Source organism: Microbacterium proteolyticum (genome assembly GCF_030818075.1).
In the GTDB taxonomy this organism is placed as follows: Bacteria; Actinomycetota; Actinomycetes; order Actinomycetales; family Microbacteriaceae; genus Microbacterium; species Microbacterium proteolyticum_A.
On the sequence record NZ_JAUSZZ010000001.1, the window covers coordinates 3,383,562 to 3,437,819 of the forward strand.

62 protein-coding genes, 1 tRNA gene, 1 pseudogene and 1 riboswitch (2 of these 65 running past the window's edge) are annotated in these 54,258 nt (G+C 71.0%); of the genes and pseudogenes, 25 read left to right on the plus strand and 39 right to left on the minus strand.

Features of this window, described 5'->3' with window-relative positions; translation table 11 throughout:
- From argS to QE392_RS15760, 5 genes are all read right to left on the minus strand, one after another.
- A protein-coding gene (argS, locus tag QE392_RS15740) for an arginine--tRNA ligase (protein ID WP_307453410.1) crosses the window boundary here: on the minus strand, window positions 1–319 show its beginning. It extends 1,346 nt beyond the left edge of the window; the window shows 319 of its 1,665 coding nt (coding positions 1–319); it begins with the start codon at window positions 317–319; its stop codon lies beyond the left edge, outside the window.
- Between the two features lie 135 nt (window positions 320–454).
- On the minus strand, window positions 455–1,264 hold the full coding sequence (locus tag QE392_RS15745; protein ID WP_307453412.1) for a transglutaminase-like domain-containing protein: 810 nt from the start codon (window positions 1,262–1,264) through the stop codon (window positions 455–457).
- Window positions 1,265–1,318: 54 nt separating this feature from the next.
- Entirely contained in the window at window positions 1,319–1,888 is a 570-nt protein-coding gene (locus QE392_RS15750; RefSeq protein ID WP_307453414.1) for a hypothetical protein, read from the minus strand.
- The gene (locus QE392_RS15755; RefSeq protein ID WP_307453416.1) at window positions 1,885–3,105 is read right to left on the minus strand and encodes a serine/threonine-protein kinase; all 1,221 of its coding nucleotides are present in this window, start codon (window positions 3,103–3,105) and stop codon (window positions 1,885–1,887) included. Before QE392_RS15755 ends, QE392_RS15750 begins: the two co-directional genes overlap by 4 nt.
- A gap of 33 nt (window positions 3,106–3,138) precedes the next feature.
- On the minus strand, window positions 3,139–3,393 hold the full coding sequence (locus QE392_RS15760; RefSeq protein ID WP_307453418.1) for a DUF6458 family protein: 255 nt from the start codon (window positions 3,391–3,393) through the stop codon (window positions 3,139–3,141).
- A 120-nt stretch (window positions 3,394–3,513) separates the two neighbouring features.
- Here QE392_RS15760 and QE392_RS15765 point away from each other — a divergent pair, with 120 nt between their 5' ends.
- Window positions 3,514–3,711: a DUF2188 domain-containing protein gene (locus QE392_RS15765; protein WP_307453420.1), complete on the plus strand. Its 198-nt coding sequence runs from the start codon at window positions 3,514–3,516 to the stop codon at window positions 3,709–3,711.
- A 51-nt stretch (window positions 3,712–3,762) separates the two neighbouring features.
- Here the strand turns inward: QE392_RS15765 and QE392_RS15770 are convergent.
- The 6 genes from QE392_RS15770 to QE392_RS15795 form a co-directional block, all read right to left on the minus strand.
- A tRNA-Arg gene (locus QE392_RS15770) sits at window positions 3,763–3,838 on the minus strand.
- Window positions 3,839–3,928: 90 nt separating this feature from the next.
- Window positions 3,929–4,102 (minus strand): hypothetical protein, encoded by a 174-nt coding sequence (locus QE392_RS15775; protein WP_307453422.1) that lies wholly within the window; start codon window positions 4,100–4,102, stop codon window positions 3,929–3,931.
- 219 nt (window positions 4,103–4,321) lie between these two features.
- Window positions 4,322–4,771 (minus strand): hypothetical protein, encoded by a 450-nt coding sequence (locus tag QE392_RS15780; protein ID WP_307453425.1) that lies wholly within the window; start codon window positions 4,769–4,771, stop codon window positions 4,322–4,324.
- Window positions 4,772–4,958: 187 nt separating this feature from the next.
- A complete protein-coding gene (locus QE392_RS15785; RefSeq protein ID WP_307453427.1) occupies window positions 4,959–5,315 on the minus strand; it encodes a hypothetical protein in 357 nt (118 codons plus the stop codon).
- A gap of 69 nt (window positions 5,316–5,384) precedes the next feature.
- The gene (locus tag QE392_RS15790; protein WP_307453430.1) at window positions 5,385–5,564 is read right to left on the minus strand and encodes a hypothetical protein; all 180 of its coding nucleotides are present in this window, start codon (window positions 5,562–5,564) and stop codon (window positions 5,385–5,387) included.
- Window positions 5,561–6,118: a MarR family winged helix-turn-helix transcriptional regulator gene (locus tag QE392_RS15795; protein ID WP_307453433.1), complete on the minus strand. Its 558-nt coding sequence runs from the start codon at window positions 6,116–6,118 to the stop codon at window positions 5,561–5,563. Before QE392_RS15795 ends, QE392_RS15790 begins: the two co-directional genes overlap by 4 nt.
- Before the next feature lie 114 nt (window positions 6,119–6,232).
- On the opposite strand from QE392_RS15795, the gene QE392_RS15800 reads away from it, so the two are divergent.
- The 3 genes from QE392_RS15800 to QE392_RS15810 all read left to right on the plus strand — a co-directional run bounded on the left by QE392_RS15800 (window position 6,233) and on the right by QE392_RS15810 (window position 7,295).
- Window positions 6,233–6,616, plus strand: coding sequence for a DUF7882 family protein (locus tag QE392_RS15800; protein ID WP_307453437.1), 384 nt, complete (start codon window positions 6,233–6,235; stop codon window positions 6,614–6,616).
- A gap of 1 nt (window position 6,617) precedes the next feature.
- The gene (locus QE392_RS15805) at window positions 6,618–6,956 is read left to right on the plus strand and encodes a hypothetical protein (RefSeq protein WP_307453438.1); all 339 of its coding nucleotides are present in this window, start codon (window positions 6,618–6,620) and stop codon (window positions 6,954–6,956) included.
- Between the two features lie 174 nt (window positions 6,957–7,130).
- A complete protein-coding gene (locus QE392_RS15810) occupies window positions 7,131–7,295 on the plus strand; it encodes a hypothetical protein (protein WP_307453439.1) in 165 nt (54 codons plus the stop codon).
- A gap of 61 nt (window positions 7,296–7,356) precedes the next feature.
- Here QE392_RS15810 and QE392_RS15815 read toward each other — a convergent pair whose 3' ends face one another.
- The 5 genes from QE392_RS15815 to QE392_RS15835 form a co-directional block, all read right to left on the minus strand.
- Window positions 7,357–8,427: a spore photoproduct lyase family protein gene (locus QE392_RS15815; protein WP_307453440.1), complete on the minus strand. Its 1,071-nt coding sequence runs from the start codon at window positions 8,425–8,427 to the stop codon at window positions 7,357–7,359.
- A gap of 9 nt (window positions 8,428–8,436) precedes the next feature.
- The gene (locus tag QE392_RS15820; protein ID WP_307453441.1) at window positions 8,437–9,261 is read right to left on the minus strand and encodes a DNA-formamidopyrimidine glycosylase family protein; all 825 of its coding nucleotides are present in this window, start codon (window positions 9,259–9,261) and stop codon (window positions 8,437–8,439) included.
- Between the two features lie 2 nt (window positions 9,262–9,263).
- A complete protein-coding gene (locus QE392_RS15825; protein WP_307453442.1) occupies window positions 9,264–10,745 on the minus strand; it encodes a phytoene desaturase family protein in 1,482 nt (493 codons plus the stop codon).
- Window positions 10,742–11,245, minus strand: coding sequence for an SRPBCC family protein (locus QE392_RS15830; RefSeq protein ID WP_307453443.1), 504 nt, complete (start codon window positions 11,243–11,245; stop codon window positions 10,742–10,744). Before QE392_RS15830 ends, QE392_RS15825 begins: the two co-directional genes overlap by 4 nt.
- A gap of 133 nt (window positions 11,246–11,378) precedes the next feature.
- Window positions 11,379–12,554, minus strand: coding sequence for a sensor histidine kinase (locus QE392_RS15835; RefSeq protein WP_307453444.1), 1,176 nt, complete (start codon window positions 12,552–12,554; stop codon window positions 11,379–11,381).
- 111 nt (window positions 12,555–12,665) lie between these two features.
- Here QE392_RS15835 and QE392_RS15840 point away from each other — a divergent pair, with 111 nt between their 5' ends.
- Window positions 12,666–13,016, plus strand: coding sequence for a hypothetical protein (locus tag QE392_RS15840; protein WP_307453445.1), 351 nt, complete (start codon window positions 12,666–12,668; stop codon window positions 13,014–13,016).
- A 76-nt stretch (window positions 13,017–13,092) separates the two neighbouring features.
- Here QE392_RS15840 and QE392_RS15845 read toward each other — a convergent pair whose 3' ends face one another.
- The 5 genes from QE392_RS15845 to QE392_RS15865 form a co-directional block, all read right to left on the minus strand.
- Window positions 13,093–14,406: a hypothetical protein gene (locus tag QE392_RS15845; RefSeq protein WP_307453446.1), complete on the minus strand. Its 1,314-nt coding sequence runs from the start codon at window positions 14,404–14,406 to the stop codon at window positions 13,093–13,095.
- A 128-nt stretch (window positions 14,407–14,534) separates the two neighbouring features.
- Window positions 14,535–14,858, minus strand: a complete 324-nt coding sequence (locus tag QE392_RS15850) for a DMT family transporter (protein WP_307453447.1) — start codon at window positions 14,856–14,858, stop codon at window positions 14,535–14,537.
- Window positions 14,859–14,868: 10 nt separating this feature from the next.
- Window positions 14,869–14,933: riboswitch (guanidine-III (ykkC-III) riboswitch) on the minus strand.
- A 198-nt stretch (window positions 14,934–15,131) separates the two neighbouring features.
- Entirely contained in the window at window positions 15,132–16,013 is an 882-nt protein-coding gene (locus QE392_RS15855) for a CPBP family intramembrane glutamic endopeptidase (protein WP_307453448.1), read from the minus strand.
- On the minus strand, window positions 16,010–16,732 hold the full coding sequence (gene trmB / locus QE392_RS15860) for a tRNA (guanosine(46)-N7)-methyltransferase TrmB (RefSeq protein WP_307453449.1): 723 nt from the start codon (window positions 16,730–16,732) through the stop codon (window positions 16,010–16,012). The genes QE392_RS15855 and trmB overlap by 4 nt, the downstream gene beginning before the upstream one ends.
- A gap of 104 nt (window positions 16,733–16,836) precedes the next feature.
- Window positions 16,837–17,670, minus strand: a complete 834-nt coding sequence (locus tag QE392_RS15865) for a DUF3097 domain-containing protein (RefSeq protein WP_307453450.1) — start codon at window positions 17,668–17,670, stop codon at window positions 16,837–16,839.
- 123 nt (window positions 17,671–17,793) lie between these two features.
- Between QE392_RS15865 and QE392_RS15870 the strand changes: the two genes are divergently transcribed.
- From QE392_RS15870 to QE392_RS15885, 4 genes are all read left to right on the plus strand, one after another.
- Window positions 17,794–19,917, plus strand: coding sequence for a TPM domain-containing protein (locus tag QE392_RS15870; protein WP_307453451.1), 2,124 nt, complete (start codon window positions 17,794–17,796; stop codon window positions 19,915–19,917).
- 92 nt (window positions 19,918–20,009) lie between these two features.
- Window positions 20,010–20,765 carry a PspA/IM30 family protein gene (locus QE392_RS15875; protein WP_307453452.1) on the plus strand — a complete coding sequence of 252 codons (756 nt, stop codon included), beginning with the start codon at window positions 20,010–20,012 and terminating at the stop codon, window positions 20,763–20,765.
- A 66-nt stretch (window positions 20,766–20,831) separates the two neighbouring features.
- Window positions 20,832–21,644 carry an arginase family protein gene (locus tag QE392_RS15880; protein ID WP_307453453.1) on the plus strand — a complete coding sequence of 271 codons (813 nt, stop codon included), beginning with the start codon at window positions 20,832–20,834 and terminating at the stop codon, window positions 21,642–21,644.
- The gene (locus tag QE392_RS15885; protein WP_307453454.1) at window positions 21,641–22,096 is read left to right on the plus strand and encodes a Fe-S oxidoreductase; all 456 of its coding nucleotides are present in this window, start codon (window positions 21,641–21,643) and stop codon (window positions 22,094–22,096) included. The genes QE392_RS15880 and QE392_RS15885 overlap by 4 nt, the downstream gene beginning before the upstream one ends.
- 33 nt (window positions 22,097–22,129) lie before the next feature.
- On the opposite strand, the gene QE392_RS15890 is transcribed toward QE392_RS15885, so the two are convergent.
- From QE392_RS15890 to QE392_RS15900, 3 genes are all read right to left on the minus strand, one after another.
- A complete protein-coding gene (locus QE392_RS15890) occupies window positions 22,130–22,594 on the minus strand; it encodes an SIP domain-containing protein (protein ID WP_307453455.1) in 465 nt (154 codons plus the stop codon).
- A 105-nt stretch (window positions 22,595–22,699) separates the two neighbouring features.
- A complete protein-coding gene (locus QE392_RS15895; RefSeq protein WP_307453456.1) occupies window positions 22,700–23,413 on the minus strand; it encodes a tyrosine-protein phosphatase in 714 nt (237 codons plus the stop codon).
- A complete protein-coding gene (locus QE392_RS15900) occupies window positions 23,410–23,961 on the minus strand; it encodes a carboxymuconolactone decarboxylase family protein (RefSeq protein WP_307453457.1) in 552 nt (183 codons plus the stop codon). Before QE392_RS15900 ends, QE392_RS15895 begins: the two co-directional genes overlap by 4 nt.
- Window positions 23,962–24,165: 204 nt before the next feature.
- Here QE392_RS15900 and QE392_RS15905 point away from each other — a divergent pair, with 204 nt between their 5' ends.
- The 6 genes from QE392_RS15905 (at window position 24,166) to QE392_RS15930 (ending at window position 30,254) form a co-directional block, all read left to right on the plus strand.
- Window positions 24,166–25,098, plus strand: coding sequence for an alpha/beta fold hydrolase (locus QE392_RS15905; protein WP_307453458.1), 933 nt, complete (start codon window positions 24,166–24,168; stop codon window positions 25,096–25,098).
- Window positions 25,099–25,254: 156 nt separating this feature from the next.
- On the plus strand, window positions 25,255–26,766 hold the full coding sequence (locus tag QE392_RS15910; RefSeq protein WP_307453459.1) for an ABC transporter substrate-binding protein: 1,512 nt from the start codon (window positions 25,255–25,257) through the stop codon (window positions 26,764–26,766).
- On the plus strand, window positions 26,763–27,713 hold the full coding sequence (locus QE392_RS15915; RefSeq protein ID WP_307453460.1) for an ABC transporter permease: 951 nt from the start codon (window positions 26,763–26,765) through the stop codon (window positions 27,711–27,713). The genes QE392_RS15910 and QE392_RS15915 overlap by 4 nt, the downstream gene beginning before the upstream one ends.
- Window positions 27,710–28,579, plus strand: a complete 870-nt coding sequence (locus tag QE392_RS15920) for an ABC transporter permease (RefSeq protein WP_307453461.1) — start codon at window positions 27,710–27,712, stop codon at window positions 28,577–28,579. The genes QE392_RS15915 and QE392_RS15920 overlap by 4 nt, the downstream gene beginning before the upstream one ends.
- A complete protein-coding gene (locus QE392_RS15925) occupies window positions 28,576–29,466 on the plus strand; it encodes an ATP-binding cassette domain-containing protein (RefSeq protein WP_307453462.1) in 891 nt (296 codons plus the stop codon). The genes QE392_RS15920 and QE392_RS15925 overlap by 4 nt, the downstream gene beginning before the upstream one ends.
- On the plus strand, window positions 29,463–30,254 hold the full coding sequence (locus QE392_RS15930) for an ABC transporter ATP-binding protein (protein ID WP_307453463.1): 792 nt from the start codon (window positions 29,463–29,465) through the stop codon (window positions 30,252–30,254). Before QE392_RS15925 ends, QE392_RS15930 begins: the two co-directional genes overlap by 4 nt.
- A 475-nt stretch (window positions 30,255–30,729) precedes the next feature.
- Here the strand turns inward: QE392_RS15930 and QE392_RS15935 are convergent, their stop codons facing one another.
- Window positions 30,730–31,287 (minus strand): TetR/AcrR family transcriptional regulator, encoded by a 558-nt coding sequence (locus QE392_RS15935; protein ID WP_307453464.1) that lies wholly within the window; start codon window positions 31,285–31,287, stop codon window positions 30,730–30,732.
- A gap of 83 nt (window positions 31,288–31,370) precedes the next feature.
- Here QE392_RS15935 and QE392_RS15940 point away from each other — a divergent pair, with 83 nt between their 5' ends.
- Window positions 31,371–31,604 (plus strand): hypothetical protein, encoded by a 234-nt coding sequence (locus QE392_RS15940; RefSeq protein WP_307453465.1) that lies wholly within the window; start codon window positions 31,371–31,373, stop codon window positions 31,602–31,604.
- A gap of 197 nt (window positions 31,605–31,801) precedes the next feature.
- Here the strand turns inward: QE392_RS15940 and QE392_RS15945 are convergent, their stop codons facing one another.
- A complete protein-coding gene (locus tag QE392_RS15945; RefSeq protein ID WP_307453467.1) occupies window positions 31,802–32,389 on the minus strand; it encodes a TetR/AcrR family transcriptional regulator in 588 nt (195 codons plus the stop codon).
- Between the two features lie 50 nt (window positions 32,390–32,439).
- On the opposite strand from QE392_RS15945, the gene QE392_RS15950 reads away from it, so the two are divergent.
- Both QE392_RS15950 and QE392_RS15955 read left to right on the plus strand, forming a co-directional pair.
- Window positions 32,440–32,832, plus strand: a complete 393-nt coding sequence (locus QE392_RS15950; protein WP_307453468.1) for a VOC family protein — start codon at window positions 32,440–32,442, stop codon at window positions 32,830–32,832.
- Window positions 32,833–32,971: 139 nt separating this feature from the next.
- Complete coding sequence (locus QE392_RS15955) at window positions 32,972–33,244, plus strand: hypothetical protein (protein WP_307453469.1); 273 nt, start codon at window positions 32,972–32,974, stop codon at window positions 33,242–33,244.
- A 26-nt stretch (window positions 33,245–33,270) separates the two neighbouring features.
- Here QE392_RS15955 and QE392_RS15960 read toward each other — a convergent pair whose 3' ends face one another.
- Window positions 33,271–34,545 carry a DUF3500 domain-containing protein gene (locus QE392_RS15960; protein ID WP_307453470.1) on the minus strand — a complete coding sequence of 425 codons (1,275 nt, stop codon included), beginning with the start codon at window positions 34,543–34,545 and terminating at the stop codon, window positions 33,271–33,273.
- 367 nt (window positions 34,546–34,912) lie between these two features.
- Between QE392_RS15960 and QE392_RS15965 the strand changes: the two genes are divergently transcribed.
- Both QE392_RS15965 and QE392_RS15970 read left to right on the plus strand, forming a co-directional pair.
- Entirely contained in the window at window positions 34,913–35,971 is a 1,059-nt protein-coding gene (locus QE392_RS15965; protein WP_307453471.1) for a M4 family metallopeptidase, read from the plus strand.
- Complete coding sequence (locus QE392_RS15970) at window positions 35,958–36,284, plus strand: protealysin inhibitor emfourin (protein ID WP_307453472.1); 327 nt, start codon at window positions 35,958–35,960, stop codon at window positions 36,282–36,284. Before QE392_RS15965 ends, QE392_RS15970 begins: the two co-directional genes overlap by 14 nt.
- A 135-nt stretch (window positions 36,285–36,419) precedes the next feature.
- Here the strand turns inward: QE392_RS15970 and QE392_RS15975 are convergent, their stop codons facing one another.
- The 4 genes from QE392_RS15975 to QE392_RS15990 form a co-directional block, all read right to left on the minus strand.
- On the minus strand, window positions 36,420–37,031 hold the full coding sequence (locus QE392_RS15975; RefSeq protein ID WP_307453473.1) for a GNAT family N-acetyltransferase: 612 nt from the start codon (window positions 37,029–37,031) through the stop codon (window positions 36,420–36,422).
- 260 nt (window positions 37,032–37,291) lie between these two features.
- Complete coding sequence (locus QE392_RS15980; RefSeq protein ID WP_307453474.1) at window positions 37,292–37,978, minus strand: uracil-DNA glycosylase; 687 nt, start codon at window positions 37,976–37,978, stop codon at window positions 37,292–37,294.
- On the minus strand, window positions 37,975–38,460 hold the full coding sequence (locus tag QE392_RS15985) for a phosphoribosyltransferase (RefSeq protein WP_307453475.1): 486 nt from the start codon (window positions 38,458–38,460) through the stop codon (window positions 37,975–37,977). The genes QE392_RS15980 and QE392_RS15985 overlap by 4 nt, the downstream gene beginning before the upstream one ends.
- Before the next feature lie 117 nt (window positions 38,461–38,577).
- Window positions 38,578–39,348: an SDR family oxidoreductase gene (locus tag QE392_RS15990; protein WP_307453476.1), complete on the minus strand. Its 771-nt coding sequence runs from the start codon at window positions 39,346–39,348 to the stop codon at window positions 38,578–38,580.
- A 189-nt stretch (window positions 39,349–39,537) separates the two neighbouring features.
- On the opposite strand from QE392_RS15990, the gene QE392_RS15995 reads away from it, so the two are divergent.
- Window positions 39,538–40,860 (plus strand): bifunctional o-acetylhomoserine/o-acetylserine sulfhydrylase, encoded by a 1,323-nt coding sequence (locus QE392_RS15995; protein WP_307453477.1) that lies wholly within the window; start codon window positions 39,538–39,540, stop codon window positions 40,858–40,860.
- 336 nt (window positions 40,861–41,196) lie between these two features.
- Here QE392_RS15995 and QE392_RS16000 read toward each other — a convergent pair whose 3' ends face one another.
- Entirely contained in the window at window positions 41,197–41,895 is a 699-nt protein-coding gene (locus QE392_RS16000; RefSeq protein ID WP_307453478.1) for an SDR family NAD(P)-dependent oxidoreductase, read from the minus strand.
- Window positions 41,896–41,990: 95 nt separating this feature from the next.
- Here QE392_RS16000 and metX point away from each other — a divergent pair, with 95 nt between their 5' ends.
- A complete protein-coding gene (gene metX / locus QE392_RS16005; RefSeq protein WP_307453479.1) occupies window positions 41,991–43,196 on the plus strand; it encodes a homoserine O-acetyltransferase MetX in 1,206 nt (401 codons plus the stop codon).
- Window positions 43,197–43,260: 64 nt separating this feature from the next.
- On the opposite strand, the gene QE392_RS16010 is transcribed toward metX, so the two are convergent.
- Window positions 43,261–44,508: an MFS transporter gene (locus tag QE392_RS16010; RefSeq protein ID WP_307454172.1), complete on the minus strand. Its 1,248-nt coding sequence runs from the start codon at window positions 44,506–44,508 to the stop codon at window positions 43,261–43,263.
- Between the two features lie 197 nt (window positions 44,509–44,705).
- On the opposite strand from QE392_RS16010, the gene QE392_RS16015 reads away from it, so the two are divergent.
- Entirely contained in the window at window positions 44,706–45,320 is a 615-nt protein-coding gene (locus tag QE392_RS16015) for a hypothetical protein (protein WP_307453480.1), read from the plus strand.
- Window positions 45,321–45,432: 112 nt separating this feature from the next.
- Here QE392_RS16015 and QE392_RS16020 read toward each other — a convergent pair whose 3' ends face one another.
- From QE392_RS16020 to QE392_RS16030, 3 genes are all read right to left on the minus strand, one after another.
- Window positions 45,433–45,759: a thiamine-binding protein gene (locus QE392_RS16020; protein WP_307453481.1), complete on the minus strand. Its 327-nt coding sequence runs from the start codon at window positions 45,757–45,759 to the stop codon at window positions 45,433–45,435.
- Between the two features lie 230 nt (window positions 45,760–45,989).
- Entirely contained in the window at window positions 45,990–47,297 is a 1,308-nt protein-coding gene (locus QE392_RS16025) for a glycosyltransferase family 87 protein (RefSeq protein WP_307453482.1), read from the minus strand.
- Window positions 47,298–47,383: 86 nt separating this feature from the next.
- Window positions 47,384–48,241, minus strand: a complete 858-nt coding sequence (locus QE392_RS16030; RefSeq protein ID WP_307453483.1) for an ADP-dependent NAD(P)H-hydrate dehydratase — start codon at window positions 48,239–48,241, stop codon at window positions 47,384–47,386.
- A 29-nt stretch (window positions 48,242–48,270) separates the two neighbouring features.
- On the opposite strand from QE392_RS16030, the gene QE392_RS16035 reads away from it, so the two are divergent.
- Complete coding sequence (locus QE392_RS16035; protein ID WP_307453484.1) at window positions 48,271–49,329, plus strand: oxidoreductase; 1,059 nt, start codon at window positions 48,271–48,273, stop codon at window positions 49,327–49,329.
- A gap of 143 nt (window positions 49,330–49,472) precedes the next feature.
- On the opposite strand, the gene QE392_RS16040 is transcribed toward QE392_RS16035, so the two are convergent.
- The gene (locus tag QE392_RS16040; protein ID WP_307453485.1) at window positions 49,473–50,528 is read right to left on the minus strand and encodes a hemolysin family protein; all 1,056 of its coding nucleotides are present in this window, start codon (window positions 50,526–50,528) and stop codon (window positions 49,473–49,475) included.
- Window positions 50,528–51,868 (minus strand): hemolysin family protein, encoded by a 1,341-nt coding sequence (locus QE392_RS16045; RefSeq protein ID WP_307453486.1) that lies wholly within the window; start codon window positions 51,866–51,868, stop codon window positions 50,528–50,530. Before QE392_RS16045 ends, QE392_RS16040 begins: the two co-directional genes overlap by 1 nt.
- A gap of 156 nt (window positions 51,869–52,024) precedes the next feature.
- On the opposite strand from QE392_RS16045, the gene QE392_RS16050 reads away from it, so the two are divergent.
- The gene (locus QE392_RS16050) at window positions 52,025–53,050 is read left to right on the plus strand and encodes a glycoside hydrolase family 76 protein (protein ID WP_307453487.1); all 1,026 of its coding nucleotides are present in this window, start codon (window positions 52,025–52,027) and stop codon (window positions 53,048–53,050) included.
- On the opposite strand, the pseudogene QE392_RS16055 reads toward QE392_RS16050, so the two are convergent.
- Window positions 53,040–54,258, minus strand: a pseudogene (locus QE392_RS16055) (IMP dehydrogenase); it runs 393 nt beyond the window's last position. The gene QE392_RS16050 and the pseudogene QE392_RS16055 sit on opposite strands and share 11 nt — an antisense overlap.

Below are 54,258 nucleotides of genomic sequence, written 5' to 3' on the forward strand. Positions count from 1 at the left end.
TCGTCTTGGCGAGGGCCCCGGCGGCCGCCGCGTCCAGACGGATGTTGATGAAGCCGGGACCGGCGACCTCGACGCTGGCGATGCCGTCGACGGACTCGAGGCCCGCGGCGATCTCGGCGGCGAACTCACGCGGGTTCGCCCCGACGACCTTGGACAGCTTCAGCGCCGCGTTCGACGCCCAGTCGCCGTGGTCGCGATTCTTCGGCCGCTCGAGCGGGAGGTCGGCTGCGGTGATCGCGGCCGAGGAGCCCTCTCGTCGCGCCTCCGCGAGGGGGGCGATGACGGCGAGCAGGGTGGCGGAGAGGGCAGCGGGATCCATAGCCCTGCAAGTCTAGGCGGAGCGGACCGGCGCCCCGCATGAGTGCACGTCGCGGGACATCCGGCGCTCCCGCCTCGGACTCCCGCCGACGCGATCACGGATGCCGTGCGTCGTGTCCGCACGGGACGGGGGGCCTCAGCCGATCTGCACCAGGGCTTCGTGATCGTCGGGGGCCGCGGCATCCGCTGACTCGTCCTCGAGCACCGCGTTGACGTACATGCGCTCGAGGCCCACGTACCCGCCGTGGTAGCTGAGGAAGGCGCAGTCGGCGGCGTCGCGTCCGGTGGCGATGCGTACGAGCGATCGCCGGTCGGCCAGGCGCGTGGCGTCGACGACGTACCAGGCGCCGTCGATGTACGCCTCGGCGACCGCGTGGAAGTCCATGGGCTCCAGGCCCGGGGCGTAGCAGGCGGCGTAGCGGGCGGGCATGTCCATCGCGCGCAGCAGCGCGATCACGACGTGCGCGTAGTCGCGGCAGACCCCCTGCCCGGTCATGAGCGTCGTCACGGCACTGTCGGTGCCGAGGCTCAGCCCGGGCGTGTAGGTGACGGTGGACGCCACGAAACCCGACACCGCGGCGAGCAGCTCTTCGCCGGTGAGTCCGCGGAACTGTCGGCGCGCCTGCGAGAACACCTCGTCGGACTGGCAGTAGCGGCTCGGCCGCAGATACGTGATGTTCTCGAGATCGCTCGTGCGGGGGCTCTGAGCCACGCCCGAGACGAGCGCCTCGTAGCGCACGGAGAGAGGTCCCTGCTCTCCGGTGAGACGGTGCAGACGACTGCCGAACTGGTCGACGATCTCGGTGGGGGTGTACACGCGATCGCCGTGGGAGAACGTCAACTGCTCGTCGACGACCGGGACGCCCTGGGCCGCGGTGATCTGGAAGATGAGATCGACGGACGCCCCCAGATCGAGGTCGAGTTCAGCGGTCACACGGCGCGGCACCGGGCAATCCTCGCACGCTGTCGAGGCTCATCGGACCACACCGGTCGAATCGGGTCATCCGTCCTTCTTGCCGGGGCCGGGCGAGGGCTTCTCACTCGGCTTCTTGTCGTCCTTGCCGCCGCCGGGACCCTTGTCGCCGTTGCCGTTCGACCCCGGCTCCCCCTCCCCCTCCTGGGGGTCGTCGGGGGTGGGCGCGGCGGTCTCGCTCGGCTCCGGCTCGACGCTCTCGCTCGGCTCCGTGGTCTGCTCCGGCTCGCTGGTCTCCTCCGGCCCGCTCGTCTGCTCCGGCTCACTCGTCTGCTCGGGCTCGCCCGTCTGCTCGGGCGTCGGCGACGGTGCCGGGGTGAGCGAGGTCAGATCCGCGCGGACGGTCGCGATCCGGGCCAGGATGCCGTCGGCCTCGGCCTGCGTGATCTCGCCGGCGTCGCGCCGCGCCGTGACGTCGGCCTCGAGCGCGTCTAGGCTCGCGAGCGCCGAGGCGTAGTCGCCCGCCGACGCCTGCTCGGCGACGGTCTGGACAGACCGCTGCCAGGCGGTCGGCTCCGCCGCGGGCGCTGCGCACGCGGCGAGCCCGAGACCGGTGGCGAGCAGGAGCGCGACGGAGGGGGCGGCACGACGGATCACGGGCCGACCTCGTTCCATAAGTCGTCGACGTGCTGATCGAGCGGTTGCGGCAGCGTGGGCAGATCCGGTTCGGCTCCGCCGCCGGAACTCGACAGGGCGACGGCGGTCACCGCCACGCCCGCGGCGAGCACCAGCGCGACCAGGGATGCCACGATCACCGTCGTCCGAGAACCCCGGCGCCCCGCGCGTGCCGGAGGCGCGGGAGCAGCGGGGGCGGCGCCGAGGACGCGCGTGCGGGCGTCGACCGTCGGGGCCGGCGGAGCTGCGGGGGCGGGCAGGACGGAGGTGCGGTCGTCGCGGTCCAGGACCCGCGTCGTCGCCGTCGCCTGGGGCAGGACCGAGGTGGGCGCATCGGCTCCGGGCGTCGCCCCCTCGGCGAGAGAGCGCAGCGACACGATGACGCCGGCGGCATCCGGGCGGTCGGCGGGATCGACGGCGGTCATCCGCTCCAGGACGGCGCGCCACGGTGCCGAGAGGTGCGCAGGCATCGCGGGCGCCGACACGAGGCGGGCGGCGAGCGCCTCGTGCGGGGTGCGCGAGCCGAACGGCCGCTCCCCCGTGAGGGCTTCCATCAGGACGAGACCGAGCGCGTAGACGTCGCTCGCGGGCGCGGCCGGTAGTCCGCGCGCCTGCTCGGGGCTGAGATACGCCGCGGTGCCGATGACCGTTTCGGCGCGTGTGACCCGCGTCGCCCCCACGAGTGCCGCGATGCCGAAGTCGGCGAGCGTGGCGCGGGGGCCCTCGCCGGCGTGCGCGGCGGGTCGCAGGAGGATGTTCGACGGTTTCACGTCGCGGTGAACGATCCCCCGGCTGTGAATGACGGCGAAGGCCTCGGCGATCTCCCGCCCGAGGCGCGCGGTCTCGTGCCCCGGCAGGGGCCCGCGGGCGATGCGATCGGACAGGGTCGGACCCGCGATGAGTTCCATCGCGAGATACGCCGGGGACGCATCGAGGCGGGCGTCGTACAGCGTCACGAGCGAGGGATGCGACAGCGACGCGAGCAGGCGGATCTCCGAGCGCACGCGGGCGACATCGGACGGGTCGGCGCCGTCGCCATCGATGACCTTGAGGGCGATCGTGCGCTCGAGGGCGGTGTCGACCGCCTCGTAGACGCGCGCGTACCCACCGCGGCCGAGCACACGGCCGAGGCGGTACCGGCCGTCGAACAGATCGTCGACGGCGGGGTCGTACGCCGCGGTGGGCGTCGGTTCGGTCATGGGTGAACCTCCGGGGGATGACCCCGACGATGCTCAGACGAGGTCGTCGTTGGACGACCGAGTGGTCGAACGGGTGACCTGCGCGCCCCCGACGCCTTCGGTGCGGGTCACGGTGTCAGTCTGCCGCCGGCGCACCGTCATGACGATGCCGATGAGGAAGACGAGGACACCGGCTCCCATCATGATGTAGCCGATGATGGGGAGGCTCACGTAGTCGTTGGGCAGGTTGACCGCGAAAGCGAGGATGGCGCCGATGACGAACAGCGCGATGCCGGCTCCGATGCTCATGACGAACCCCTTTCGAAGGTGACCTCCAGCATTTCAAGCGGACGTCCCGACCTCCGCCGGTCTTGACAACGCCTGTGAAGACCGGGTGCGCTCCGGCGCCGCGGGTGTGACATGGATGCCATGAGCCAGAACGACGTGACCACCCGATCCAACCGCGGCCAGTGGGAGAACTCCGTGGAGGGGCGCCCCGAGCTGTCGGCGAGCTTCTCGAGCAAGGAGGAGGCGGTCGATCAGGGTCGCGCGACGGCCGACGACCTCGGTTCCCGACACATCGTGGAGGATGCCGAGCCCACCGGCGCCGTCACCGACGAGGCATGACGACAGCGACGCAGAAAGGCCGCGATCTCGACGATCGCGGCCTTTCGTTCGTGGTGCCCCCGACAGGAATCGAACCTGCGACCTTTGGTACCGGAAACCAACGCTCTATCCCCTGAGCTACGGAGGCGGACCTCTCCAGGCTATCACCGCGGCGCGATACGCCCCGACGCCGCGGGGCGCCGCCGAGGGTCGCGGCCGCCGCCCCGCGGCATCCGGATCACTCGTCGCCGATGACCCCGATGCCCGTGGCCTGGTGGTCGGCGTTCGGGTCGTCCTTGGTGGGGGCCTTCGCACCCTCGTCGGGGTCGGTCTCCTGGCTCGGCTTGACCGTGGGGTCGTCGCCGAGGTCGGCGGCGTCGTCGGCGGGAGCGGGGCTCTGGGGGTCGCTCATGGGGTGTCCCTTCGTCGCGTGAGGTTCCAGCCTGGCAACGCGGGTCCCCCGGGCGCAGCGGCTTGACCGGCGACGCACGCGGGCTTAACAGAACGGCGGGGAGCGGACTGCGGACTCACCGCTCGCGCGGTGCGCCGCCGCGCGAGGAACCGAGCGCCCCCGCGTCACGGACGCAGCAGCGCGCGCAGCCGCCGCGCGAGGGACCGAGCGTCCTCCGCGTCACGGACGCAGCAGCGCGCGCAGCCGCCGCGTGAGGGGCTGCGTGAGAACGACCTGCCGTCCGTCCACGCCGACGGTCAGCGTCGATCCGCCGAGGCCCCGCCCGCGTGCCGGCCGGGCATCGCCGCGGACGTAGGCCTCGGCGATGTCGACGTACATGGCCAGGAGCTGAGCGCTCTGGTCCTTGGACGAGTTCGCATCCACGAGTTGGAGGCGGTGCCCCGTGTCGGTCTCGACGGAGAACCAGCGCGACCCCGGCGTCGACACGAGCGCCCAGCGCGGTCCGCGGGCGAAACGCGCCCACGCGGCGCCGTCGCGCAGCGCCGTCTCTACCGCCAGATCGGCCTGGGCCACGCACAGCACCTCCAGCATGGCGAGGGCTTCAGCCGCCGTGACGTAGCCACAGCGGTCGGCACCGAGCCCTCCCCACTCGAACCTGCGCTCGCTCATCCGGTCACCGTCCCTGGTGTCATCCTCCCCAGAGGGTAACCCCGGCGGCAGACGCGGACTCTGCACGGGGACTCAGTCGATCGGCCCCTGCGCACGTCTGCGCGAACGTGCGGGTCTCGCGGACGCCGCGGACCGCTCGCGGGGGTCCCGCGGTGGGATCGTCCGCATGCTCACCCGAGCCCGTCGGTCACGCCTGGGTGGGTTGATCGAAATCCCAGTCGATCGGCTCGTCGTCACCCTCGTCGGGTTGGGACTCGACGGCCCGCAGGTGCGGGCGCGGGAACAGGCGATGCCTGCGCAGATCGTCGGCGGCCGCCGCGAAGTCGGGCTCCTCCTCGTTCCACTCGACGGGCGCGGAGAGCACATCGTTCCCGACGCCGATGACCAGCTCGGCCTGCGCGACCTTCTTGGCGTCGGTCACGATGGGGATGCTGACAGCCTCGGCCTGCCCCTCCTTCGCCACCGCCGCAGTCAGTTCGACGAGCGACGCGGCGACGTCGTCGGTGGTGATCACGGTCTCGCCGGCATAAGTCACGCATCGCATTCCCCCACTGTGCGGGGCGGCGTTCCGCGAGGGGGGTGGGTTGCCCACGCCGTGTCGGTGAGGTACGCCTCAGTCCCACCGCTGAGCGGAGCGGAACATCGCCTCGTCGAGTTCGAACCACACCGCGCGCACGGTGGTGAACTCGCCGAAGGGCTCGGGTTGCGGGTCACTGAGGGAGAGGCGGTAGCCGCGAGGCAGGTCGTCCACATGCTGTCCGTCGCGCGGGCCGCCGACGAGCACATAGATCACGGAGAATCGACCGCCGGCAGCTCGACCGCGACGCCGTCGACGGCATCGCTCATCCGGTGCAGGAACGCCACCACGGCCGCCGACTCCTCCGGCGTCATGTCGATGACGGCGGCGAGCATGCGATCGTGCATGTTGCCGAGCGTCTGACGGACTTCGGCGTCGGCCTTGGGCGTGACCTGGATGAAGATGCTGCGCCGGTCGTCGGGATTGGCGGCCCGGGTGACGTGACCGGAGCGTTCCAGGCGGTCGAGGATGGCCGTCGTCGACGCCGTGGACAGACCGAGGTACTTGGTGAGCTCGCCCGGACGCACGCCACGAGAGGGAGTGCGCAGCAGGTAACGCAGGACGAGGAGTTCGTTCTCGCCCATCGACATCGAGTCGCGCGTGCGTCGCCGCATCGCGACCTCCGCCGCGCGGTAGATGCGCAAGGCTTCGAGGACGGCCTTGCTGCGCTGTCGCCGGTCCGCCGGTTCGTCGCCGTACCAGTACGTGACGTCCGCCACGGGCGATGCCCCGCTGGGGCGCGCGCGGGGCGTGCTCTCGACATCCGTCATGACACACTCCTCCCGCTCGTAGCAGGACTATACATCGAAAATAATAGTTAGACGAACTAGTTACTAATCGAGTATGTTCTCAGGACAGCTAACGTTCTGGAAGGGAGTGCTCCCATGGGCCACCTGTTCTACGGGACCTCGACCGAGTCGATCCAGGTCCCCGACCGCCTCCTGTCGCACATCAAGGTGGTCGCCACCACCAAGCTCCGCCGTGGCGAGAGCTTCACTCTCAGTTGGGCCCACGTCGACGGCACCCCCGGTCGTTCCACTGTCTGGCTGCAGCCCGCGATCCCGCTGCGCTTCGTCTTCGACTCGGCCGAGCCCGAGTCACTGAGCTCGACGGCCCTGAAGAACATGGCGGGCATGGCCAACTCCTCGGCCGGTTTGACCGTCGATCTCACGGCCGAGATCCCCGCCGTCGAACCGGCTCCCCGGGTCGTGGGCACACGTGCCGCCGCTCCGGCGTCCCGTCGCCCGTCTCTTTCCGTGGCGGCCTGAGATGACCACCGCTCCTTCACAGCCGGCGTCGCTCGCCCCGGTCCGGGTCCTCTGGGCCAAGGTCGACACCGGATTCTGGGTCGCCCATCGCGGCGGCGAGTACTTCGGCTGCGTCGACGCGGTGGCAGGCGGATTCGTCGCGCGCGACGCGCACGGCGTACCGATCGGTCGGTACGACTCCCTCGACGCCGCCAAGTCGTCCCTGCGGTCGACCACCCACCCGGCGAACACGTCGCGGAGGCGCGCGTTGGATCGTGCCGCGCTCGTGGCCGCCACCGCCCTCGGCGGATCGGCCCTCGCGCTCGGTCTGACGGCGGGCGCCCTCGCGCCTTATCTGTGAAGCCGATGGGCGAGGCCGAACTGCGCGACAGCGCGGACGAGTTCGAAGACGCCGCGACCGCGGACTTCGTCGAGCGGTACGGCGTCGCACCGCTCTGAGCGTCGTCCACCCCCTGGACACCGCCGCCTCCGGCGTGAGAACGTCGGCACCTCCACAGCGAAGGGATCGGAACCCATGACGCACCACGACGGACGATCGGACCACGATCACGACGACGCCGCACCGGACGATGCCTCGAACGGCGCCGGCAGCGAGTCGCCCGAAGAAGGCGCCGCCGCACAGAAGGACGCCGACGACGCCGCCACCACCGACGGCTCCCCCGCCGGCGGGATCGGCTGATCGGTCGCCGAGGGACCGGCGCCCGCGGAACAGCTGCGGTGAGTCCGCGGGACAGCCGCGGTCAGAACGCGTAGCGCACCCGGCAGTAGGGCAGCTTGCGGGCGATCAGCCCGGTGAGCGCCTCGACGGCCTGTGCCTTCAACGGATGCCGGTAGCGCACGTTCACGGCACCGTTCTGCGACCGTTTGTCCTCCTGCACCGACGGTGTCCACAGCAATTCCTCGCCGCGAGGGTGCCAGCCGAGGTTCACCTCGTGCAGTCCCTCGTTGTGCGTCAGGAGGATGATCTCGCAGGCGAGCTGCGCCTTGGCCCGCGGATGAAGTGCGGCGTCGAGCTCGTCGAAGAGTTCCGCCCAGTCCGCCAGCCACGTGGGAGTGAGGATGACGGGCGAGAAGTTGACATGGACCTCGTAGCCCGCGTCGACGAAGTCGTTGATGGCGGCAATCCGCTCCGGCATCGGCGAGGTCCGCAGATCGGTGACGCGGGCCGTCCCGGCCGGCATGAGCGAGAACCGGATCCGCGTCCGCCCCGCGGGGTCCCACTCCAGCAGATCGCGGTTGACGAACTTCGTGGCGAATGACGCCTTCGCCGTCGGCAGCATGCGGAACAGATCGCAGACGTCCCGCACGTTCTCGCTGATCATCGCGTCGACCGAGCAATCCCCGTTCTCACCGATGTCGTAGACCCAGGCCTCGGGGTCGCATTGGTTCGGCTCCGTCTTGGGGCCGCGCGCCGCGACGTGACGAGCGAGATGGCGCGTGATCTGGTCGATGTTCGCGAACACCGTGATGGGGTTGCTGTACCCCTTGCGGCGCGGCACGTAGCAGTATGCGCACGCCATGGCGCACCCGTTCGACAGCGAGGGGGCGATGAAGTCCGCGGAGCGGCCGTTGACCCGCGTCGCGACGCTCTTCTTGACCCCCAGAACGAGGGCTTCGGTCTTGATGCGCACCCACCGCGCGACGTTCGTCTCGTCGCCGTGCACCTCCGGGATCTGCCAGTGCGATGCGATCGGCACGATCTCGGCCGCGGGCCAGCGGGCGACGATCTCGCGCCCGCGCTCGAGCGCGAGTGCTGCGTCTTCGGCGTAGATCCGGGTGACGCGCAGCAGGTTCTCTCGTGGGACGGCCATCGTTCCGTTCTACTCCGGGGTTCCGACATCGCCCTCGGCGGGCATCGGCTGGCACCGCGGGCACCACCAGGTCCGGCGCTGCTCCGGGTCGTTCGCCACCTCGTCGCGCACCCGCACCCTCGTGCCGCAACGACGGCACGGCCGGCCCGCGCGTCCGGCCACCCAGTGCGATGCCCCTCTGCGACGGTCGCCCGTCGTCACCTGATACATGCCCGGCACCGTCGCCGAGACGCGCAGGCATCGCGCGGCGAGCACGACGAGAGCGTCCACATCGGTCGCTCCGATGGGCGCGAAGGGATGGATGCCGCGCAGGAACGCCACTTCGTTCACCCACAGGTTGCCGAGTCCCGCCATCAGCGTCTGGTCGAGCAGAGCCGCCACGAAAGCGCGCTCGGGTCGAGCGGACAGACGGCGTACCGCCTCCGCGGCATCCCAGTCCTCGCGCAGCGGGTCGGGTCCGAGGCGTCCGACCACATCGCGCTCCCGCGCGGTGGGCACCAGCTCGACGACGGGGAGATCGAGACCCCACACCTCACGGCCGTCGCCGAGGCGCAGGCGGACGCGCGCCTTCTCCCGCGCCGCCGACGGCAGGGACCTGCCCGGACGGGTGATCGTCCAGCTCCCCTGCATGCGCAGGTGGGTGTGGAGGGTGGAGCCGTCGTCGAAGCGGGTGAGGAGGTGCTTGCCGTGCGTGTCGTAACCGACGATGTCCCGGCCGGCGAGCGAGCGCCCGGCGGCGTTGCCCGAACGCAGCTCGCCGTCGAGCACGCGGGCACCGCGGGTCGCGGCATCCAGCCGTTGCCGCAGGCGGTAGACGCTGTCCCCCTCGGGCACGGTCAGGATGCCGCGGTGGCGAGCTGATCCTCGCGCGGCGCCAGGTCGGGGCGCAGACGCGTGCCGAACTCGTGGCGCAGCGCGCTGAGTGCCGCCTGCCAGCCCGCGAGCCCGTGCACGCCCGGGCCGGGACTCGTCGACGAGGAGCACAGGTACACGCCCTTCACGGGCGTACGCCACGGATCGGGGCTGTACACCGGACGACCGAGCAGCTGCGTGAGGGTGGGCGCTCCGGCGGAGATGTCGCCGCCGGGGAAGTTCGGGTTCCACGCCTCGATGTCGACCGCCGTGCGGGAGGTCGACGCGAGAACGGTGTCGCGGAATCCGGGCGCGAAGCGCTCGATCTGCGCGACGACGGCTGCTTCGCGGTCCACGGGGCTGCCCGGGGGGACGTGCGTGTACGCCCACAGGACGTGCTTCCCCTCCGGTGCCCGTGCGGGATCGAAGAGCGTGGGCTGCGCCGCCAGCACGTAGGGCGCGTCCGGAAGATCCCCGCGGGCGACGGCGTTCTCGGCGGCGGCGATGTCCGCCCTCGCTCCCCCGACGTGCACGGTGCCCGCCCGGGAGACGTCGGCGTTCGCCCACGGCACGGGGTCCGACAGCGCGAAATCGACCTTGGCGACCCCTCCCCCGTAGCGGAACCGCTCGAGCGCGCGGCCATACGCGGCCGGCATCCGTGCCCCTGCCAGGCGGATCAACGCGCGCGGGGTGGTGTCGAGCAGCACCGCGCGCGAAGGCGGAAGCTCGTCGAGCGAGGTCACGTCGATGCCCGCGCGGAGCACGCCCCCGTGGGCGCGGATGTCGGCGATCATCGCGTCGGCGATCGACTGGCTCCCGCCGACCGGGATCGGCCAGCCGCGGCCGTGGCCGTAGGTCGCCAGCACGAGGCCGGCTCCCCCGGCCGCGAGGCTCGGCTGATGCAGGATCGTGTGGGCGGAGACGCCCGTGATCAGACTCGGCGCGAGATCCTCGCGGAAGCGGGCGTTCCACCAGGGTCCGCCCTGTTCCAGAGCCCGGATGCCGAAGAAGAACGCCGCGAGAGGGTCGCCCGGCACCCGCAGCAGAGCGTTCCCGGTGAAGTCGGCCACTCCCCGCAGGTGGTCGACGAGCGGACGCATGAGCCGTGCGTAGGCGGGTCCGTCGACACCCAGGCCCTCGGAGGTCCGGTCCAGGTCGCGGAAGGCGAGCCCCGCGCGCGCACCGTCGAGCGGATGCGCGTACGACACCTCGGGCACGACGAGCCGAATGCGGCGGTCGAGGCCGAACTCGCGGAAGAACCACGACTCGAGGGCGAGCGGGTGCACGGCCGATCCGACATCATGGTGAAAACCGGGGAGGGTGAGCTCCGCCGTCGACGACGCTCCCCCGAACGTCGTCGAACGCTCGTACACCGCCACCGACAGTCCCGCGCGCGCGAGGGTGACGGCTGCGGCCAGACCGTTGGGACCGGACCCGACGATGACGGCGTCGTAACTCTCGCTCATCGGTCGATCGGCTCCTTCTCGGCGGTCGACTCGTGACCGATGGCGTCGGCACCGCCCGACGTTCCCGGCGCCCCGCCCTCGGCGAGGTAGGCGAGGCGGTGCAGCGTCTCGGCGTTGCGCCACCGGGTGACGGCATCGAACACCGTATCGGGCAGGATTCTGGTCGGGCCCGTGACCGGCTCCTCCTGGATACGCACGACGCAGGCGTCACCGCGCGTCTTGACGTCGATGGCCACGCGGGCGACCCCGATCGGCCCGCCGTGAGGTTCGAGCACCGCGCGATACGGCGGGTCCCACACGCGCATGACGGTCGTGTCGTTCACCAGCACGGGCCAGGAACCGAACGAGTGGTGCAACGTCGCCCCTTCCGCGGGCCACGCCTCGTCGACGTCGCGCATGCGCGAGGTTCCGACCACCCACAGCGGGTACAGCCACCCGTTCGCGAGCACGCGGAAGACGTCGTCGGGTGTGCAGTGCATCAGTCGGACGTTGCGGGCCACGGATCTCCTCCTCGTCGACGCGGAACTCGGATGCCGAGCGCATCGGCACCGGTCCCGCCCACGCTACGGCGCGATCACGGCAGGCGGCGCGGAGGTTGCGCACCGGGTCGCCGACGGGTAACGCCGGGAGCGCTCATGCCCCGGCGGGCAGGACGAACCACGCTCGCGTCCCCCCGGCGGGCGAGGCGTCGAGGCCGATGGTGCCGCCGTGCGCCTCGACGATGCGTCGGCACGTCGCCAGCCCGATGCCGATGCCCTGCACCTCGGCACCGTGAGCTCGCTGCATGGGCTCGAACACCCGCTCGCGCAACGCCGGGTCGACGGGGTCGCCGTTGTCGTCGACGGTGATGCGCCATCCGTCCGGCAGCGTCTCGACGCCCACCCGGATCCGGGGAGTGCGTTCTGCGGCGAGGGTGAACTTCACGGCATTGGCGATGAGGTTCTGCAGCAGCACACGCAAGAGGGTGTCGTCCCCGCGGACGAAGCTCGACGCGTCGACCGTGACCTCGGCGCCGGTCTGCACGATCGCGCCGTCGAGATCCTCCAGCACGGCATCCACCGTGTCGGCGATGTCGACCTCGGCGAACCGCGGCCGCGTTCCTCCCATGCGCGCGAAGTCCAACAGGTCCGTGACCATCGTCGACATGCGCGCGGCGGCGGCTTCGGCACGGGCGAGGGAGCGAGCAGCGCGGGGCGCCCCGCCCATCTCGGGACTGTCCGCGGCCAGTTCGAGGAAGCCGGCGAGGGCCGTCAGGGGATTTCGCAGATCGTGGCTGACCTGCGTCGCGAAGTTCTCCAACTGCGCGTTCGATCGCAACAACTCGCGCTGCACGCGCCGCAGCTCCAGCACGTCGATCACCTGGGATGCGAGCAGATCGAGACCTCGCGCCGCGGCATCCGAGAGCTCACCCACCTCCGTGTCGAAGACGCACAGCGTGCCGATCGCGACCCCCGCCGGCGTGATGAGCGGGCTCGACGCATAGAACCGGGTGCGCGCGATCTCGCCCGTGACGAAGGGGCTCGTGGCGAAACGGTCGTCGACCCGCGCGTCCGCCACGACGACGCGGCGGGGGTCCGAGATCACCGCCGCGCACATGGAGTCCTGTCGCGCGCACGACGAGGCCAGCACGCCCACCGCGGCCACCTGATGCTGCATGCGGTCGTCGATGATGTTGATCACCGCCGTCGGCACCTGGCACACGGTGGCGGCGAGTTCGACGAGGCCCTGCAGATCGGGCTCGGACGGTTCGCCGATGAGACGGTACTGCGCGATGGCCTCCCGCCGAGTGACATCCTGTGCCGTCGACACGTCATCCCCTCACGCTCGCCTGCGCCGAGCCTAATCGTCGGGCGGGTACACCGTCACGAACGTATCGGGAAGGGGCTCGCGCCCGCTGGCCGCATCACGCACAGTCGGGTCATGAGCACCCCGACCCCCTTCCCTCAGACGCCCTCGGATCCCGGCATGCCCGCCCCCGCGGAGCCCACGGTCCCCCACCCCGCGGAGCCGACCGCGCTGACTCCCGCCGAGCCCACGATCCCGCTGCCGCCCGAGACGCAGCCCGCACCCGCCGCCGGGGGCGCCACGGCGAGTGCCGGCGCCGGAGGGGACTCCGAGAGCACGCAGCACGCCGACGCGCCGACCGACGATGCGGCCGGCGCGTTCGCGCAAGAGGACGACGGGGCTGTCGGCTCCGCCGAGATGGATGCCGACAACCCGGTCGAGCAGGCCACGGTCGACGCCGTCGATCCCGGCGGGCGCCCGGACTGACGGACGCGGGGACGAGCCCGAAGACCACGAGAGGGCGGAGCCGAACGGCTCCGCCCTCTCGATCGTCACCGGAGGATCACGGGTTTCCGCGGGTCCACAGCAGCAGGATCGCAACCGCCTGGAGCACGAGGCATCCGGCCAGGATCGCGACCCGTCGGCGCGGTGTCGACGACCAGCGGTCGTCGCCGAGGAAGGGCGCCATCGGCATGAGCAGGCGGAACGTGCTCTGCTGGGGCAGGAAGACCGCGAGGATGTAGGTGCCGTAGCTGAAGCCGTAGGCGACCACCATGAGTCCGAGCTTGCGGATCGGTCGCGACCAGAGCAGGGCGAGGAAACCCACGATCAGGGCGACGACGAGGATGATCCCGACCACACCGAGGTGCGTGCCGGCCTGACGGAACCAGGGCGTGAACGGTGTGAACTCGTCGTTGCCGACGTAGTCCAGCCACCAGCCGAGCTCCGTGCGGATGTAGGCGTTGTGCGTGCCGGTCACGTACTGCGCGATGTGGTTCCACGACAACCCCGTCACCGCGATCGCGAGACCGGAAGCCATCAGCGGCGCCCATTCCTTCATCGGAAACGGGTCGACCTTGCGGCGGAAGAACCGCACCAGGAAGACGATGCCCAGCGCCAGCCCGAGCGCGAGGACACCCGGCCGGGTGTACGCGGTGAGCACGCCGATCGGCAGGATCCACAGGTAGCGACGCTTGATGGCCAGCAGCATGCCCGCGAACATCAGCAGCATGAACAGGCCTTCGCTGTAGCCGATCACGAAGAGGAACGACATCGGCGCGAAGGAGAAGAACACGACCGCCCACCACGCGGCCTGGGGCTTGGTCACTGTGCGCATCAGCACGAACAGCAGCCACGTGGCTCCGAGGCTCGCGCCCAGACTCAGCAACACGGCGACCGGCTGCCACCCGAGGCCCGTGACATCGGAGATCCCGCGGACCAGCGCGGGGAAGACCGGCAGGAACGCCCAGTTGTTGGGCAGGATGTCGCCGGAGACGTTCATCGGCAGCGACATGGGGTAGCCGTCGGCCGCGATCTGGCCGTAGCGGTCGGCATCCCACCCGGTGAGGTAGTCGAAGAAGGTGCCGAGGCGCTCGCTGTCGGGACCGAAGCCCCAGCGCGCCGCCTTGGCGATGGAGTAGTACCCCCACAGCATGCCGAAGTTGACGACGCGGGCGACCGCCCAGAGCAGCAGGATGCGTGTGAACGCGCCGCGCTCGATCGGGACGATGCCCTCGGGCTTGCGCAGGACGTCGTGACCGTACTGGCTGAGGGCACGACCGACGCGCGAACCGCGCAGTCGATCGAGGCGACCCGGTCGCGCGATGACGCGCGACGGACGTGTCGGGGAGACAAGCTCGCTCGGCGGTGCGCTCACTCGGAACCTTTCACGAAGGAAGATGTGGGCGAGTGACGACGGTGTCGGGCCCGGATAAGTGCGGAGAGCCAGATGCTACCCGATGCAGATGAGCGTCCCATCCCGTTGACATTCAGGAAACGCCCTGGTCAGTGGGTGTCTCCGACGAGTTTCAGCCCGATCACGCAGCCGACGAGACCCAGCACGAGCAGGATTCTCACCAGCGAAACCGCCTCCGTGCCCGTGATCATGGCCACGACGACGGTGAGCGCCGCCCCGATGCCCACCCAGACCGCGTAGGCGGTGCCGGTGGGGATCTCGCGCATGGCGAAGGCCAACCCGCCCATGGATGCCACGAGCGCGATCCCGAAGACGACGCTGGGCCAGAGGCGGGTGAGACCCTCCGAGCGTCCGAGAGCCGTCGCCCACACGGCCTCGAGGACGCCGGAGAGGATGAGAACGATCCACGACATGACAGTGCTCCTCGGCCAGTCTTGTCGCAGTCCGGGTACTGATCCCTCGTCCGGGGACGCGGTCGGCGTCCGGTTCCCAGGGTAGCGGCAGCGCCTGGGCAGCGCCCGTGCAGCGTGCCCGCAACGCGGCATCCGCTCGCGCGGCACCGGTGCGCCCGTGCCGGACAGTCCCGGCGCGGAAACGCGCCGCACGCGTGCTTCCGGGCGCGGACCGCCTGGGTCCGGCGTCGGCTCCCGAGCCGGGCGGCGGCGCCGGGATGCCGGCATCCGGAATCAGATCAGGAAGATGGATGCCGCGCCGGGGTTGTGAGCGTGGACGAGAACGCCGAAGACGACGGCGTCGAAGAGCAGGTGCACCGTGACGACGTACCAGAGCGAGCGCGTCTTCAGGAAGAGGAAGCCCTGCACGATCGCGAACGGGATCGTGAGCAGCGGCCCCCACGCCTGGTAGCCGAGTTCCCACAGGAACGACACGAAGACGATCGCCTGCAGCAGGTTCGCCGTGAGGTCGGGGAAGTGCCGGCGCAGCAGCACGAAGACGGTGCAGATGAAGAACAGCTCGTCCCAGATGCCGACCGCGCCGACGCCGACGAACAGCCGCGCGATGAGGTCGGGGGTGTTCACGACGGGCCAGTTCATGTACACGCCCGAGGTGATGAAGTAGAACGGCAGGATCAGGTAGCCCAGCACGATGACGCCGGCCAACCACGCCCACTGCCACCAGGTCCAGCGCCCGCCGCCGCGCCACGGGAAGGCGATCGCGCGGTCGCGGTACACGAACCGCGAGATCACGTACGGCACGACCACGGCGCCGCCGAGCGCGAGGGTGAACCGCACGAAGGCGGCGTTGTCGAGTTCGGCGTGGAGCGGGATGAGGCTGACGATGAATTGTCCGAGCGCCACCAGCGAGACGTCGCGGGCGATGCTCGGCTCCGGCGCGTCGGCGCCGCCGCCGCGTCGCGGCACGGTGGCGACGCCGAGACGGCGGTCGACGAGGACCCCGGATGCCACGGCGAGCGCCAGCAGCACCCACCCGAGCCAGACGATCTGCACGACGAACAGCACCGGGGCGGCCAGGCACACCAGCAGCGCCGGAAGGAGCTTCGGCGTCCACGTGGAACGCTCGCGCACCGGCACCGCGGTGTGCGCGGTCACGACGGGACCCGGGTGTAGGTCAGGTCGCGGATATCGCGCCCGACACGCAGGCCCTTGCGCTCGAACGCGGTGAGCACGCGGCCGTCGAAGCGCTCGGCCCACTCCCCCGCGAAGGCCCGCTCGAAGCCGGGGGCCTCGTCGAGCACGTCGCGCATCTGGTCGGCGTAGTCCTGCCAGTCGGTGGCGAGGCGCAGGATGCCGCCGGGACGCAGTGCCTGCGCCGCGATACGGGCGAAATCGGGGGCGACGAGCCGGCGCTTGGTGTGCTTGTTCTTGTGCCAGGGATCGGGGAAGAACACCCAGAGCTCGTCGATGGATGCCGCGGGCAGCAGGTGCTCGAGCGCCTCCGGCGCGTTGGCCTCCACCAAGCGCAGGTTCTTCACGCCCTCGCGGTCGGCGTCGAGCATGGTGCGGGCGAGCCCCGCGGTGAACACCTCGACCGCGAGGAAGTCGGTGTCGGGGTGGGCCGCGGCCGCCGAGACGATCTGATGGCCCTGCCCCGAGCCGATCTCCACGACGAGCGGGGCCGTCCGTCTGTACACGGCGGCGGGGTCGACGGCCGTGCCGGCCTTGACGCTGGTGGCGGCGGCCGCCCGCTCGACGGGCAGCAGGTAGAACGGCGACAACTCGGCCCACGCACGGTCCTGCGCCTCCGACATGCGGCCACTGCGGCGCACGAATGACACCGGCTTATCGCGGTACACGGGCGCGGCATCCATGGCATCCAGGTTATCCGCCGCGTGAGGGGTCAATCTCTGTCGCCCAGGCGACGCCGAAGCGACAGAATCTGACCCCTCACGCGAGAGGGAGCGCTTGCGGCCGCTCACGGGACGGTCACGAAATCGATGAGTTCCTCGACGCGGCCGAGAAGGGCCGGCTCGAGGTCGCGGAACGTGGTGACCTTCGACAGGATGTGCTGCCAGGCGCGGGCGGTGTCGGCCTGCTCCTCGGCCGGCCAGCCGAGGGCGCGGCACACGCCGACCTTCCACTCGATGCCGCGCGGCACCTCGGGCCACGCGGCGATGCCGAGGGCGCGGGGCGTCACGCACTGCCACACGTCGACGAAGGGGTGGCCGACGATGCGCACGTGCGCGCCGTGGCGGCCGCGGGCGATCTTCTCGGCGATACGCGACTCCTTCGAGTTCGGCACGAGGTGATCCACCAGCACGCCGTAGCGGCGCTGGGCGGTCGGGGGTTCGGCATCCAGGGTCTGCTCGAGCAGGTCGACGCCCTCGAGGAACTCGACGACGACGCCCTCGGCCCGGAGGTCGGCGCCCCACACCTTCTCGACGAGTTCGGCGTCGTGCTTGCCCTCGACGAAGATGCGGCTGGCGCGGGCGGTGCGCGCGCGCTGATCGTCCGCGGCGAAGGACCCGGATGCCGTCCGGGTGCGCCCCTTGGGCGCCGCCGCGGGAGCGGTCAGCACCACCGGCTTGCCGTCGACGAGGAAGCCGCCGCCGAGCGGGAAGAGCCGGCGCTTGCCGAAGCGGTCTTCGAGCTCGACGTTCATCCCGTCCAGACGCGTCACCGCGCCCACGTAGCCGTCACCGACCACCTCGACCACCAGATCGACGGATGCCGCGACCGGGGCGGGCTTCACGCGTCCGGCGTCGCGCCAGCCTCGGGCGAGCACATCGGTGCCGTAGCGGTCGTCCATCTGTACCTCCGAACGCCTGAGCCTAGGCGGCGGCATGCTGCGCTGTCAGCGGACGCGCCGATCCTTCCCGGCTGTCGGAGGTCGTTTATAGGGTGGAACCGTCCAGCGACCGAAGGGGTACGCATGCGAAAGTCCAGGGCGGCACGAGTGATCGCCGCGCTGCTGTTCGTGGTGGTGGGCGTGCTGGTCACGCCGCTGAGCGCAGCCGCCGTGCCGCCGCCCTCGCTGGGGTCGAGCTTCGTGCTCGACACCGCCGATGCTCTCACCGACGCCGAAGAGGCACAGGTGCAGTCGCGTCTGGTGTCCTTGCGCGAGCAGACCGGGCTCGACATGTGGGTCGTGTACGTTCCCGAGTTCACCGATCCTCCCGGTGCCGCCGACTGGGCGAACGAGACGGCCAATCGCAACGAGCTCGGCCCGGATCAGTACGTGCTCGCGATCGCGACCGCGGACGGCGCCTTCTCCTTCTATCTCTCGGGCGACGTGGACGACGGCGTCCTCTCGGCCGCACAGCTCGGAGAGATCGAACAGAGCCGCGTCCAGCCGGCCCTCGAAGCCGGCGACGACGCGGGAGCCGCCCTGTCGGCCGCCGACGGCGTCCGCGCCGCCTACACCGAGGCGGGCGGCAGGCAGCCCGCTCCTCCGCCCACTCCCGCCTCCGCGAACGGACCGGGTCTGGGCCCCGCCGTGCTCGTGGGCGTCCTCCTCGTGGCCATCGCGGCCGCACTGATCTGGTTCTGGCTGCGGCGTCGGCGACAGGTCGCCACCGGCTCCACCCCGAGCGCGACGGAGAGCGTCGACGATCTCGCCCGGCGGGCCGGATCGGCTCTGGTCGCCACCGACGACGCCGTCAAGACGAGTGAGCAGGAGCTCGGATTCGCCCGTGCGCAGTTCGGCGACGAGGCGGCAGCCCCCTTCACCGAGGTGCTGACCCAGGCGAAGGCCGATCTCGATCGGGCGTTCTCGATCCAGCAACAGCTCGACGACGGCGTGCCCGAGACCCCCGAGCAGCAGCGGGCGGGTTACGCCGAGATCATCCGCCTGTGCGCCGGCGCCGACGAGGCTCTGGATGCCAAGGCCGCCGCCTTCGACGAGCTCCGCGCCCTCGAGGCAGACGCCCCGGCCGCGCTCGCCGCCGCCCGTGAGCGGCACGGCGCGGCTTCCGGCGCCCTCACCGCCGCCGAGACGGCCCTCGCGCGGTTGCGCGAGCGTTTCACCGACGACGCCCTCGCACCCGTGGCCGACAACCCCGCGCAGGCGCACGAGCGTCTCGAACTCGCCACGAGCCAGCAGGAGGCCGCCCAGACCGCCCTCGGCGCCGGTCGCGCCGGCGAGGCCGCTGTCGCCATCCGCGCCGCCCAGGCCGCGATCGCGCAGGCCGAGACGCTGGAGCGGGCGATCACGTCGCTCGGCACCGACTTGGCCGATGCCGAGCAGCGAGCCTCGGCCCTGGCCGCGGAGATCGAGGGCGACCTGGCTGCCGCGTCGCGGCTGAGCGACCCCGACGGACGCATCGCCGCCTCCGCCGCCTCGGCGCGTACGCAGCTCGAGGCCGCCCGCACCGCGCTCGGCGCCCCGCGCACGAGTCCGCTCCGCGCCGTCGACATGCTCCAGCAGGCCAACGCCACCATCGACGCGGTCCTCGGCGAGGCACGAGACGCCGCGGAACGACGTCAGCGCGCCGAGACCCAGCTCGACACCACCCTCGCGCAGGCGCGGGCCCAGGTCACTGCGACCGAGGACTTCGTCGCGGCACGACGCGGGGCCGTCGGTCCCGCCGCGCGCACCCGCCTCGCCGAAGCCGGCGCCGCTCTGGTGCAGGCGCAGCAGCTGCGCCAGGCCGACCCCGTGTCGGCCCTGACCGCGGCACAGCGCGCGGCGCACCTGGCCTCCGAGGCCGCCTCCCTCGCCCAGGACGACGTCGGCGCATTCGGCGGCGGCGGCTTCGGTGGCCTGACCGGAGGCGGCGGAAGCAGCGGCGGCATGATGGGTGCCATCCTCGGCGGCATCGCCGTCGATGCGCTGCTCGGCGGCAGCCGACGACGCGGCGGCTTCGGCGGCGGCGGACTGGGAGGGCTCGGCGGCGGACTCGGAGGCCTCAGCGGCGGCGGCGGCGGAAGATCCCGCAGCGGCGGCGGCTTCGGTGGGGGCTTCGGCGGCGGCGGCCGTCTTCGCGCCGGCGGGGGCGGTGGCTTCGCCGGGGGCGGTCGTGCCCGCGTGGGCGGAGGAGGCGGGAGACGCCGTTAGTCCACCCCTCGCGGGCGTCCGCGCCATCACAGACAATTCGTAGCATCCGACACCAGACTCGATACCGTCGCCCTCAGGAAGGAACACCCCGCATGGCCAAGCAGTCCATCTTCGGTCGCATCTCCACCCTCGTCCGCGCGAACATCAACGCGCTCCTCGACCAGGCCGAGGACCCGCAGAAGATGCTCGACCAGCTCGTCCGCGATTACTCGAACTCGATCGCCGACGCCGAGTCGGCCATCGCCGAGACCATCGGCAACCTCCGCCTGCTCGAGCGCGACCACCAGGAAGACGTGCAGGCCGCGGCCGAGTGGGGCAACAAGGCCCTGGCCGCGAGCCGCAAGGGTGACGAACTGCGCGCCTCCGGCAACGCCTCCGAGGCCGACAAGTTCGACAACCTCGCCAAGATCGCCCTGCAGCGTCAGATCACCGCCGAGGGCGAGGCCAAGGCCGCCGCTCCCACCATCGCGGCGCAGACCGAGGTCGTCGACAAGCTCAAGGACGGCCTCAACGGCATGAAGGGCAAGCTCGAGCAGCTCAAGGCGAAGCGCAACGAGCTCACCGCGCGCGCCAAGGTGGCCGAAGCGCAGAACAAGGTGCACGACGCCGTCAAGTCGATCGATGTGCTCGACCCCACCAGCGAACTGGGTCGCTTCGAAGACAAGATCCGCCGCGAAGAGGCGATCGCGGCCGGCAAGCAGGAACTCGCCGCCTCGAGCATCGACGCGCAGTTCAACGCGCTCGAAGACGTGGGCGAGCTCACCGAGGTGGAGGCGCGTCTCGCCGCCCTCAAGGTCGGCGGCCCGCAGCGCGCCGCGATCGACGCGCCCAGCCCCGACCAGGTCTGACACCTTCGTGAGTGCACCGCCCGCATGGCCGGGCGGTGCACTCACGTCTTCCGGCGAGGAGCATCCATGACCCGTTTCATCGTCGCCCCGCAGTGGCAGGGCTCGTCGTCATCACGAGCCATGCAGCTGATCGACGGCGCCGAGGCCATCGCGGGAGACCTGCCGCGCGCCTCGACGACCGTGCTCGAGGCTCCGGTCGAGGCCGGTGATGCGCAGGGAACCGGCGTGCACCGCCTCAGTGCCCTGGTCCGCATGCGCGCCCGCATCGAAGAGGCGGTGCGTGCTGCCGCCGAACCCGCCATCGTGGTGGGCGGTGACTGCGGTGTCGCACTCGGAGCCGTCTCGGCGGTGGCCGGTGACGATCTCGCCGTGGTGTGGATCGACGCCCACGCCGATCTCAACACCCCCGCATCCTCGCCCAGCGGCGCTTTCCACGGCATGGTGCTGCGCGCGATCGCCGGTGATGGCGAGCCGCTGCATCGCCTCGAGCCCGGCATCCCGCCCGCTCGCCTCGTCCTGGCGGGAACGCGTGCCCTGGATGCCGAAGAACAACGCTTCATCGACGACAACGGAGTACGCGTCATCGCCCCGGCCGACCTGGCCGATCCCGACGTGCTGGCCGACGCGGTCGCGGCGACCGGCGCCTCCCGGGTCCACGTGCACGTCGACCTCGACGTGCTCGATCCGTCCGAGATGAAGGGCGTCGCCCTGCCCGAGCCGTTCGGCGCCCGCACGGTCGACGTGGTGGCCTCCATCCGGCGCCTGCGTGAACGCGTCCCTCTCTCGGGCGCGACACTGACGGAGTTCTCCCCGGCGTCCCCCGCCGCGGCCGTCGACGACCTCGGCACCATCCTCCGTCTCATCGGAGCCCTCGCGTGAGCCCGATCCCCCGCCCGCCGGCGGGCTGGCGCGAGCGCGCCGACCGCGCCGTCGCCCGCGGTCGGCGCTGGGACCGTCTCATTCCGGGTGTGCTGCTGGACTCCCCGGTGAGCCGCGTCGGGTACTGGTACGGCTGCGCGCTCGGGTGGACCTGGGGCTCGCTGTGGAGCACCGGCCGCATCGAGAAGCGGCAGGGACTGTGGGTCTTCAGCGGGCTGCCCGCGTGGGCGTTCCCGCGCGGCGGGGTGTGCGTGGGAGGGTGCTTCCTCACGGGCGACGACCGCCCGACCGATACCGTCCTCGGCCACGAGGCGGTGCATCAGCGGCAGTGGCGCCGCTACGGCTTCCTCATGCCCGTTCTCTACGCACTGGCGGGACGGGATCCGTTCGGCAACCGCTTCGAGATCGAGGCCGGCCTGGTCGAGGGAAACTACGTGCCCCGCGGCAGCTGAGGCGTCGAACGGCGAACGCGGAACCCGCCGCCGTCAGCGCGCGGTTGCCAGTCCGAAGCGCTCGGGGGTGTGGATGGACTGGGCGTCGACGCCGTGACGCGTGGTGAGGTCGTCCACGATCTCCGCGGTACCGAGGTAGCCGCCGAGCAGCACCACGCGCGTGGCGTCGTCTTCGGCGCAGAGCATCTCGCCGGCCCAGCCGGAGACGGCGCGGGCGAGCGCTTGACCGGGGGCGCAGGAGCGTCCGGTCCCGGGTGCGCCGCCGCGGCGCGAACGGTCGAGCCAGGTGATCGTCATGCGCGCGGGAGCGGCGATGCGTCCGATCCAGGACTCGTCGGGGACCTCGATGAACACCCGTCCCGTCGAGCAGATCGGCAGGGTCGCGAGCACGGTCTGCAGCTCGACGAGAGAGGTCTCGTCGGCGGTCACCAGGTGCTGGACGCGGGTGTGCCGCGACGCGCGGCACGCGGCGTCGTTGTGCTCGGAGGAGGTGGCCATGATGGCATCCACTATACCCCTTGCAAAGGGTTGCCTTACCTGACTTCGCTCAAGGTGTCTCGACGTCGACGGACACGGCATCGGACGGTCGCGCCGGCGACCGGCTCAGCCCACCAGAACCTCTCGCAGCCGCCGCACCTCGTCGTCGGTCAGGCCGTGGGCCCGCAGATACTCCGCGGGCGACCCGTGCTCGCGGTCGAGGCGGTCGAGCAGCGCCCGCATGACCGGAGCGGGCGAACGGGTCGCCAGCGCTTCGGCATGCACGGCCCCGGGGTGCATCGACCGGATGGCGCGCAGGACGGCGGCGTTGCGCTCCGCCGGAAGCAGGTCTTCGGTGCGGGCGTAGTCGGCGACGACGGCATCGCGGTCCACCCCTGCTGCGGCGAGCGCGATCGCGACCGTGACACCCGTGCGGTCCTTGCCGACGGTGCAGTGCACGAGCACCGGCTGCGCGCTCAGGATGCCGCGCACCACCGCCACGACGCGATCGGCGGAGTCGTCCACGATGGCGGCGTACAGTTCGTCGAGGCTGACGTCTCGCGCGAAGAACGACGCGACGGAACCGAGGAACAGCGGCTCGTGCTGCACCTCGACCGCGAGGTCATCGAGACGGCTTGGCGCGTGGGCCACTTCGGTCTCGTCGCGGAGGTCGATGACGCGACGGATGCCGAGGCGTCGGAGCGCCTGCATGCCGTCGTCGTCGACGGCGACCAGATTGCCGGAGCGGTACAGGACTCCAGTGCGGGTGCGGGCGCCGCCGGCGGGAAGACCCCCGGTGTCACGGAAGTTGGTCGCTCCCGAAACCAGCGATCGCGTCACGCGCTCTGCTCACCGTGATCGTGCGGCGCGCGCGGGGTCGTCGTCGCCGCGGGAGCGGCATCCGGAGCCACCGCCGCCAGGGTGCCCGCACGGGGCGGCACGGGGTAACGGCCGGCGATGGCCACCCGGTTGAAGGCGTTGATCGCCACGAGCACCCAGCTGAGGGCCACGTACTCCTGTTCACTCAGGATGCCGCCCGCCTGGTCGTAGACGTCGTCGGGGATGCCGTCCTCGTGGATGAACGTGAACGACTCGGTGAGTTCGAGAGCCGCGCGCTCGCGGTCGTCGAAGACGCCCGACTCGCGCCAGGTCGCGATCTGCGCGATGACGTCGGCGTCGAGACCGGCCTTGACCGCGGCGTCGACGTGCACCCGCACGCAGTACGCGCAGCCGTTCAGCTGCGACGCGTGAATCTGCACGATCTCGCGCAGGCGCGCGTCGATGCCGGCGTCGGCGGCCAGCCGGCCCACCGTCGTGGAGAACGATCGCAACGCCGCGTACGCCTCGGGGGCCTTCTTCGACAGGTGTACACGCTTCTCCTCGCCCATGGGGAAAGCCTATTGCCGCGCCGGTGGACGAGCACGGGAACGTCCGATGAGGGTGCGGTGACGCCGCAGCGCACTCACCCGGGGCCGACGAGCGGATCCCGGGACCCCCTCGGCGGGATGCGGCGCCGGCGCGCGGCTCCCCCGTCCATGACGCCGTGCGGCAGGGGGTGTCGGCGCCGGCGAGCGCGATGACAGGCTGAGGACATGCCCGAACGCGACGAGTTCTCCTTCCTTCCCGCCCAGGCCGCAGACCTGCACCGCGCCGTGCCGGTCGTGGAGCGGGTCGGAGTGCGGCTCGACGACGGTCGCACGCTGAGCGGCCTGCGCTGGGGTGAGGCGCCGCCGCGGGTGACCCTGCTGCACGGCGCGGGCCTGAACGCCCACACCTGGGACACGACCCTGCTGCACCTGGACGAGCCCGCCCTCGCGCTCGATCTCCCCGGCCACGGCGACTCGTCGTGGCGCGACGACGCCGCCTATGTCGCCCGCGTGCTGGCCCCCGACATCGTCGCCGCCCTGGAAGCGTGGACGGACCGACCGCAGACGCTCGTGGGTCACTCGCTCGGCGGGCTGGTGGCGGCGGCGGCGACGGCATCCCGTCCCGATCTCGTCGAGCGGCTCGTCCTGCTCGACATCACCCCCGGTGTGGACCCGAGTGCCGGACCCGCGCAGATCCGTGCGTTCTTCGCGGGGCCCACCGATTGGGCCTCCCGCGACGACCTCGTCGATCGTGCGTTGGCGTTCGGCCTCGGGGGCTCCCGTGCGGCGGCCACCCGAGGCGTCTTCCACAACTCCCGCGTGCGTGCCGACGGGCGCGTGGAATGGAAGCACCACTTCGCCCACCTCGCAGCGACGGCGGGCGCCGACACCGACGTCACGACCCCGGATGCCGTCCGCGCGGCGCTCGCGGACACGGGCTGGGACGACATCGCCGCGGTGTCCCGTCCGGTCACCCTCGTGCGCGGCGAGCGCGGATTCGTCACGTCGGAAGACGCCGCGGAATTCACCCGGCATGCGCCCGACGCCCGCGTGCGCACCCTCGCCACCGGCCACAATGCGCAAGAGGAGGACCCCGCCGCCCTTGCCGCGCTGATCCGCGGGATTGTGCGGAACGAGGAGGTCGCGGAGACGCCGTGAGGAGCGGATCGGGCCTCCTCCCCGCGTCATGAAGCGTCGCGCACCGTCACAGTCGACGTGCAGGGAATACGGGTGAAAGTAGGCTGTTTGCACCCCTGCACGGCATCCATCACAGCCCCCGCGGATGCCGACGGCCTGCGAAAGGACAACCCCGCAATGCTGCGCCGCACTGCTCTCGCCACGAGTGCGCTTCTCATCGGAGCCCTGCTGCTCACCTCCTGCACCGGCTCGAACACCGCCGCGAATCCCACGGGCCAACCGAACCCGGATGCCACCCTGACGGTGCGCCTGTCCCTGGAGCCGTCCAATCTCGACATCCGCCGCACCGGAGGCGCGGCCCTCGAACAGGCGCTCGTCGACAACGTCTACCAGGGGCTCGTCACGCGCGACGCCGATCAGGACAACGCCATCGTCCCCGCCCTCGCCACGGAGTGGAACGTGTCGCCCGACGGCCTCACCTACACCTTCACCCTCCGGCAGGGAGTGACCTTCCACGACGGCAGCGAACTCACCGCGAACGACGTCGTCACCTCGCTGCAGACGGCCAAGGACGACGCGACCATCGCCGACAGCGCCGCTCTGGCGGGGGTCACCTCGATCGCCTCCCCCGACGCCTCGACGATCGTGATCACGCTCGCGCAGCCCAACATCGACTTCCTCTTCACCCTCACCGGCCGTGCGGGGCTCGTCTTCCGCAGCGGCGACACGACCAATCTGCAGACGGCGGCCAATGGCACCGGTCCGTTCCGCGTGGACGACTGGAACACCGGTCAGAGCCTCACCCTCGCCCGTTACGACGGCTACTGGGGCGAGCGGGCCGGTGTGGCCGAGGTCGTGCTCGACTACATCCCCGACAACAACGCCGCCGTCAACGCCGCGGTGGCCGGCGACGTCGACGTGGCGCTCGAGATCGAACCGGAACTCCGGAGTCAGATCGAGGGCACCGGGGCCTTCACGATCGAGTCCGGTCTGACCACCGACAAGGGCACGCTCGCGTTCAACAACCAGCGCGCGCCGCTGACCGACGAGCGCGTGCGCGAAGCCCTGCGCCTCGCGATCGACCATGACGCCCTCGTCGAGACCCTCGGCTCCGGTGACACCCTCTCCGGCCCGATTCCGCCGCTGGACCCCGGATACGAAGACCTCACGGGCACCGTCCCCTTCGACCCCGACCGCTCGCGCGAGCTCCTCGCGGAGGCCGGGGCCCAGAACCTCACGCTCGCGCTGACGATCCCCAACGTCTACCCCGGCTCGATCGCGACCTTCCTGGTGTCGGCGTTCGCCGACGTGGGAGTGACGCTGCAGGTCAAGCAGGTGGACTTCACCGCCTGGTTGCAGGACGTCTACACGAACAAGGACTACGACCTCAGCTTCGTGCGCCACGTCGAAGCCCGCGACTTCGGCAACTGGGCGGACCCCACGTATTACTTCGGGTACGACAACCCCGAGGTGCAGAGCCTGTACGCGCAGGCGCTCGCCACGACCGACGAGCAGCAGTCCGCCGACCTGCTCGCCGAGGCCGCGCGCATCGTCAGCGATCAGGATGCCGCCGACTGGCTGTTCCTCTCCACCCCGCTGACCGCGGTGGGCTCGAACGTGGCGAACTTCCCGAAGAACTCGCTCAACGTGCGCCTGCCCCTGGCGGGCGTGACGGTCTCGTCGGAGTGATCCGCTACGCGCTGACACGGCTGGGCCTGCTCGTGCTGGGCCTGGCCGTGGCCAGCGTGCTGATCTTCGTCTCGCTGCGCGTCCTCCCCGGCGACGTCGCGCAGCTCATCGCGGGCGGCGAAGCGACTCCCGAGCAGATCACCGCCGTGCGCGCGAGTCTCGGTCTCGACGCACCGCTGTGGGCGCAGTACGCGGACTGGATCGGCGGCGTGCCGCGCGGCGACCTGGGCACCTCCCTCATCACCGGCACCCCGGTGACGACGGAGCTGGCCGACAAGGCACGGGTGACCGTTCCCCTCGCGGCCCTGTCACTCACGGTGGCGCTGATCGTCGGCATCCCGTTCGGGGTGCTGTCGGCTCTCGGTCGCCGCCGTGCGGCCGGCACCGCGATGAGCGTCGTCGCGCAGGCGCTGGCCGCCGTCCCCGTGGTCTGGGCCGGTCTCATGCTCGTCGTGGTGTTCTCGGTGTGGCTGGGTTGGCTCCCGCCGCAGGGTTTCCCACGGGCCGGATGGAGCGACCCCGGCGCGGCGCTGCGCGCGCTGATCCTGCCCGCACTGACCATCGGCGTGATCGAGGGCGCGATGCTCCTGCGCTTCGTGCGCAGTGCCACGTTGCAGGCAGTCGGGCAGGACTACGTGCGCACGGCCGCCGCGAAGGGCTTGACGCGCACGCGCGCTCTCCTCAGCCACGGCCTGCCGAACGTGGGCCTCTCGGTCATCACCGTCCTCGGGCTCCAGATCGCCGGGATCATCGTGGGGGCCGTGGTCATCGAGCAGCTGTTCACCCTCCCCGGTATCGGCCGCATGCTCGTCGGCGATGTCGCCTCCCGCGATCTGCCCAAGGTGCAGGGGGAGCTGCTCGCGCTGACCGGAATCGTGCTCATCGTGGGCTTCCTCGTCGATCTCGTGCACCGGCTCCTCGACCCTCGCCAGCGGGAGGTCGCATGAAAACCGCGACGCGTCTGTGGAGTCTGGGCACCGGCCGGTTCGGCATCCTGATCGTCGCTCTCGTTGCGCTCACAGCCGTCGTCTCGCTGTTCTGGACCCCCTTCGACCCGGCGGCCGTCGACGCTCGCGCGCGCTGGAGCGCCCCCTCGTGGCCGCACGTGCTGGGCACCGACGACAGCGGCCGCGACATCGCCAGCCTGCTCATGGCGGGAGCGCGCACGACGCTCCTCGTCGCCGTCGGCGCCGGTGTGGTCGCGTCGGTCCTGGGCCTCACCCTCGCGGCGCTCGGATCGCTCACCGCCCGGTGGATACGCGAGAGCATCGCCGTTCTCGTCGACATCCTGATCGCCTTCCCCGTGCTCATCATCGCCATGATGATCTCGGCGGTGTGGGGCGGTTCGCTGGCGGTGGTGATCTGGGCCGTCGGCATCGGCTTCGGCGTCAACATCGCACGCGTCACGCGCCCGGAGCTGCGCCGCGTCCTGCACAGCGACTACGTCCTCGCCGGACGCGCCAGCGGCCTGACGACAGGGCAGAACCTCACCCGGCACCTTCTCCCCAACGTCGCACCGGTCTTCATCGTGCAGCTGTCATGGGGCATGGCGGTGGCGGTGCTGGCCGAGGCGGGGCTGTCGTACCTCGGCTTCGGCGCCCCGGTGACCCAGCCCTCGTGGGGCGTCCTGCTGAGCGACCTGCAGGGCTACATCGCCGTGCATCCGCTCACGGTTGTGTGGCCGGGCCTGGCGATCACCCTCACCGTTCTCGGACTCAACCTGCTCGGCGACGCGCTGCGGGAGGCGGCCGATCCGACGCTGTCCGAACGGTCCCCCTCCGCTCGCACGCACGTCCCGGGGGTGGTCGCATGAGCCTCGAGGTGACCGACCTGCGCGTCGAGATCGGCGGACGCCCCGCCGTCGACGGCATCTCGTTCTCCGTGCCCGACGGCGCGCGCGTCGGGCTCATCGGGGAATCCGGTTCGGGGAAGTCCCTCACGGCCCTCGCCATCCTCGGCCTTCTGCCCGACGGCGCGCGGGCGACCGGCAGCGTCCGATGGAACGGTCGCGAGATCCTCGGGCTCCCCGATCGGGAGCTCGCGCGCCTCCGAGGCGAGGACATCGGGATGGTGTTCCAGGAGCCACGCACGGCCTTGAATCCGATCCGCACGGTGGGCCGTCAGATCGGCGAGTCGGTGCGCATCCACGAGGGCGTCTCGCGCCGCGAGGCGATGCGCCGGGCCGTCGCCGAGGCCGAGCGCGTCGCGCTCCCCGACCCCGAGCGGATCGTCTCGCGCTACCCGCACCAGCTCTCGGGCGGGCAGCGTCAGCGCGTCGCGATCGCGATGGCCCTGGCGTGCCGTCCGCGCCTGCTCATCGCCGACGAGCCGACGACCGCCCTCGATGTGACCGTCCAGGCCGGCGTCCTCGCACTGCTTCGCGCTCTGGTCCAGGATGCCGGCATGTCCCTCGTCTTCATCACCCACGACCTCGCGGTGCTCGCGCAGGTGGCCACCCACGCGGTGGTGCTGGAGCACGGCCGGATCGTCGAGCAGGGCGAGGTCGCCGCGCTCCTGCGCGCGCCGTCGTCGCCGGTCACCCGGGCACTGCTGCGCGACGCGACGGCGACGCTCTGGCATCCCGAACGGACCGGGGATGCCGCGCCGGTCGACGACGCGCGCGACGCGGTGTCGGAGCGCACCACGCCGTCGGCGGGCGACGCCGCCCCCGGGAACCCGACCGAGGAGCGGATGTCGTGACCGAGACGCTCATCCGAGCGCGCGGGCTCTCCCGCGACTACCCGGCGCCCCGATCGAGGGGTTTCGGTCGAGCCGAGCGCACGCCGGCTCTCGCCGACGCCGATCTGTCGGTGCTCGCCGGCTCCGCGGTCGGCATCATCGGAGAGTCGGGCTCGGGCAAATCGACCCTCGTGCGCCTGCTGCTCGGCCTCGACGCGCCCTCCGCCGGCACGGTCGAGGTCGAGGGACGCACCGTGGACGCACGCGGCTCGGCGCGTTCTTTGCACTGGCTCCGCCGGGCGACCGGCGTCGTGTTCCAAGACCCGTACTCCTCGCTCGACCCGCGCATGAACGTGGGGCGCATCGTGGGGGAACCCCTGTGGGCGCTGGGCATCGAAGGCGACCGCCGGGCGCGTGTGCGCGAGGTGCTGGAGCAGGTCGGGCTCGAAGCGGGAATGGCCGCGCGCTTCCCGCACGAATTCTCGGGCGGGCAGCGCCAGCGCATCGCGCTGGCGCGGGCCATCGTGCACCGTCCGCGCATCCTCGTCGGCGATGAGCCCCTGTCGGCCCTGGATGTCACCGTGCGGGCGCAGATCCTGCGCCTGCTCGCCGGTCTCCGCGCCGACGACGGACTGACCCTCGTGCTCGTCTCGCACGACATCGGGGTGGTGCAGAACGTGTGCGACCAGGTCGTCGTCATGAAGGACGGCCGCATCGTGGAGCAGGGCCCCACCGAGAAGGTGCTGCTGCAGCCCCAGGCGGCCTACACGCGCCGCCTGCTGGCATCCATTCCGACGCTGCCGGGCTGAACGGGGATCTCTCGCGCCCGCCGCACGGTCCTCTTGCACATTTCAGGCGGTCCGCGACGGTCTGATGCGCTGTCGTGACACCGCGCCCGGTGCCGACGTCGGCCGAGCACCTGTCCTCCACTAGCCACCGAGAGACGAAGACCCCGCCGACGCCGAGGCTTCCTGGCCGGGAACGGACGATGGGTGGTCGGTATCCCGCTTGTGCTCGTGACCGTTGGTGGGGCCATCCGGTACAGCCGGCGGAGAGCGCGTCGAGAGGGAGACGAGGCGATTGCTCGGGCGGCGGAGTACGACGCAAACGAGCGTGGGCAGGCTGACGAACGAGCTGATGCGGAAGGTCCGGGACTCGCCGACGGAAAGTGCTGTGGTCGCGTGCGGTCTCCGGGAGCTGTACTCGGACGGGAGTGCGGTGCGGAACCGATCGGTTCCGCACCACGTCAAGGGCGCTGACCGTGACGCCGGCCGGAATCCTGAGTCAGTGGGAGACCTCCACGACGCGTGCGTAGACCGCGAGGAGGTTCGCCGGTGTCGCGTCGGTGGTGAGTGACCCGATCGCCCCTTGCGCGTCGAGCGAGGCGAGCCCGTGTGCGAGTGCCCAGCTGATCACCGTCAGCGCCGTCGGGTTCCCCTCCTCCGCCCCGCCAGTGGCCGCGATGAGCGCGCGCAGCGAAGCCTGTCGAGCGGCGATGAGGTCGGGGGCGGTTTCGTCGACCTCGTCCGGGCGGAACATCAGGTCGTAGAGGGCCGGGTTCCGCTGCGCGAACGCCACGTACCGCGTTCCGAGTTCCGCGAGAGCGGAAGTGTCCTCCGGCACAGGGGCGTCGAGCTCGGCTGCGAGCTGGGCAAATCCCTCGGCGGCGACGGCCGACAGCATGCCGGCCCGGTCGCCGAAGCTGTACGCGGGTGCTGCGTGCGACACTCCGGCACGGCGCGCCACCGCGCGCAGACTCACGCGCCCGCGACCGTGCTCATCCAGCTCTGCGCGCGCGGCGGCAACGAGTCGGGCGCGCAGATCGTCTCGAGAAGACTCCATGTGAGAATTCTCGGACGCGGGGTTGACACTGTCAAGTCAACGCGTGACGATGACTTGACACTGTCAATCAGATCGGAGTTCTCGTGACCTCTCTACCTCGCCCGACCACTCGACGCTCACTTTCGCGCTGGATCCACCTCGTCGCCGGCGCGCTCATCGGTACGTTCATCTACGCACCCGCGCACGTCGGCGAACCGCTCCGCTTGCTGCTGCAGACGGTCGTCATCCCCGCGATCGTGATCACCGGCATCTACCTGTGGAAACGGGCCGCCATCCACCGACGCCTGCGCGCCCTCCGCCGCCGCGCCCGCGATTGAGCGGAGGCCTTCGGGTTTCACTCCTGTGTCCACGCCCTGTGCGTCATCACTTCGAACTCGTGGATGAGCGAGACTTCGACACCCCCCTCGCGGCGTGCACCACTGGCATCCATCATCGCCTCGGCGACTGATCGCGATGCTGCACTCGATGTAAAACCAATCGGTGTCCCACCAGTCGCCAGAGTCACTTTCAGGCACTACAGCGCGTCTATCAGCCGATCGAGCGCGCGGTGTACCGAAGCGCGAGCGTCGGCGTTCTCGGGTGTTTCGATGAGCCAGAGAACGCCCTCGTTCATAGCCCCAGAGAGGAGGCGTGTGAGCGCGAGGGCGTCGCCGTCCGTAACCTCCTGCACGGCCTCCTGAAGCTCCTTCATCGACGTCGAAGCGTCGAGAGCGCGCCACGTCGACCAGCCCAAAACGGCAGGCCCCTCAACGAGCAAGATGCGCGCCGCGGCGTCACCAGTGATGGCGTCGACGAAGGCGTGACAGCCTGCCCGCAGAGCGGCGCGAGGATCCGCGGACTGCGTGCTGGCCCGCGCGACGATAGCGGCAGCCACTCTCTCGTGACCGGCTCGCACGACCGCTTGGAACAGGCCGAGCTTGTCTGAGAAGTGGTGGTGCACGGCTCCGCGGGTGACCCCCGCGGCCCCGGCGATCTGGCCCACCGACGCCCTCTGGTAACCCGCCTCCGCGAACGCATCAGTGGCGGCGCGGAGGATGGAGTCGGCTGTCAGAGCGGCATCAGCGGCGGAGGCACGGGGCACGACGTCTTCCTTTACGTACATACTGCATGTATGGTCTATACATACTCATTGTACGTAAAGGACGGATCGCCATGAAGAGCTTTTACCCGGTCGTTCAGGTTGAGAACCCCTCTGAGGTGGCGCAGGTATTCGTCGAGTGCTTCGGTTTCGAGGAGACTTTCGCGACCGATTGGTATATCAGCCTCCGCAACGGCGTTCACGAGCTCGCGGTCCTCGACGCCACACACGAGACCATCCCCGAGGGATTCCGCTCTGCGTGCCGTGGCGTCCTGCTCAACATTGAGGTGGACGACGCGAGCGCCCAGTTCTCTCGATTGCGCGTCTCCGGCCTCCCCGTCCGGCTTGCGCTTCGAGACGAGCCATTCGGTCAGCGACACTTCATCGTGGAAGTCCCGGGTGGCATCCTCGTCGACATCATCGAGGAGATCCCGCCTGCTGCGGAGTTCGCCGCAGCGTTCGCGTAGGCGGCCGCCCTCATATGCAACCGCATTGTGAGGAGGTTTCCGGCGCATTCGGTCCGAGATGGTGCGAAACCGATCGGGTTTGCCCCCACCCGCGGACGGACACATTGAGCCTCCGCCGGTCGAATGAGACCGTGGAGACATGGTCGGCCCTGGCGAAGAATCGAACCCGAGGAACTGGGGCGGTGGGATGAGCCCCGATTTCGATCTGGAAGCACAGTGCCGTGAGTCATTCTTCATTGGTCGGGACCTCGAAGATTCTCGCTTCATCGGCCACGTCGGCGGCGCGCCCCTCGAGAAAGAAGACATGGATCCTGCCCGTTTCATCCTGCGGTCGGCTCGCGTTTTGCACCACGACAAGCTCGCCGTCAAGGACGCTGCGGCACGAACAGGAACGGCCGGCCGCTTGAGGTGAGGGCCGGCCGGCCGTTCGAGAGGCGATCAGGCGGCGGGGGCTGCGCCGCCGGGGCCGCCGCCCATGCCGGTGGCGGCTTGCTGGGTGACGCTGTTGGCGTAGTCGTTGGTGGGGTCGCGGTAGATGGTGTGTACGTGTCCCCAGCCGGAGGTGGTGACGCCGTCGACGTCGGCGCCGGCGGAGCCCTGCTGGGCTTGGAAGGCGATGTAGACGTTGGGTCCGGAGATGGAGAAGTTGATGCCGTTTCCGGTGGTCATGTCGTAGACCGTTTCGCCCGACCAGGCGATGACGGTCGTGTCGAGGGTGGCCTCGATCTTCGCCAGGGCGTCGGCGGTGGTCTGCTCGTCGGCCATGCCCGCCCAGTTGGCGATGAGGTTCAGCAGCAGCTGCTTCTGCTCGTCGGTGAGGTCGGCGCCGGTCAGACCCGACCCTGTGGGGTAGTCGCAGGTGTCGCCGGGGGCGCACATGGTGACATCACCGGAGGTGAGGGTGGCCTGCTGCTCGGCGGTGAGGCTGTCGAAGAAGGCGAAGGCGTCGCTGTAGATGTATTGGAACGACTGGATCTCGGTGCCGGAGTCGTCGGTGAAGTCGGCCGGCTGCATGCCGAGGTGGGTGGGGGCGAAGGTGATGGCATCCGTGGAGCCGTCGAGGGTGGCGTTGATGCCGAGGTGGTGCCCACCGAACTGCACCTCGAACGCGGTGGTGTCGGAGGGGTCGCCGAAGAAGGCGATGTAGTACTGCCCCAGCACGTCGGCGTCGGTGGAGCTGGAGTACTCCGAGAGATAAGTGTCGCCGGCCATGATGTTGCTGACGGTCTCGTACGCCTCGTCGCTGAGCAGCGACTCGAGCACCTTCAGCGCGGCGGTCTTCTGCTCGTCGGTGAGGTCGGCGAGGTTCAGGCCCGCACGCTCGACGAACGTGATGGGGAAATTCGACCAGGACGTGGTCTTCGTCTCGTCGTCGTAGGCGTACAGCACCGCGTCGCGCTGCTCATCGCTGAGGGTCGCGAGGAACGCCTCGGCCGCGGCGGCGGTGTCGGCGATCGTCTCCGCCGTCGTGGTGGCCGACGTGCCGTCGCTATCGGTGGTCGTGGTCGTCGTTGCGGTGGCGGATGCCGAGGCGGAGACGGAGGTCGTCGGGGTCGCGGTGTTGGTGGCCTCGACGGTCGTCGCGCAGCCGGCGAGAGCCATCGACATGATGGCGATGCCGGCGCCGAGGGTGACGACCGGGTTGGCGCGCTTGCGACCGGCAGCGGAATCGGTGTTGCGGCGGAACAGGGAGACAGGGTTGAGGAGGTGCATGCCGACCATGGTCACCGCAACGCCCAAACCCAGCCCTCACCACATCTTGGCGCTTCCTATGAAGGCTGCGGGCGCCTCGTCGGAGCCCGATCGGTCCGTCCCGTGCGGGCTCAGCGGGTACGAAACCGATCGGTTTCACCCCACCCGACGCTGCTCCACGGGGGTTCCATCGAGCAGCGAACCGGCTCGTCGCCCGAGGACGCAGTCGGTCTTGCCCGCGAGCACCGTCTCGACGAACTGCACGACGGTGATCACGCGAGCCGACAGTCTCGGAGAACCTCTCCCCCGCCCGCCCGGATGGGAATCCGCCCCCAGGACGAGATCAAGGGATGCCGCGATGTCGGAGGTGCGCGCTAGCGTCGGGCCCATGATCGCCGGCATCGTTCCCCCGTTCCTGCTCGACCGTCTCGCGCAGACCGATGACCCCCGTCTCGCACGGGCGGCAGCGGCCGCCCGGAAGACGCTGGCCGTACCGCGTCCTCCCCGACCGACGCGCACGCGACTGCGCCTTTCCATCGACGGCGACGCCCTCGTCGCCGAGGCCGTCCCCGCCCCCGACCGCATCATCTCCGACGCCGGCAACACCGAGAACCTGCCCGGGCGGCGTGTGCGCAGCGAAGACGACCCGCCCAGCGGCGATTCCGCCGTCGACGAGGCGTACGACGGGCTGGGGGCCACGTACGACTTCTTCTGGGACGCCTTCGCGCGCGACGGGATCGACGCCGCGGGCGGCTCGCTGCTGGCCACGGTCCATTTCGGCGACGACTACGACAACGCGTTCTGGAACGGCGAGCGCATGGTCTTCGGCGACGGGGACGGCGAGGTGTTCGTCGGGTTCACCCGCTCCCTCAGCGTCATCGCGCACGAACTCGGCCACGGGGTGACCGAGGCCGCCGGCGGGCTGGAGTACCAGGGTCAGTCCGGCGCGCTGAACGAGTCGTTGTCCGACGTGTTCGGCGCGCTGGCGGAGCAGCATCACCTCGGGCAGACGGCCGATGAGGCGACGTGGCTCATCGGGGAGGGCATCTTCGCCCCCGATGTGCAGGGCGAGGCCCTCAGGTCGATGAAGGCGCCCGGCACGGCTTACGACGACGACGTGCTCGGCCGAGACCCTCAGCCGGGTCACATGCGCGACTACGTCGAGACGGAAGACGACAACGGCGGCGTGCACATCAACTCCGGCATCCCCAATCGCGCGTTCTACCTCGTCGCTGTCGCTCTCGGCGGAAACGCGTGGGAACGAGCGGGGCTCATCTGGTACCGCACCCTGACGGCGGGCACGCTCTCCCCCACCTCCGACTTCACGGCGTTCGCCGCCGCCACCCTCGCCGCGGCCGCCGCGGAGTACGGTGAGGAGTCGGAGGAGGTCGCCGCCGTCCGCGCCGCATGGGCCGGAGTCGGCGTCGTGGAGGATGCCGCAGCCTGAAGCCGACGACGCGGAGCGTCTCGCGATCATCGTGGTGCGCTCGGGCGGCCTTGCCGGTCTGTCGAAGCAATGGCGGGCTGAGGCCGACGCGGATCACGCCTCGCGGTGGCGCGAACTCGTCGAACAATGTCCCTGGGACGCCGCATCGTCACCGGCCCCGGGCGCCGACCGATACCAGTGGCGCATCGAGGTGCACCGAGGCGGAGCCCCCGTGCATCAGGCGCGTTTGGCCGACGGGCAAGTCCAGGGGCCGTGGCGCACGCTCGTCGACGAGGTCCGACAGGCCGCCCCGCCCGCGCGCGCTGCGCGCTGATCGAACGACGACAGGCGAAGGCCGGCCTGTACGCGACGGGGCCGCTCGACCGGTCTATCCGCCCTGGACACCGTCACGCCGGCTCCCGCACCGCACACGGGGCGGCGGCGCCCACGGAATCCGGCGCGTTTTTCGTCAGCCGAACAGTTTCCGCCGCTTCTTCTTCGACGGAATGCTCTTCTGCAGATAGACCACGCCCAGCCACCGGCCGAACTTGAAGCCCACACGCCCCATGCGACCGACCTCGGTGAAACCGAGCTTCTCGTGCAGCGCGATCGATGCGTCCGCGCCCTTGTCGCTGATCGCGGCCACCATCTCCCGGATCCCGAGCTCCTGACACGCATCGATGAGCGCCTCCAGCAAAGCCCGCCCGAGGCCCTTCCCGGCCGCGGCCTGGCCGAGGTAGATGGAGTTCTCGACGGTGTAGCGATACGCCGACTTGGACTGCCACGGCTGCACCAGGGCGTAGCCGAGGATCTGCCCGCTGGGCGACTGCGCCACCAGGAACGGCAGCTTCAACTTCTGCAGTGTGGCGAACTTGTCCCGCCATTTGGTGAGGGACCAGGCCTTCTCGTCGAAGGTGACGACGGAGTTGCGCACGTAGTAGTTGTAGATCTCCCGGATGTCGGGGATGTCGGCCTCGGTCGCCGGGCGGATCTCATACGAGAACGGGCGCTCGGGCTCGGGTGCGCGACGCAGGTGGGCCGGGGCTCGCCGACGGCTCTTCTCGTACTCCTCTTCCAGCACCTCGCCACTCTACGGGCGGGCGGTTTCCATCACATGTCGCCGGACCGCCGGCCCGATTCCCGGCCGCTTCGCGCGACGGCGCCGCCGCGCATGCACCCGTTGGCGCGTGCGCCCCGGCCGCGGTGTCCGGCGCCGGACCGACGGCAGGCGACGCCGGGCTCGGGCGAAGAGTCGGCGACGGGTGGCCCGGGCTCGGGCGCGGGTCGCAGGGCGGAGATCGCATGGCGCATGGCGGAGGTCGCCGGGCTCCCGACTCGGCGTCAGGCGGGCAGTCGCCAGTCGACTGCGGCTGCGCCCTGCTCCTCGAGCAGGGCGTTGACGCGCGAGAACGGCCTCGACCCGAAGAACCCGCGGCTCGCCGACAGCGGGGAGGGGTGCGGCGACGAGACGACGGCCGTCGCCCCTAGCAGCGGCGTGAGGTTCATGGCATCCCGCCCCCACAACACCGCCACCAGCGGCTCGTCCCGGGCCACCAGGCACCGGATGGCGTGCTCGGTGACGCGCTCCCATCCCCAGCCGCGGTGGGATGCCGGGGCGCCCGGTGCCACCGTGAGCACCCTGTTCAGCAGCATGACGCCCTGCGTCGCCCACGCGGAGAGATCGCCGTGCGCGGCGGGGGCGATGCCGAGGTCGTCGGAAAGCTCCCGGTAGATGTTCGCCAGGCTTCGCGGCACCGGTCGCACGTGCGGGTCGACCGCGAACGACAGGCCGATCGGATGGCCCGGCGTCGGATAGGGGTCCTGCCCGACGATGAGGACCCGCACCGCGGCCAGCGGGGTCCGGAAGGCGCGCAGGACGAGTTCTCCGGCGGGGAGGTACGGCGTGCCCTCCTGACGCAGGCGAGCGCCGATCGCGGCGATGTCATCGGCGACAGGCGCCAACGGCTCCACCCAGCTGGCGTCGATCAGCCCGGCGTCCGCGAGTTCGGCGAGCGACTTCGCCGTCACGCCGCGTCTTCTTCGGCCACCGACCCCTGGTGCGACCACGGGAACTCGATCCAGAGCGTGGTGTCCTTCCACGAGTAGTCGGGCGTGATGACGGTGGTGGGTTTCGTGTAGATCACGGCGGACCGCGCTTCGGCTCCGTGCCGGTCGAGCAGCTTGACGGCCAGATCGAGCGTGCGACCGCTGTCGGCGACGTCATCGACGAGGAGCACGCGGCGTCCCTCGAGATAGGACAGATCGAGCGCGGGCGGCAGCACCTCCGGGGCGTCCAGGACGGTCCCCACACCGGTGTAGAACTCCACGTTGAGCGCGCCGCAGTTCTTCACGCCGAGACCGTACGCGATGGCCCCGCCCGGCAGCAGCCCACCCCGGGCGATCGCGACGACCACCTCGGGGTGGAACCCGTCGGCGACGATCGCCCGCGAGATGTCGCGCGTCGCGACTCCGAAATCGTCCCAGCTCAACCGCTCGCGCTCGTCCGTCACACCGGATCCTCTCCTCGACTGCTCTCACCCTAGGGCGTTCGCCCGCCGCCGCGACGCCGCGCACCCCGGCGCGCGGCACGTGTCCGCACCGGCTCCCACCGGTCCGCGCGGGCGGGCTCAGCGGGTCGTGAGCGGACCGCGCGCCAGCAGGTGCTGGGCGGACTGGGCGACGGGCCGCACCGTCACCAGATCGAGGTTGACGTGCCCGGGCGCATCCAGCGCGTAGGCGATGACATCGGCCACGTCGTCGGCCACGAGCGGCGCCTCGACGCCTTCGTACAGCTTGTCGGCGGCATCCTGGTCTCCGCCCAGACGGTTGAGCGTGAACTCCTCGGTGCGCACCATGCCCGGGGCGATCTCGATGACGCGCAGCGGTTCACCGTTGAGCTCTTGGCGCAGAGCTCGCACGAGCATCGTCTCCCCCGCCTTCGCCGCGTTGTAACCGCCGCCGCCGGGGTACGCCACCTGCGCGGCCGTCGACGTGACGAAGAGCAGGTCGGCGTGACCCGCTGCGGCCGCGGCACGACGAAGGCCCGGGAGCAGGGATGCCACCAGCCGCTGAGCCGAGAGCACGTTGGCCTCGAACATCCACCGCCAATCCTGCGGATCGCCGTCCTCGACGCGGTCGCTGCCGCGCGCGCCACCGGCCACGTGCACCAGCGCGTCGACGCCGCCGGTCTGCTCGAGCCACGCGGCCAGCGCCGCGACGGCCTCGCCGTCGGTCAGATCGGCGGCGTGGGCCACCACGCCCGTCTCGGCCTCGAGCGCTTCCAGTCGCTCGGCGCGACGGGCGACGCCGACCACGTCCCACCCGCGGGCGCGGAGCGTGCGCGCCGTCGCCTCTCCGATACCCGAACTGGCCCCGGTCACCACTGCGCGTCGCGTCATGGCATCCACGGTACTGCGCCCTCCCCCCACCGCGAGCCCCCGCAACCCGGTCCTCGCACCCCTGTCCGGGAGCGGCCTCGCCCGGGGTATTACGGCAGGTGTCCGGGGCGCTTGTCGGTGTCGGAGGGGGTGTCTACGCTCGCAGAAGGCCGCGGCGTCCGTCCGGCCACCCGAATCCGAGGAGCAGCCATGTCGGCATCCGAGAACTGGCGTTTCGAAACCAAGCAGATCCACACCGGCGCGCAGCCCGATCCGGTGACCAAGGCTCGTGCCACGCCGATCTATCAGACCACTTCGTACGTGTTCGACAACGCCGACCACGCCGCGAACCTCTTCGCGCTGGCCGAGTTCGGCAACATCTACACGCGCATCCAGAACCCCACGCAGGACGTCGTCGAGCAGCGCGTCGCGGGCCTCGAGGGCGGCACCGGCGCCCTCCTCGTCGCCAGCGGTCAGGCCGCCGAGACGTTCGCGGTGCTCAACATCGCGCAGGCGGGCGATCACATCGTGTCGTCGAGCTCGATCTACGGCGGCACCTACAACCTCTTCAAGTACACCCTCGCCAAGCTGGGCATCGAGACGACGTTCGTCGAGAACCAGGACGACCCGGCGGAGTGGCGTGCCGCGGTCCGCCCGAACACCAAGCTGTTCTTCGCCGAGACCATCGGCAACCCCAAGATCAACGTGCTGGACATCCGCTCCGTCGCCGATGTGGCGCACGAGGCCGGCGTCCCGCTCATCGTCGACAACACGATCGCCACGCCCTACCTCATCCGTCCGTTCGAGCACGGCGCCGACATCATCGTGCACTCCGCGACCAAGTTCCTCGGCGGGCACGGCACCACCATCGGCGGCGTCATCGTCGACGGCGGCACCTTCGCGTGGTCGGAGCACTCCGACCGCTTCCCGGGCCTCACCACGCCCGACCCCTCCTACCACGGTGCCGTCTACACGCAGGCGGTCGGCGACGGCCTCGCGTACATCATCAAGGCCCGCGTCCAGCTGCTGCGCGACCTCGGCGCCTCGATCGCCCCGCAGAGCGCGTGGCAGCTGATCCAGGGCATCGAGACGCTGTCGCTGCGCATCGAACGTCACGTGCAGAACGCGCAGGAGATCGCGGAGTGGCTCGAGTCGCACCCCGATGTCGCGAGCGTGAACTACTCGGGCCTGCCGACCTCGCCCTGGTACGCCGCCGCCAACAACTACGCCCCCAAGGGCGTCGGCGCGGTGCTGTCGTTCGAGCTGAAGGGCGGAGTCGAGGCGGGCCGCGAGTTCGTGAACTCCCTGACGCTGTTCAGCCACCTCGCCAACATCGGCGACGTGCGTTCGCTCGTCATCCACCCCGCGTCCACGACGCATTCGCAGCTCACGCCCGAACAGCAGCTGACCGCGGGCGTGACGCCCGGGCTGGTGCGCCTGTCGGTGGGTCTCGAGAACATCATCGATCTCAAGGCCGATCTCGATCAGGCCCTCGCCGCCGCGCGTCGCCTCTCGGAGGCCTCGCGCGTCTGAGCCTGTTCGAGAACGCCCCGACCCTCGCGGGGGTCGGGGCGTTTCGCGTGCGCGGCGCCGCCCTCTGGCGACGAGCCGCGCCGCGGGGCCACCTCCCGTCGGGGGGAGACGCGGCCACCGCACAGCGGCCGCCGACCGCTCATCACGCCCGTGACGAGCGGAGGGTCAGGGATGAACGGAGGACGAAGACCGCATCGGCATCCTCCCCCCGCCCCTCGTCGTCCCCTCATCACGGCCAACGAGGTTGCGGGTCCGGACGGCCTCCGCCGCCCCTCGTCCTCCTGCCATCACGGCGATGAGGGGCACCGAACCGAGACGCGGATGAGCGATGCCCTGTTAGATCTTCTGCCGCGGCCGGAGGCTCCCCAGGCCGCCGTCCACTCCGATGACCTGGCCCGTCAGCCACGCGTTCTCCGGGGCGAGCAGGAACTCGACGGCGCGGGCGACGTCGTCCGGCTCCCCCAGACGACCGAGCGGGTGCATGGCCTCCGAGACCTTCCGCGACATGTCGGTCGAGGTGAGCTTCTCGGTGAGGCGCGTCTGCACGAGGCCGGGGGCCACGGCGTTCACCCGCAGCCCGTGGGCGGCGTAGCTGGCGGCGGCCGAGAGCGTCAGACCGATGACGCCGGCCTTGGCCGCGGCGATGCCATCGTGGTTGGGCAGGCCCGCCAGCGCCGCCGCCGACGACACGAGCACCACCGCCCCGCCGTTTCGCAGGTGCGACCCCGCCGCCCGCACCACCGCGAACGCCGTGGTCAGCGAAGCCGCGATCAGCCCGTCGTACTGTTCGCGGGAGGTGAGGTGCGCGGGCTTGAGCAGCATCGACCCGGCGAACACCGCAATGCCCTCCACCTCCCCCGCCTCGGCGACGACACGGTCCACGGCGTCGAAGTCCGTGGCATCCAGGAGGAAATCGGGCTCGATGACGGTGGAGTCCCGAGCCGTCGTGAGGACGCGGTGACCCGCGTCGCGCAGTCGTGTCGCCGTCGCCCCGCCGATGTCGCTCGAGGCCGCGATGAGGAGGTAGTTCGCCATAGCGGGATTCTGATCGATCGGTGCGGCGCGAGCGGGGGCTGGACAAGCACGTAACAGTCCGGTCGGCCCGCGCCGCACCCGGGAGAATGGATGCCATGGACTGGCAGATCTCCGAAGACACGGTGCCCTCGGCCCCGGTGACGGAGGCCGACGCGCGGTTCCTCCTCGGCCGCCCCCCGGCGACCGGCGCGTGGCGCGACGGCGACCCCGCGGGCGAGCGCCAGTTCGCCTCGTTCGGTTCCTTCCGGACCGAGAATGCCGAGTCCCTCCCGCTCGTGCGCCTCGCCTACGAGACGTGGGGCGAGCTCTCCCCCGCGCGCGACAACGCCGTGCTGGTGCTCCACGCCCTCACCGGTGACAGTCACGTGCGCGGGGCGGCCGGACCCGGGCACTCCACCGCCGGATGGTGGAGCGACCTGGTCGGGCCCGGAGCCGCGATCGACACCGACCGGTGGTTCGTCGTGGCCCCCAACATGCTGGGCGGATGCCAGGGCTCGACGGGACCGGCGAGCATCGCGCCCGACGGGTACGAGTGGGCGTCGCGTTTTCCGTATCTCACGATCCGCGACCAGGTCGCCGCGCAGGCGCTGCTCGCGGACGCGCTCGGCGTCGAGCGGTGGTACGCCGTGGTCGGCGGGTCGATGGGCGGCATGCACGCGATCGAATGGGCCGCGGGTCTGCCGGACCGCGTCGCGCGCGCGGCGATCCTGTCGGCGCCTCCGATCACGACGGCCGACCAGATCGCCCTCAACTCGGTGCAGCTCGACACCGTGCGCATGGACCCGCGCTTCGCGGGCGGGGAGTACTACGACGCCGGCGACGGCGACGGCCCGCACCGCGGTCTCGCGCTCGCGCGCCGCATGGCGCTGTTGAACTACCGCAGCCCCACCGAGCTCAACCAGCGGTTCCAACGGTCATGGCAATCAGGTGTGAGCCCCCTCGGCCGAGGCGGTCGGTTCGCCGTCGAGAGCTATCTCGACTTCCACGGCAACAAGTTCACCCGCCGGTTCGACGCGAACAGCTACCTCACCCTGGTCGAGGCGATGAATTCGCACGACGTGGGCCGCGGCCGCGACGGCGTCGAGGACGCCCTCGCCCGGGTCACCGCCACGACTCTGGTGCTCGGTATCGACAGCGACCGACTCTTCCCCATCGACGGCCAGCACCGGATCGCGCGCGGCATCCCGCATACGCTCGACGGTGACGAGGCGGTCGTGCTGACGAGCGACTTCGGGCACGACGGCTTCCTCATCGAGACCGCCGCCGTCGCCGCCCACCTGCGCCGGCTGCTCGCGACCTGACGATCGCGACTGCGGCGCCTGCCGGCATCCGCAGCGGTCGCACTCCCCGCGACCGTCGCCCGCGTCAGCCCTGCGTCGGGATGGAACCGGTGATCGCGGTCTGCGCGGCCTCGGCAGCCGGCATCCGGTGCCCGGGGTGACGACCACTGCGATCCTCGACGCGGTACGAGGCGACGGCGACGACGAGGCCGCCCAGGGCGAGCACCGCACCGACCCAGGCGGGGGCGACGAGTCCGAGCCCCGCGGCGATCGCGAGACCGCCGAGGAAGGCGCCGAGGCTGTTGCCGATGTTCAGCGCGGAGTGGTTGAGCGCGGCGCCGATCGACTGGTTGTCTTCGGCCACGTCCATGAGGCGCGTCTGGATGGCGGGGCTGAGTGCCGCGCCGCAGAAGGCCACGAGGAACGCGAAGAGGACGAGGCTCACGATCCAGCCCGCGGTCAGGGCGAGACCGACGGATGCCGCGGCGAGAGCGAGGAGACCGACGGAGAGCCAGAAGCGGAGGTCTTTGTCGGCGAGGGCACCCCCGACCACGTTGCCGACGGTCATGCCGATGCCGACGAGCACGAGGACGAGCGAGACCGTCCATTCGGGCTGCCCGGCGACGTCGGTGACCATGGGCGCGATGTAGCTGTACATCGCGAAGAACCCGCCGAAGCCGATCGCCCCGATGCCCAGCGCGAACCAGACCTGTGCGATGCGGAACACGCGCAGCTCGTCTCGGAGCCGTCGCCCGGGCGAGCCGGGGTGCTTCGGGACGAAGAGGGCGATGCAGATCGTCGCGAGCAGGAAGATGCCGGTGACGACGGCGAACGCCGCGCGCCAACCGACCTGCTGGCCCAACAGGGTGCCGAGCGGCACGCCCACGACGTTGGCGATGGTGAGGCCCGTGAGCACGAACGCGACGCCCTTCGCCCGATTGCCGGGGCCGAGCGCGTCGGCGGCGACGAGGGCACCGATACCGAAATAGGCGCCGTGCGGGAGCCCTGCCAGGAACCGGGATGCCGCGACGAGCTCGAATGTCGGGGCGATGACCGTCAGCAGGGTGAAGAACGCCAGCGCCGCGGCCAGCACGACCATCACCCGGTGGCGCGGGAAACGCGCGACCGACCCTGCGATCGTGGGGGCGCCGACGACGACACCGAGCGCGTAGAGGGAGATGAGCCAGCCCGCTTGCGCGATGGCGTCATCCGGCGACGAGGCCCAGGCACCGGGAACGAGCTCACGAGCGATGTTGGGCAACAGCCCCATCACCACGAACTCGGTCATACCGATGCCGAAACTGCCGATGGCGAGAGAAAGGAGCGCCCGCATCGCCGCGCCTCTCGAGGTCGTCGAGGAGGTCACATCACGATCGTAGCGGGGATGTCGACCGCGGTCGAATCGTTTCGACGTCATGCTCCGCCGGCCCCAGACGCGGACCGCCCGAACGGCACCCATCCTCCCCAAGACGGCTGTGGACGACCTTCTCCCCCGACCGCACCTTTCTGCACTTTTCACCCGCCCCGCACGTGGCAATCTCGGACCCCTCGCCGCACAATGAAGGGATGCCGGAGATGACGGAACCACAGGTCTGGGTGCTGATCGGCACGTTCGCCGCCGCCATCCTCGGAGGGATGACCTTCAGCACGAACCTCATCATGGGTTCGCTCACGAAAGTCATCACGGCGAACACGGATCGTCTGGAGGCGCGGATCGACGCGCTGCGTTTCGAGACGGTGGCCGAGACACGAATCACTCGCGTGGAGCTCACCACGAGGATCGACAGCGTCGAGGCCGGGCTCACCGCCAAAATCGACAGCGTCGAAGCCGGACTCAACGCCAAGATCGACAGCGTCGAAGCCGGACTCACCGCCAAAATCGACAGCGTCGAAGCCGGACTCAACGCCAAAATCGACAGCGTCGAAGCCGGACTCACCGCCAAAATCGACAGCGTCGAAGCCGGACTCAACGCCAAAATCGACAGCGTCGAAGCCGGACTCACCGCCAAAATCGACAGCGTCGAAGCCGAACTGAAGTCGATGATCGGGACCACCGAGAGTCGCCTCCGTGGCGACCTGGCCCGCATCGACGCCGACGTCACGGCTGTCACCAAGCGCATCTGGAACGACCCGCCCGCAGTGTGAGGGGAGCACGGTGCCTCGAGGCGGCTCCCGAGGCGCAGGCGAAGCGATCCCGAGGCGACAGCCCGGCTGGAACGACGGTCGGCCTGGCCGACCGGATGGAGCCGGCCGGGTTTCAGTCGCTGCGACGCTCCAACGCCTGCTCCAGGCGGTCGACCTTGCCCTCGATCTCGCCCGTGCGGCCGGGCCGGATGTCGGCCTTGAGAACGAGCGACACGCGCGAGCCGTAGGGCAGAACGGCTTCCGTCGCAGCCTTGACGACGGCGAACACCTCGTCCCACTCCCCCTCGATCTCCGTGAACATCGACGTCGTCCGGTGCGGCAGACCGGACGAGCGAACGACGGCGACGGCCGCGGCGACCGCGTCGTGCACCGACCCGTCAGGGCTCTCCGCGGAGGCGGAACCGATGCCGGAAGGAGCGACGGAGAAGGCGATGAGCATGTTTCGAGGATACGGGGCCGCCACGCGCTCGGTCCGGTGAATCGCGTACCGATGAGTCGCGGCACGGGCCCTCCGCACCGGCGACCGGCCGACACCCGGAGCTCAGCGCCCCGCGGGCACGCGCGGCACGGGCCCTCCGCGCCGGCGACCGGCCGCCACCCGGAGCTCACCTCCCGGCGGGCACGCGCGGCACGGGCCCTCCGCGCTGCTGACCGCCCGACACCCGGGGCTCAGCGCCCGGCGGGCACGCGCGGCGGCACCGGCCGCCGCCCGGTGACGATCTCGCGCAGGCCCGCGGGCGGGCGTACGCGTCCGACGGGGGCCTTCACGACCCGCAGGATCGCCCACACCAGCAGGACCAGCGCGAGAGCGTTGCGCAGCTCGAGCACGACCACGGGGAAGGGATTGGGATGCGTCGCCATCAGACCGTCGTACAGCAGCGGGTACATCCACTGCGTGAGCCCGGCGATCACCAGCGTCATGCCCGCGAACGCGTACCAGCGACGACGGTCGAGCATGAGGCCCAGAGCGACCGGTGCGAACAGCCACACGTAGTACTGTGGCGAGCCCACTTTGTTGAGGGCGATGAACGCGGTCACGAGCGCCAGCGAGAGCGGCGGGAAGAGGGCGAGGAACGTGGCCCCGTGGCGCAGCTTCCACACGCCCACGCCGGCTACGCCCGCCATGACGATCAGCATGAGGGGCGTCATCGCCGCGATCAGCGGCTCCGCACCCGGTCCCGTCACCTGGAACGTGAGCACGTCAGCGTCGTAATAGACCTGGCTCCCCGGCACGTAGAACGCAGCGAGGAACATGTAGAGGCCCCCGACGGGCGCCTCCATCTGGATCCCGCGCGAGGTCTGGTCGCCGACGAAACCGAAGACGAACCCGGCGCCGCCCAGGGCCACGACGGGGATGATGGTGGCGAGCGACACGGCCACCGCGCCCCAGACCAGCGCGAGACGACGACGGATCACCACGAGCCCGGCGGCGAGGATCGCCGCCGGCCACACCTTCATCCACACCGCGATCGACAGCAGAAGGGATGCCACGAGGGGTCGCCGGAGCATCCAGATGCCGCCGAGGAGGGCGAGGGGCACGGTGATCCCGTCGATGCGGTAGATGCCGACCGGACCGATCAGGAGGATCGCCGCGAGCCAGAACCAGGCTGCGACGACGCGTCCGCGCGAGCGCGCGTCGCCCACGAGGACGAGGAAGGCGACGAGGTTGCACAACGACACCGTCAGGGCCCACGCGGGGGTGTAGCCGATCGCCCAGGCGAACACCCACGCGAAGGTCATCGGCAGGAACGCGAGCTGCGGGTAGATCCACTTCTCGGTGATGCCGGGCCACTGCCAGGTGTCGCTCCGCGTGCACGAGGTCACGTCCACGCCGCCGAAGAGGGCGCAGCGCGACCACGGTTCGTAGACCAGGTACACGTCGCCCATGGGTTCATTGGGCTGCTGGTAGCCCAGAACGGCCACCACGACGTGCACGGCGACGAACGCGATCAACAGGGGGATGACACGCCTCAGCACCGGGTAATCCTAAGCGGGCGTCGCTGGACGCCTCCCCCGCGCTTCGGCCGACTCCCGCATCCTGACGGGCACGGCGGGGTCGAACGTTATGCGATCGAGTCCCCGAGGAGGGCGGCGATCACGCCGGGCAGCGCTTCGGCGACGTCGAGCGCGACGATCGGCCCCCCGCCCGACCCGCGGGACAGGGAGGCCACGGAACCGGCGCGCCCGTGCACCCATGCCGCGGTCGCCGCGCACGCGGCCAGGTCCTCCACCCCGGCGCGTCCAGCGGCCACGGCGCCGGCGACGATCGCCCCGAGCACTCCGCCCAGCACGTCGCCGGTTCCGGCCGTTGCCAGCCACGACGTCCCCGAACGGACGCGACGGCTGCTCCCGCCCGCCGCCGCCACGATGGTCACCGCCCCCTTCGACAGCACCACGCCGCCGAGAGCCTCCGCCGTCTCGACGGCGAGACGTTCCCTGACGTCGAGGTCCCGAGCCTCCTCCGTCGCGAGACCCAGCGCCTCTCGGAGCCGGGTCAGCTCACGCGCGTGCGGGGTGACGATCATCGGCGCCGACGCCCCCGGCACGAGGTCCAGTGCCCCCGCGTCGACCACGACCGGCAGGTCCCCGCTCAGGATGCCGCGAAGAGCGGCCGTCTCGGAGGCGTCGCGCTCGGCGGCATCCGTTCCCGAGCCGATCACCCACGCTTGCACACGCCCGTCCGCCGTGACCGTCTCGGGGCGACGCTGCAGCACGAGATCCTGCGCACGCGAGGGTCCGAGGTAGCGGACCATCCCGGTACCCGTGCGCCATGCCGCCTCGACGCCGAGCACGGCGGCGCCGGGGTAGCGTTCGGACCCGGTGCGCAGTCCCACGACGCCGCGGGAATACTTGTCGTCGTCCGCCGTTGGCCTCCGGAAGGTGCCGGCGGCATCCCGCCCGCTCCAGTCTCTCGCCGTCATGGCGACACCCTAGAACGCGAAGGTCCCCCGTGAGCGCCCTCTTCACACCCCTGTCCATCCGCGGTATCGAGATGCGCAATCGCCTGTGGGTCTCGCCGATGTGCCAGTACAGCGCCGTCGACGGCGTCCCGAACGATTGGCATCACGTGCACCTCGCCCAGTTCGCGGCGGGCGGCGCGGGACTCGTGATCGCCGAAGCGAGTGCGGTCTCACCCGAGGGCCGGATCTCGCCCGATGACGCGGGAGTGTGGAACGACGCCCAGGCGGCGGCGTGGGCACCGATCGTCGCCGCGGTCCGCGCCCGAGGCGCGGTCGCCGGCGTGCAGCTCAGTCACGCCGGGCGGAAAGCCTCGACCTCCTCGCCCCTCACCGGCGAGCGCGGATCGGTCTCCGTCGACGCGGGCGGGTGGGCCACCGTCGCCCCGTCGGCATCCGCCTACGCCTCCTACGCCGAGCCTGTCGCGCTGGATGCCGCCGGCATCGAGAAGGTCGTGGCCGACTTCGCGGATGCCGCCCGCCGAGCCGCCGACGCCGGGTTCGAGGTCGTCGAGGTGCACGCGGCGCACGGCTACCTGCTGCACCAGTTCCTCTCCCCGCTCACGAACCACCGCGACGATGAGTACGGCGGTTCTCTCGAGAACCGTGTGCGCCTGCTCTCCCGGGTCGTCGCGGCGGTGCGCGCCGCCGCCCCGGACGCGGCGGTCTTCGTCCGCTTCTCCGCCACCGACGCCGCCGACGGCGGCTGGGACGTGGCCGACACGGTCGCCGCGGCGCGCATCGCCGCCGAGGCCGGCGCCGATCTGATCGACGTCTCCAGCGCCGGCCTCGTGCCGGAGCAGCACGTGGTGCCGGGCCCCGGCTATCAGGTGGGTTACGCCGCCGAGGTCCGCCGCGAGACCGGCCTGCTCGTCAGCGCCGTCGGCATGATCGACGACCCGGCCCTCGCGGAACAGATCGTCGCCGACGGCCGCGCCGACGCGGTCATGTCGGCGCGCGAGTGGTTGCGGGATCCGCACTACGCGCTGCGTGCCGCCGTCGCGCTGGGCGCTCCCGTGCCCGCCCCTGCGCAGTACCTTCGCGCGTACTGACCCTCTGCCCCGGCAGCGAACGTCCCGTCCGGCTGAGACTCGGCCGACACCGGATGCCGCGGGGCTCCGGCCCGCGGCCGACACCGGATGCCGCGGGGCTCCGGCCCGCGGCATCCGGTGTCCGTCGCCGGCGTCGAGGACGATCAGATGAAACGGCGTCGCTCGGTGGCGTCCTGCACCTCGCCCACGAGCTCTTCGATGACGTCCTCCAGGAACAGCACGGCCTGCACGTCGCCCTGCTCGTCGCGCACCTGGGCGAGGTGCCGACCGGAGCGGCGCATGAGCGCGAGGGCGTCCTCGAGGTCGGTCGACTCGAGCACCGACACCATGTGGTGCACGCGCTTGCCCGGGATGGGCCGGAGCATGACGGCATCCGATCCTTCTGCCGCCCGGAGCACGTCCTTGAGGTGGACGTACCCCGTGGGGTTGCCCGCCGCGTCGACGATCACGTAGCGCGAGTAGCCGTGCTGAGCGACGGCCCGCTCGATCTCGGCCGGGGTGGTGGTCTCGGGGAGGGTGACCAGCTGGCCCATCGGCACGGCGATGTCCGCCGCCTTCTTCTCGGTGAACTCCACCACCGCCGTGACCGTCCCGGAGGTGTCGTCGAGCACGCCCTCGCGGCGCGACTGGGTGACGATGGTCGCGACCTCGTCGAGGGTGTAGGTCGAGGCGGCCTCGTCCTTCGGCTCGACGCGGAACAGGCGCAGCACATGGTTGGCCGTCCAGTTGAGGGCGACGATGACGGGGTGGAACGCCTTCGACACCGCCACCAACGGCGGGGCGAGCATGAGCACCGCGCGATCCGGCAGCGAGAACGCGAGGTTCTTCGGCACCATCTCGCCGAACACCACGTGCAGGTACGACACGATCAGCAGCGCGACGATGAACGAGGCGATGTCGACGGCGGCCTCGGGGATCCCGGTGAGCCCGAGGGGCCCCGCCAGCAGGTGGTGGATCGCCGGCTCCGACACGTTCAAGATCAGCAGCGAGCAGATCGTGATGCCGAGCTGGCAGGTCGCCAGCATGAGAGTGGCGTGCTCCATGGCGTACAGCGCCGTCTTCGCCGCCCGCGACCCGCGGTCGGCGTGCGGTTCGATCTGCGACCGGCGCGCGGAGATGACGGCGAACTCGGCACCGACGAAGAACGCATTGGCGACCAGCAGCACGACCAGCCACGCGATTCCCGCCCAATCGCTCATCACTGATCACCGCCCTTCGCCGCGCGGACGAGGTCGTCGACGTCCTGCTCCCGGGGCGTGGGGGTGAACTGCACGCGGTCGACCCGCCGACCGTCCATCCGCTGCACGGCGAGCACCCCGTCGTCGAGGTCGACGGTGTCGCCGACAGCGGGGATGCGCTCGAGCGCGGCCATGATGAACCCGCCCACCGTGTCGTACACCTCCCCCTCGGGCACGCGGATGCCCGCGCGATCGAGCACCTCGTCGGGCCGGAGGTCGCCCGGGAAGGTGACGGATGCCGCGGAACGCACGACGCCGGCGCGTGAGCGGTCGTGCTCGTCGAGCACCTCGCCGACGATCTCCTCCACGAGGTCTTCGAGGGTGACGACCCCGGCGGTGCCGCCGTACTCGTCGACGACGATCGCCATCTGGTACCCGCGCGAGCGCAGTTCCGACACGAGCGTGTCGAGGTGCACGGTCTCGGGGACGCGCAGCGGTTCGGTCGACAGCGCCGCCACCGGCACCTCGCCGCGCTTCTCGCGCGGCACGCCGATGGCCGCCTTCAGATGCACGACGCCGATGATGTCGTCCATCGACTCGCCGTAGACGGGGAAGCGGCTGTGCCCGGTGCGTCGCGCGAGCTGCACGACGTCGTCGGCGGGATCGCCTGCGGCGAGCGCGTGCACGCTCGGGCGGGGAGTCATGACGTCCGCGGCGCTGAGACGGGCGAAAGTGAGGCTGCGATCGAGCAGCGAAGCGGTGTCCTTCTCGAGCATCCCGGCGCTGGCCGAGCGCTTGACGAGGCTCGACAGCTCCTCGGCCGACCGCGCGCCGGACAGCTCCTCCTTGGGCTCCACCCCCATGGCGCGCAGCACGCCGTTGGCGCTGCCGTTGAGCACGACGATCGCGGGTTTGAACACCGCGGTGAAGGCCACCTGGAACGGGATGACGAGCTTCGCCGTCTGCCGCGGAATGGCCAGGGCGAAGTTCTTCGGCACGAGCTCACCGAGGATCATCGACAGCACCGTGGCGAACCCCACGCCGACCACGGCCGCGAGCGAGACGATGAGCGCCTCGGGCAGACCCCACGACTGGAAGACGGGACGCAGCAGGTTCGAGATGGCCGGTTCCATCGTGTATCCGGTGAGGAGCGTCGTCAGCGTGATACCCAGCTGTGCGCTCGACAGGTGCGTCGACGTGATGCGCAGCGCGTCGATGGTCAGCGACAACCGCGACTCGCCCGCGTCGCGGCGGGCTTCGAGATCGGCACGGTCGAGGTTGACGAGGGCGAATTCGCTCGCGACGAACAGCCCGGTCCCCACGGTGAGAAGCAGCCCCACGCCCAGCATGACGTAATCCATCAGCCATCACCCCCGCTCGAGCGTTCGGCGGAAGAGGGTCGGTGGGGCGTGGGTCTACAACTGGGAGGGTCGTCCATCGTGCGGTCGATTCTATGGCAGCCCCGCACCACCGGCATCCGGATTCTCGCCACCCCCGGCCCTGGGGAGGATGGGGGGATGGATGCCGTCTCTCGCGCACAAGAACGTGCGATGGCCGCCGAGTCGGCCGTCGTCCGCCGGTACGTCCGTCGCCACGGGCCGGTGGCCTGGGCGCATGCCGCGACGCCGGGCGTCCCCGGCGCCCGGACGTGGCACTACTGGTGGCACGCGCACCTGCTGCACGTGCTCCGGGACGCCCAGCAGCACCGGCCCGATCCGCGTCGGGCGCGCCTGCTGCGGGAGCTGCACCGCGGCATCACGCTGCGCACGCTCGGACGGTGGACCACCCCGTTCTACGACGACGTGGCGTGGATGACCCTGGCCCTGCAGAGGTACGACCTGCACGATCGGCGGATCGACCGCCTGACGCGCCGGCTCGATGAGGCCGTCGACCCGGCGGTGGGTGCACTTCCGTGGGCGGTCGACAGCGCGCTCTACAACGCCCCGGCCAACGGACCCGCCGCGATCGCCCTCGCGTGGACCGCGCGTCGCGGATCGGCCGTGGACCTCGACGCCTGGGTCGCGGCGACACTCGACGACCCGGCGACGGGGCTGGTGCGGGACGGCGTCGAGCACGGGATGGTCCGCCCGGAGCTGTGGACGTACAACCAGGGCGTGGCGATCGGATCCGCTCTCGCGCTCGCCGAGGGGGCACCCGACGCCGATGCGCGCGACGCCCATGAGGCGCGGGCGGCGTCGCTGGTGCAGGCGATCGTGCGGTGGTGCGAGCCGGACGGCGGGCTCTTCCCCGCGGCCGGGGGCGGCGACGGCGGACTCTTCGCCGGCATCCTCGCCCGCTACCTCGCGGAGGCGGCGGTATGGTTCGCAACCGATGCCGCGCGAGAGGAGCATCGGAACGTGTCCCGCGCGGCGGGCGACCTCGTGCGGCGCAACGCGGAGGCACTGTGGCACGGTCGACGCGACGGCCTTCTGCCCGCGGACCCGCGACGCCCGGCTCGCGCCGAGGGCGAGGACCTCGATCTCTCGGTCCAGCTCGGCGGGTGGATCACCCTCGAAGCGGAGGTCGCCGTTCTCACCAGCTGACGGGGAGAGCCTTGCCCTCTTCGTAGCCCGCCGCGGACTGCAGACCCACCCGGGCGCGCTCGTGGAACTGCGCGACCGTGGATGCCCCGGCGTAGGTGAACGACGAGCGCACGCCCGAGGTGATCATGTCGAGCAGGTCCTCGAGCCCGGGACGCTGCGGGTCGAGATAGATGCGCGACGACGAGATGCCCTCGGCGAAGAGCTCCTTGCGGGCCCGCTCGAACGGATCGAGACGACCGAACCGGCCCTGCACGGCCTTCGTGGATGCCATGCCCCACGACTCCTTGTAGAGCAGCCCCGCATCGTCGGTCCGCAGCCGGCCGGGCGACTCGATGGTGCCGGCGAACCACGACCCGATCATGACGGATGCCGCGCCCGCGGCGAGCGCGAGGGCGACGTCGCGCGGGTAACGCACGCCGCCGTCCGCCCACACGTGCGCGCCGACGCTGCGAGCAGCTTCGGCGGTCTCGAGGACGGCGGAGAACTGCGGGCGACCGACGGCGGTCATCATGCGGGTGGTGCACATGGCTCCCGGTCCCACGCCGACCTTGAGGATCGTCGCCCCGGCATCGGCGAGGTCGTGCACGCCCTCGGCCGTGACGACGTTGCCGGCGGCGATCGGGATGCCGAGGTCCAGCGCCGCGACCTCGCGGAGCGCCCGCAGCATCTGCGCCTGGTGGCCGTGGGCGGTGTCGACGACGAGGACGTCGACGCCGGCAGCGGCGAGCGCGCGCGCCTTGCCCGCGACGTCGCCGTTGATGCCGACGGCTGCGGCGACGATGAGGCGGCCGTCGGCGTCGACACCGGGGCGGTAGACGGAGTCGCGCAGAGCGCTGCGGGGCGAGAGGGTCCCGACGACGCGGTCCCCGTCGACGACCGCGACGATGTCGGCCCCGGTCTCCTCGATGAGCGCGAACACCTGCCGAGGATCGCCCCCGGGGACCCACACGGGACGCCTCCACCACGGGGGTGTCGCCGCGGGTGATGTCGCCGAGCGTGGCGTCCAGCAGCGCCGTCGCGAGCCGCGGAGCGGGGACGATGCCGCGGAAGCCGTCGAGATCGATGACGCCGTCCTCGCGCGCATCGGCCACGACGATGCCGCGCCCGGCCACGGGCGGCAGCAGCAGGCGCGCGTCGGCCACCGTGGCGTGGGGCGGCAGCACCAGCGGGGCGTCCCAGGCGACGGGCTGCGACTTGACCCACTCGAC

What these genes read in the sequence shown, in the direction of transcription:
- QE392_RS15755 (WP_307453416.1), bottom strand. Translation starts at nt 3,105, where the DNA reads ATGACCGAACCGACGCCCACCGCGGCGTACGACCCCGCCGTCGACGAT.
- QE392_RS15760 (WP_307453418.1), bottom strand. Translation starts at nt 3,393, where the DNA reads ATGAGCATCGGAGCCGGCATCGCGCTGTTCGTCATCGGCGCCATCCTC.
- QE392_RS15765 (WP_307453420.1), top strand. Translation starts at nt 3,514, where the DNA reads ATGAGCCAGAACGACGTGACCACCCGATCCAACCGCGGCCAGTGGGAG.
- QE392_RS15775 (WP_307453422.1), bottom strand. Translation starts at nt 4,102, where the DNA reads ATGAGCGACCCCCAGAGCCCCGCTCCCGCCGACGACGCCGCCGACCTC.
- QE392_RS15780 (WP_307453425.1), bottom strand. Translation starts at nt 4,771, where the DNA reads ATGAGCGAGCGCAGGTTCGAGTGGGGAGGGCTCGGTGCCGACCGCTGT.
- QE392_RS15785 (WP_307453427.1), bottom strand. Translation starts at nt 5,315, where the DNA reads ATGCGATGCGTGACTTATGCCGGCGAGACCGTGATCACCACCGACGAC.
- QE392_RS15795 (WP_307453433.1), bottom strand. Translation starts at nt 6,118, where the DNA reads ATGACGGATGTCGAGAGCACGCCCCGCGCGCGCCCCAGCGGGGCATCG.
- QE392_RS15800 (WP_307453437.1), top strand. Translation starts at nt 6,233, where the DNA reads ATGGGCCACCTGTTCTACGGGACCTCGACCGAGTCGATCCAGGTCCCC.
- QE392_RS15805 (WP_307453438.1), top strand. Translation starts at nt 6,618, where the DNA reads ATGACCACCGCTCCTTCACAGCCGGCGTCGCTCGCCCCGGTCCGGGTC.
- QE392_RS15810 (WP_307453439.1), top strand. Translation starts at nt 7,131, where the DNA reads ATGACGCACCACGACGGACGATCGGACCACGATCACGACGACGCCGCA.
- QE392_RS15815 (WP_307453440.1), bottom strand. Translation starts at nt 8,427, where the DNA reads ATGGCCGTCCCACGAGAGAACCTGCTGCGCGTCACCCGGATCTACGCC.
- QE392_RS15825 (WP_307453442.1), bottom strand. Translation starts at nt 10,745, where the DNA reads ATGAGCGAGAGTTACGACGCCGTCATCGTCGGGTCCGGTCCCAACGGT.
- QE392_RS15840 (WP_307453445.1), top strand. Translation starts at nt 12,666, where the DNA reads ATGAGCACCCCGACCCCCTTCCCTCAGACGCCCTCGGATCCCGGCATG.
- QE392_RS15850 (WP_307453447.1), bottom strand. Translation starts at nt 14,858, where the DNA reads ATGTCGTGGATCGTTCTCATCCTCTCCGGCGTCCTCGAGGCCGTGTGG.
- trmB (WP_307453449.1), bottom strand. Translation starts at nt 16,732, where the DNA reads ATGGATGCCGCGCCCGTGTACCGCGATAAGCCGGTGTCATTCGTGCGC.
- QE392_RS15865 (WP_307453450.1), bottom strand. Translation starts at nt 17,670, where the DNA reads ATGGACGACCGCTACGGCACCGATGTGCTCGCCCGAGGCTGGCGCGAC.
- QE392_RS15870 (WP_307453451.1), top strand. Translation starts at nt 17,794, where the DNA reads ATGCGAAAGTCCAGGGCGGCACGAGTGATCGCCGCGCTGCTGTTCGTG.
- QE392_RS15875 (WP_307453452.1), top strand. Translation starts at nt 20,010, where the DNA reads ATGGCCAAGCAGTCCATCTTCGGTCGCATCTCCACCCTCGTCCGCGCG.
- QE392_RS15880 (WP_307453453.1), top strand. Translation starts at nt 20,832, where the DNA reads ATGACCCGTTTCATCGTCGCCCCGCAGTGGCAGGGCTCGTCGTCATCA.
- QE392_RS15890 (WP_307453455.1), bottom strand. Translation starts at nt 22,594, where the DNA reads ATGGCCACCTCCTCCGAGCACAACGACGCCGCGTGCCGCGCGTCGCGG.
- QE392_RS15900 (WP_307453457.1), bottom strand. Translation starts at nt 23,961, where the DNA reads ATGGGCGAGGAGAAGCGTGTACACCTGTCGAAGAAGGCCCCCGAGGCG.
- QE392_RS15905 (WP_307453458.1), top strand. Translation starts at nt 24,166, where the DNA reads ATGCCCGAACGCGACGAGTTCTCCTTCCTTCCCGCCCAGGCCGCAGAC.
- QE392_RS15910 (WP_307453459.1), top strand. Translation starts at nt 25,255, where the DNA reads ATGCTGCGCCGCACTGCTCTCGCCACGAGTGCGCTTCTCATCGGAGCC.
- QE392_RS15920 (WP_307453461.1), top strand. Translation starts at nt 27,710, where the DNA reads ATGAAAACCGCGACGCGTCTGTGGAGTCTGGGCACCGGCCGGTTCGGC.
- QE392_RS15925 (WP_307453462.1), top strand. Translation starts at nt 28,576, where the DNA reads ATGAGCCTCGAGGTGACCGACCTGCGCGTCGAGATCGGCGGACGCCCC.
- QE392_RS15935 (WP_307453464.1), bottom strand. Translation starts at nt 31,287, where the DNA reads ATGGAGTCTTCTCGAGACGATCTGCGCGCCCGACTCGTTGCCGCCGCG.
- QE392_RS15945 (WP_307453467.1), bottom strand. Translation starts at nt 32,389, where the DNA reads ATGTACGTAAAGGAAGACGTCGTGCCCCGTGCCTCCGCCGCTGATGCC.
- QE392_RS15950 (WP_307453468.1), top strand. Translation starts at nt 32,440, where the DNA reads ATGAAGAGCTTTTACCCGGTCGTTCAGGTTGAGAACCCCTCTGAGGTG.
- QE392_RS15955 (WP_307453469.1), top strand. Translation starts at nt 32,972, where the DNA reads ATGGTCGGCCCTGGCGAAGAATCGAACCCGAGGAACTGGGGCGGTGGG.
- QE392_RS15960 (WP_307453470.1), bottom strand. Translation starts at nt 34,545, where the DNA reads ATGCACCTCCTCAACCCTGTCTCCCTGTTCCGCCGCAACACCGATTCC.
- QE392_RS15965 (WP_307453471.1), top strand. Translation starts at nt 34,913, where the DNA reads ATGATCGCCGGCATCGTTCCCCCGTTCCTGCTCGACCGTCTCGCGCAG.
- QE392_RS15970 (WP_307453472.1), top strand. Translation starts at nt 35,958, where the DNA reads ATGCCGCAGCCTGAAGCCGACGACGCGGAGCGTCTCGCGATCATCGTG.
- QE392_RS15990 (WP_307453476.1), bottom strand. Translation starts at nt 39,348, where the DNA reads ATGACGCGACGCGCAGTGGTGACCGGGGCCAGTTCGGGTATCGGAGAG.
- QE392_RS15995 (WP_307453477.1), top strand. Translation starts at nt 39,538, where the DNA reads ATGTCGGCATCCGAGAACTGGCGTTTCGAAACCAAGCAGATCCACACC.
- QE392_RS16000 (WP_307453478.1), bottom strand. Translation starts at nt 41,895, where the DNA reads ATGGCGAACTACCTCCTCATCGCGGCCTCGAGCGACATCGGCGGGGCG.
- metX (WP_307453479.1), top strand. Translation starts at nt 41,991, where the DNA reads ATGGACTGGCAGATCTCCGAAGACACGGTGCCCTCGGCCCCGGTGACG.
- QE392_RS16010 (WP_307454172.1), bottom strand. Translation starts at nt 44,508, where the DNA reads ATGCGGGCGCTCCTTTCTCTCGCCATCGGCAGTTTCGGCATCGGTATG.
- QE392_RS16020 (WP_307453481.1), bottom strand. Translation starts at nt 45,759, where the DNA reads ATGCTCATCGCCTTCTCCGTCGCTCCTTCCGGCATCGGTTCCGCCTCC.
- QE392_RS16030 (WP_307453483.1), bottom strand. Translation starts at nt 48,241, where the DNA reads ATGACGGCGAGAGACTGGAGCGGGCGGGATGCCGCCGGCACCTTCCGG.
- QE392_RS16040 (WP_307453485.1), bottom strand. Translation starts at nt 50,528, where the DNA reads ATGAGCGATTGGGCGGGAATCGCGTGGCTGGTCGTGCTGCTGGTCGCC.
- QE392_RS16045 (WP_307453486.1), bottom strand. Translation starts at nt 51,868, where the DNA reads ATGGATTACGTCATGCTGGGCGTGGGGCTGCTTCTCACCGTGGGGACC.
- QE392_RS16050 (WP_307453487.1), top strand. Translation starts at nt 52,025, where the DNA reads ATGGATGCCGTCTCTCGCGCACAAGAACGTGCGATGGCCGCCGAGTCG.